Source organism: Longimonas haloalkaliphila (assembly GCF_055379825.1).
This window is the reverse complement of record NZ_AP043948.1, coordinates 1,926,443-1,984,113: the sequence shown is the minus strand read 5'-3', so window position 1 is coordinate 1,984,113 and position 57,671 is coordinate 1,926,443. Positions and strand designations below refer to the sequence as shown.

37 protein-coding genes (2 of these 37 running past the window's edge) are annotated in these 57,671 nt (G+C 58.0%); 13 read left to right on the top strand and 24 right to left on the bottom strand.

Annotated elements, in window-relative coordinates:
- A protein-coding gene (locus ACZ48V_RS07750; RefSeq protein WP_464538179.1) for an enoyl-CoA hydratase/isomerase family protein crosses the window boundary here: on the top strand, window positions 1-648 show its 3' portion. 144 nt of this gene lie to the left of the window's left edge; 648 of the gene's 792 nt are visible here — the last part of the coding sequence; its start codon lies beyond the left edge, outside the window; it ends in the stop codon at window positions 646-648.
- A 225-nt stretch (window positions 649-873) separates the two neighbouring features.
- On the opposite strand, the gene ACZ48V_RS07745 is transcribed toward ACZ48V_RS07750, so the two are convergent.
- Window positions 874-1,407, bottom strand: a complete 534-nt coding sequence (locus ACZ48V_RS07745) for a class IV adenylate cyclase (protein WP_464538178.1) — start codon at window positions 1,405-1,407, stop codon at window positions 874-876.
- A 128-nt stretch (window positions 1,408-1,535) separates the two neighbouring features.
- Entirely contained in the window at window positions 1,536-1,901 is a 366-nt protein-coding gene (locus ACZ48V_RS07740; RefSeq protein ID WP_464538177.1) for a hypothetical protein, read from the bottom strand.
- Window positions 1,902-2,429: 528 nt separating this feature from the next.
- On the opposite strand from ACZ48V_RS07740, the gene ACZ48V_RS07735 reads away from it, so the two are divergent.
- The 3 genes from ACZ48V_RS07735 to ACZ48V_RS07725 all read left to right on the top strand — a co-directional run bounded on the left by ACZ48V_RS07735 (window position 2,430) and on the right by ACZ48V_RS07725 (window position 5,224).
- Window positions 2,430-3,392, top strand: coding sequence for a ParA family protein (locus tag ACZ48V_RS07735; protein WP_464538176.1), 963 nt, complete (start codon window positions 2,430-2,432; stop codon window positions 3,390-3,392).
- A gap of 358 nt (window positions 3,393-3,750) precedes the next feature.
- The gene (locus ACZ48V_RS07730; protein WP_464538175.1) at window positions 3,751-4,584 is read left to right on the top strand and encodes a ParA family protein; all 834 of its coding nucleotides are present in this window, start codon (window positions 3,751-3,753) and stop codon (window positions 4,582-4,584) included.
- 70 nt (window positions 4,585-4,654) lie between these two features.
- Window positions 4,655-5,224: a hypothetical protein gene (locus ACZ48V_RS07725; protein ID WP_464538174.1), complete on the top strand. Its 570-nt coding sequence runs from the start codon at window positions 4,655-4,657 to the stop codon at window positions 5,222-5,224.
- Window positions 5,225-5,444: 220 nt separating this feature from the next.
- Here the strand turns inward: ACZ48V_RS07725 and ACZ48V_RS07720 are convergent, their stop codons facing one another.
- The 5 genes from ACZ48V_RS07720 to ACZ48V_RS07700 form a co-directional block, all read right to left on the bottom strand.
- Entirely contained in the window at window positions 5,445-5,987 is a 543-nt protein-coding gene (locus ACZ48V_RS07720) for an inorganic diphosphatase (RefSeq protein ID WP_464538173.1), read from the bottom strand.
- A 268-nt stretch (window positions 5,988-6,255) separates the two neighbouring features.
- Complete coding sequence (locus ACZ48V_RS07715) at window positions 6,256-6,879, bottom strand: hypothetical protein (RefSeq protein WP_464538172.1); 624 nt, start codon at window positions 6,877-6,879, stop codon at window positions 6,256-6,258.
- A gap of 84 nt (window positions 6,880-6,963) precedes the next feature.
- On the bottom strand, window positions 6,964-7,962 hold the full coding sequence (gene egtD / locus ACZ48V_RS07710; RefSeq protein ID WP_464538171.1) for an L-histidine N(alpha)-methyltransferase: 999 nt from the start codon (window positions 7,960-7,962) through the stop codon (window positions 6,964-6,966).
- Between the two features lie 341 nt (window positions 7,963-8,303).
- Window positions 8,304-9,176 carry a Rossmann-fold NAD(P)-binding domain-containing protein gene (locus ACZ48V_RS07705; protein ID WP_464538170.1) on the bottom strand — a complete coding sequence of 291 codons (873 nt, stop codon included), beginning with the start codon at window positions 9,174-9,176 and terminating at the stop codon, window positions 8,304-8,306.
- 95 nt (window positions 9,177-9,271) lie between these two features.
- The gene (locus ACZ48V_RS07700) at window positions 9,272-10,297 is read right to left on the bottom strand and encodes a sensor histidine kinase (RefSeq protein ID WP_464538169.1); all 1,026 of its coding nucleotides are present in this window, start codon (window positions 10,295-10,297) and stop codon (window positions 9,272-9,274) included.
- Between the two features lie 1,227 nt (window positions 10,298-11,524).
- On the opposite strand from ACZ48V_RS07700, the gene ACZ48V_RS07695 reads away from it, so the two are divergent.
- The 3 genes from ACZ48V_RS07695 (at window position 11,525) to malQ (ending at window position 15,568) form a co-directional block, all read left to right on the top strand.
- On the top strand, window positions 11,525-12,073 hold the full coding sequence (locus ACZ48V_RS07695; protein ID WP_464538168.1) for a PH domain-containing protein: 549 nt from the start codon (window positions 11,525-11,527) through the stop codon (window positions 12,071-12,073).
- 77 nt (window positions 12,074-12,150) lie between these two features.
- On the top strand, window positions 12,151-13,971 hold the full coding sequence (locus ACZ48V_RS07690; RefSeq protein ID WP_464538167.1) for a PH domain-containing protein: 1,821 nt from the start codon (window positions 12,151-12,153) through the stop codon (window positions 13,969-13,971).
- Between the two features lie 16 nt (window positions 13,972-13,987).
- Entirely contained in the window at window positions 13,988-15,568 is a 1,581-nt protein-coding gene (malQ, locus tag ACZ48V_RS07685) for a 4-alpha-glucanotransferase (RefSeq protein ID WP_464538166.1), read from the top strand.
- A 213-nt stretch (window positions 15,569-15,781) separates the two neighbouring features.
- On the opposite strand, the gene ACZ48V_RS07680 is transcribed toward malQ, so the two are convergent.
- The 7 genes from ACZ48V_RS07680 to ACZ48V_RS07650 all read right to left on the bottom strand — a co-directional run bounded on the left by ACZ48V_RS07680 (window position 15,782) and on the right by ACZ48V_RS07650 (window position 25,178).
- Window positions 15,782-16,588, bottom strand: a complete 807-nt coding sequence (locus tag ACZ48V_RS07680) for a TerB family tellurite resistance protein (RefSeq protein ID WP_464538165.1) — start codon at window positions 16,586-16,588, stop codon at window positions 15,782-15,784.
- 12 nt (window positions 16,589-16,600) lie between these two features.
- Window positions 16,601-17,245 (bottom strand): thioredoxin family protein, encoded by a 645-nt coding sequence (locus ACZ48V_RS07675; protein WP_464538164.1) that lies wholly within the window; start codon window positions 17,243-17,245, stop codon window positions 16,601-16,603.
- 164 nt (window positions 17,246-17,409) lie between these two features.
- Entirely contained in the window at window positions 17,410-18,216 is an 807-nt protein-coding gene (locus ACZ48V_RS07670; RefSeq protein WP_464538163.1) for a squalene/phytoene synthase family protein, read from the bottom strand.
- Window positions 18,217-18,488: 272 nt separating this feature from the next.
- On the bottom strand, window positions 18,489-19,679 hold the full coding sequence (locus ACZ48V_RS07665; protein WP_464538162.1) for a thiolase family protein: 1,191 nt from the start codon (window positions 19,677-19,679) through the stop codon (window positions 18,489-18,491).
- 42 nt (window positions 19,680-19,721) lie between these two features.
- A complete protein-coding gene (locus tag ACZ48V_RS07660) occupies window positions 19,722-22,130 on the bottom strand; it encodes a 3-hydroxyacyl-CoA dehydrogenase/enoyl-CoA hydratase family protein (RefSeq protein ID WP_464538161.1) in 2,409 nt (802 codons plus the stop codon).
- 290 nt (window positions 22,131-22,420) lie between these two features.
- The gene (locus ACZ48V_RS07655; RefSeq protein WP_464538160.1) at window positions 22,421-24,328 is read right to left on the bottom strand and encodes an AMP-dependent synthetase/ligase; all 1,908 of its coding nucleotides are present in this window, start codon (window positions 24,326-24,328) and stop codon (window positions 22,421-22,423) included.
- A 238-nt stretch (window positions 24,329-24,566) separates the two neighbouring features.
- Window positions 24,567-25,178 carry a TetR/AcrR family transcriptional regulator gene (locus ACZ48V_RS07650; protein WP_464538159.1) on the bottom strand — a complete coding sequence of 204 codons (612 nt, stop codon included), beginning with the start codon at window positions 25,176-25,178 and terminating at the stop codon, window positions 24,567-24,569.
- Between the two features lie 287 nt (window positions 25,179-25,465).
- On the opposite strand from ACZ48V_RS07650, the gene ACZ48V_RS07645 reads away from it, so the two are divergent.
- The gene (locus ACZ48V_RS07645; protein WP_464538158.1) at window positions 25,466-25,675 is read left to right on the top strand and encodes a hypothetical protein; all 210 of its coding nucleotides are present in this window, start codon (window positions 25,466-25,468) and stop codon (window positions 25,673-25,675) included.
- 147 nt (window positions 25,676-25,822) lie between these two features.
- Window positions 25,823-27,487 carry a bifunctional aminoglycoside phosphotransferase/ATP-binding protein gene (locus ACZ48V_RS07640; protein WP_464538157.1) on the top strand — a complete coding sequence of 555 codons (1,665 nt, stop codon included), beginning with the start codon at window positions 25,823-25,825 and terminating at the stop codon, window positions 27,485-27,487.
- A gap of 288 nt (window positions 27,488-27,775) precedes the next feature.
- Here the strand turns inward: ACZ48V_RS07640 and trhA are convergent, their stop codons facing one another.
- From trhA to ACZ48V_RS07625, 3 genes are all read right to left on the bottom strand, one after another.
- Complete coding sequence (gene trhA / locus ACZ48V_RS07635) at window positions 27,776-28,432, bottom strand: PAQR family membrane homeostasis protein TrhA (RefSeq protein WP_464538156.1); 657 nt, start codon at window positions 28,430-28,432, stop codon at window positions 27,776-27,778.
- 122 nt (window positions 28,433-28,554) lie between these two features.
- On the bottom strand, window positions 28,555-30,246 hold the full coding sequence (locus ACZ48V_RS07630) for an acyl-CoA carboxylase subunit beta (RefSeq protein WP_464538155.1): 1,692 nt from the start codon (window positions 30,244-30,246) through the stop codon (window positions 28,555-28,557).
- Window positions 30,247-30,401: 155 nt separating this feature from the next.
- The gene (locus ACZ48V_RS07625) at window positions 30,402-30,596 is read right to left on the bottom strand and encodes a general stress protein CsbD (RefSeq protein ID WP_353563865.1); all 195 of its coding nucleotides are present in this window, start codon (window positions 30,594-30,596) and stop codon (window positions 30,402-30,404) included.
- A 207-nt stretch (window positions 30,597-30,803) separates the two neighbouring features.
- On the opposite strand from ACZ48V_RS07625, the gene hemG reads away from it, so the two are divergent.
- Window positions 30,804-32,156: a protoporphyrinogen oxidase gene (gene hemG / locus ACZ48V_RS07620; RefSeq protein ID WP_464538154.1), complete on the top strand. Its 1,353-nt coding sequence runs from the start codon at window positions 30,804-30,806 to the stop codon at window positions 32,154-32,156.
- Between the two features lie 127 nt (window positions 32,157-32,283).
- On the opposite strand, the gene ACZ48V_RS07615 is transcribed toward hemG, so the two are convergent.
- Together ACZ48V_RS07615 and ACZ48V_RS07610 are read right to left on the bottom strand one after the other, a co-directional pair.
- A complete protein-coding gene (locus tag ACZ48V_RS07615) occupies window positions 32,284-33,012 on the bottom strand; it encodes a hypothetical protein (RefSeq protein ID WP_464538153.1) in 729 nt (242 codons plus the stop codon).
- A 253-nt stretch (window positions 33,013-33,265) separates the two neighbouring features.
- Window positions 33,266-34,129: an SDR family oxidoreductase gene (locus tag ACZ48V_RS07610; protein ID WP_464538152.1), complete on the bottom strand. Its 864-nt coding sequence runs from the start codon at window positions 34,127-34,129 to the stop codon at window positions 33,266-33,268.
- Window positions 34,130-34,486: 357 nt separating this feature from the next.
- Between ACZ48V_RS07610 and ACZ48V_RS07605 the strand changes: the two genes are divergently transcribed.
- From ACZ48V_RS07605 to ACZ48V_RS07595, 3 genes are all read left to right on the top strand, one after another.
- Window positions 34,487-36,592: a serine hydrolase gene (locus ACZ48V_RS07605; RefSeq protein WP_464538151.1), complete on the top strand. Its 2,106-nt coding sequence runs from the start codon at window positions 34,487-34,489 to the stop codon at window positions 36,590-36,592.
- A gap of 6 nt (window positions 36,593-36,598) precedes the next feature.
- Window positions 36,599-37,711 carry a flavin monoamine oxidase family protein gene (locus ACZ48V_RS07600; RefSeq protein ID WP_464538150.1) on the top strand — a complete coding sequence of 371 codons (1,113 nt, stop codon included), beginning with the start codon at window positions 36,599-36,601 and terminating at the stop codon, window positions 37,709-37,711.
- A 260-nt stretch (window positions 37,712-37,971) separates the two neighbouring features.
- Window positions 37,972-41,445 carry a DNA polymerase domain-containing protein gene (locus ACZ48V_RS07595; RefSeq protein WP_464538149.1) on the top strand — a complete coding sequence of 1,158 codons (3,474 nt, stop codon included), beginning with the start codon at window positions 37,972-37,974 and terminating at the stop codon, window positions 41,443-41,445.
- Between the two features lie 184 nt (window positions 41,446-41,629).
- Here ACZ48V_RS07595 and ACZ48V_RS07590 read toward each other — a convergent pair whose 3' ends face one another.
- From ACZ48V_RS07590 to ACZ48V_RS07570, 5 genes are all read right to left on the bottom strand, one after another.
- Entirely contained in the window at window positions 41,630-44,482 is a 2,853-nt protein-coding gene (locus tag ACZ48V_RS07590; RefSeq protein ID WP_464538148.1) for an Ig-like domain-containing protein, read from the bottom strand.
- Window positions 44,483-44,574: 92 nt separating this feature from the next.
- Window positions 44,575-45,687 carry a hypothetical protein gene (locus tag ACZ48V_RS07585; protein WP_464538147.1) on the bottom strand — a complete coding sequence of 371 codons (1,113 nt, stop codon included), beginning with the start codon at window positions 45,685-45,687 and terminating at the stop codon, window positions 44,575-44,577.
- A 201-nt stretch (window positions 45,688-45,888) separates the two neighbouring features.
- Window positions 45,889-47,634: a hypothetical protein gene (locus ACZ48V_RS07580; protein WP_464538146.1), complete on the bottom strand. Its 1,746-nt coding sequence runs from the start codon at window positions 47,632-47,634 to the stop codon at window positions 45,889-45,891.
- 226 nt (window positions 47,635-47,860) lie between these two features.
- Window positions 47,861-49,975: a fibronectin type III domain-containing protein gene (locus ACZ48V_RS07575; protein ID WP_464538145.1), complete on the bottom strand. Its 2,115-nt coding sequence runs from the start codon at window positions 49,973-49,975 to the stop codon at window positions 47,861-47,863.
- Window positions 49,976-50,081: 106 nt separating this feature from the next.
- Window positions 50,082-57,671, bottom strand: partial view of a hypothetical protein gene (locus ACZ48V_RS07570; RefSeq protein WP_464538144.1) — the 3' portion only. It continues 4,140 nt past the right edge of the window; only the last 7,590 of its 11,730 coding nucleotides appear in the window; its start codon lies off the right edge, out of view; it ends in the stop codon at window positions 50,082-50,084.

The following is a 57,671-nucleotide window of genomic DNA, read 5'->3' as shown; positions in this document are numbered from 1 at the left end:
GATGACGTCCGTGCTATTCTGTTGCATGCTGCAGGATCGACGTTCTGCGCGGGTGCTGACCTCCAATTTTTGCATCCTTCGCCAACTCCCGAAGAGATTCAGACACACGTACTGGATCGCTATGCTCCGCTGGTACGCCAGATCGTAGACAGCCGCGTCCCGGTTGTCGCTGCGCTCAATGGTTCTACTGCCGGGGCGGGCCTCGCGATTGCGCTGGCCTGCGACCTGCGCCTGATGGCCGACGACGCCGTGTTTGTGGCAGGATTTAGCTCTATCGGGTTCGTCCCTGACTCGGGCGTGGCCTACTTTTTAGTCAACCAGTTGGGCTACGCACGTGCCTTTGAAATGCTGGCTTTCTCAGAGCCCATACCTGCCGAGCAATGCGCTTCCTGGGGACTTGTAAACCGCGTGGTGCCCGCGGAGAACTTGTTGGAGACAGCACGCGCTTACACCCGCCGGCTGGCCGAACGTCCCACCAAGGCGCTCCAGTGGACAAAGACATGCCTGCGTCATGCACAGACGGATACGCTCAACACGACCATTGAGCATGAGGCCTTGTATCAGAGCCTGGCGGTGCAGACGCACGACCATCAAGAGGGTGTAGCTGCTTTCATAGAGAAGCGTGCTGCAGACTTCAAGGGGAAGTGATTCTCTGTTTCAGATCCGGTCGCCATGTTGCAGGATTGCTTCTCTGCGAAACACCGGATTTATTTCGTTGGTCGGTCTTCGTTGGTCGGTCTTCCTCCGTCGGGCATGGCATGCACCAAACAAGCGTAGGAGGCTGATATTACACTTACTGGTTCTTACACATCTCGATAGGCACAGCTACCATGTGAGATTTGCGGATAGATGCCTGCTGGATGTAGACGCTGTCTACGCTTCTTGCTGTGTTTCTCGCACGAGGTCAGCATATGAACGGTCGACGAGCACCCCCTCTTCATTGATGTTAAGACGCTCCATCAGCCTGTTGCAGTCGGCCAAGAGGTCTTCTTCAGACGCTGTTCCAGTCGTGTCAACCGCTTCCAGTTCTACAAAATATCCGAGTGCGGGAACGTGGTCAAGGTGGATTTTAACGCGGCCAACCCAGTAGATAGCACGGGTTTTCTCTACAACAACATCCACAGGCAGAGCCGCCTTCAAGACGGCAAGCACACCTTCCAGGGCATTGCCAGGGTCTGTGCGCTCGATGCGCGAGGGCTTCGGGCCCTGCTGGTCTGGACGCTTGTAAAAAATAATCCCTTGTTCGACCGTCCCTTCGCGCACCTTCAGGCGTCCTTCAGGAACTTGAAAGTACGTGTCGCGCTGCTGATCAGTGCCAACATGGTTGGCATCCAACTCGTCAAGGCGGCGCCGGAATGGCGCGAGGCGGTCAACTCGAGCCTTAATTTCAATGTTCAGGTGATGCATAATACATCGTTTTAACAGGTGACCACGTCTCGCGCCGGCTGCGCCGCCATAATTACAACCATGTTAAGGGAGCAGCTTGGCCAGCGGAAGCGCTATTCGAACTGCCTCGCTCTTCTTCCGAACTGGAATTACTCCAGTACAAGGTCTTCATCAATGCCCTGAAGCTGCATGCGGGCCAGCCCCAGATTGGACTGGTCGCGGTTGAGCATCACATATGTGAATACGTTTTCGTTTTCATGAAAGATGCGGATCAGGTGATACTCTTTTTCGAGGGAGATGAGAATCTCTTCGACCCGGTCATCTAATCCCAGCTTTTCAAGCACTGACTTTTTGGTCCGAAGGATCTCTGTATTGGCTGCTCCTGCCAATTCCATGTCGACGTTACCGCCCCCTGCTGTGCCAAGCGTCATGCCTGACTGATAATCTACCAGAGCAGCTCCCTTGGCGCCATCGATTTTCATGATTTCAGAGAGGGACTCGCGAATGTTTGCCATAAGATTCAGCAATCTGTTAATGAGTAAAAGAATGATAGGTGTACCCACGTACGATGCGGTCTTCAGCCATTCGGTGAGAGGGCACTGTTTCAGAATGGCCTTTACAACTCATTTAATAGAATGACACCGCAACATGTTATGTTATGACAAGACGCGGTGCAATGCAAGAGCACAACTCTCTATTCAAGATAACAAGACGTTGTTATCTTGTAATACCACCTTTATACTACTCGCGTCCGGTATGCCACGCAAGATACATCAGTAATAACTCAGGTATCGATAGCCACCCCGTTATCAGCGATAACGAGGATATGCTGGCTGCTGGGCTGTGAAAGCGAACGGCGGCGTTTGCCTTGGAGACTCTGAAAACGCCCCGCAGGCTGCGTGCCATCGGGTAGCACGTTCCGGCATCGTTGGTTTCTATCGCTGTTGCCAAGCTACATCTGCTTCAAGCGACTCGTGCTGTGGCAGCCCGTAGAATGTAACAATCATACGGATTGACTGAAAGGATACACCATATTCTTAAATATGCATGCACACCTGCTCCGTGAAGCAGTATATACTGGACGAAGAAAAGCAATGTACCATGAGGGAGCACTTTCTGCCTCCTGTGTTTCTGCCTCGCTGTATATGACATCTAAAAAAGGAGCCGGCATGCACGTCCTGTCTATTTTGAACCACAAAGGGGGGGTTGGGAAAACCACAACCGCCCTGAACCTGGCTGCTACCCTTGCGACAGATAGCAAACGCGTTCTACTCCTTGATATGGACAGCCAGTGTTCTGCGTCGTTGGCTATGGGTTTGTCTCGAAAGCAGCTTGCCTCAGGGCCTTCAACAGCCGACGTGTTGTTTAACAAGCGCACGATTCAAGACGCATGCTACCACAACGTATGGCCGAATATTGATCTTATTCCTGCTTCGCTTGATCTTGCTCATGCTGGGCTAAGTCTCGATGCCACCTCGGAAGGCGCTGAACATCTCAAGCAGGCTCTTTCCACCGCCGAGATTGCATCAACATATCACGCTGTTCTTATCGACTGCCCGCCGGCTCTTTCGGTTGTCACGCAGAACGCTCTGTTAGCATCAAGCGACCTACTCATACCAACGCGTCCTTCTCCGCTCTCATTTGAGGGATTGAAGAGTCTGGGGCAACTCGTTAAGAAGATGCGCGATGTACATGGCGCGTCCATCACACTGCTGGGCATCGTGATCACCCAGATGATACAGGGTCGCCCCGAATCTGCACGCGCTGTCCGCTCGCTTCGAGATCATTACCATCACAACGTTTTCGAGACTGTTATTCCTGAAGACAACGCTGTAGAGCAGGCGCTCCAATCGCATCAGCCCCTGACTCACTTTGCCCCTCATACAGAGGCGTCTATCAGGTATAATAACTTGGCCGAAGAAATTACCCAGCGATGGGAAGAATATGATAGTGTTCTACACGGAATTCGCGCCATGCGTGCTCAGAGTGCACCATTTCTTGTGTGAGTATTCTTGTGTGAGTACAGTCGTACCATCTTTTGCCTCCTTTCGTCTACGTTGCTTTTAAAGTACATTGCTTTTAGAGACTGTGTCACATTAAATCTGATCGCATCACGTCGTAGGAGCATGTGCACCTCAACAGAGCATGCAGTCATGGCGTTGGGGCATACTTGAAGAAACCACAGGATCTGGTATCCTTACGGATATCCCTATTTCATTCAGTGCATTCTTGCCCCTGCGTTTCAGTTAACGCATCTAAGATGAGGCCGATGCTCTACGCCATCTGGCTCAGTGTTTGCAGTCAGTGATACATGCGGGAAGCGTTTTGCGCAGCGCGAGCTCTCTACACACTATCCACATCGATATGCTTCAGACTATTCCAGTCGTTAACAACAAGGGAGGGGTTGCGAAGACAACCACGAGCATCAACCTTTCCGTTGGATTGGCCAAGCAAGGAAAACGCGTACTCCTGATCGACCTTGACAGCCAAGGCTCAGCATCGCTCGCGCTTGGGGTTCCTCGCTCTGAGCTAAATCCTTCTGTTGCCGACGTGATGTACGGCGATGCATCGCTTTCGAATGCGTTGCACGATCTTTCTATCCTCAATCTTGACCTACTTACAGGCTCGCTTCGGCTTGCCAATGCGGATACTCGCCTCGGAAACACCTCACGGCGCGAACAGCACCTTAACCGGCTTATTGACAAAGTCAGCGACGCCTACGATGTCGTAATTATAGATTGCGCCCCTTCCACCTCACTGCTCACTATCAACGCGTTGGTTGCTGCTGACGGGTTTATCATCCCGGTGTCGCCTTCCTACCTGTCGCTTGAAGGGATTATCAGTCTGGGCGAGGTGGTGCATAACGTACGGCAGAACATGGGGCAAGCCGCTCCTGTGCTCGGCGTTCTCATGACGCGCGTTCCCGAACAGAGCGAGCAGGCCGAAACCATTATCCACCAGGTGCGCGAGCACTACGGGGGCAAAGTCTTCGACACTGTGATTCATGAAGACCCCGCTCTTGAGTCGGCTCCCGGCAGTGGGCAGTCAATTTTCGAGTACGCGCCCTCGTCGCAGGCAGCCGCCGAGTACGATGCGCTTTCTCGTGAGGTCGCTACCCGCCTGAAACGATACGGCGAGGTCTACCAAACCATTCGCCAGAACAGGCAGAAGCGCAGTGCCCCGGCTACGGGTTCGTGATCTCCAAGATGCCCGCAGAGGACTTTCCCTGTGCAATCCGGGCCCTTCTTCATATAGGCACCCGACCATTATGCTTTTATCTCTCTCTTCGATCTTTGAGGACTTTTTCGATACCCCTGAAGACGACCCCCTGCTTCAGGAAGGCTCATCGCCTGAACCCTCGAAAGATCCGTCTTCAGAACAAACCACTTCCAAGCGTAAATCTGCTACATCTCACGAGTCTCGGCATAACCCTGATGGAGGCTGGCCTTCCTCGGACCGGCTTCTCGGAAACACATCTCCGTTTGAAAAGAAACCGGTAGATGCCGGTTCAGCCGCACCCAACGAAGACGGTAGTCGTGCTCCCCACTCGGTTACGCAGCCGCCACGGCATTCCCGTGACCAACCTAAACCTCAGTCACATGCTTCAGATCGTTCGGGGGGAGACGGGAGCGGCGATGCAATGAAGCGCACCCAGAAGTTTGTTGTGCCATACCGTGCCGGGCGCGAAGACTTGATGGAGGTTAATGACGCACTGGGGAGCGGTTGGTCTTTTCAGCATATCGCAGTTTCTGAAGCGCGACCATCAGCCAAGCCAGGTAGCAAAAAACTGATCATCACGCTCGAAATGGACAAGCCACGCTCCCTGTTCGACTTCTAACTGTTTGGCGGGTGCACAAGCCCTGCTATCTCCACTATCTGCATGCCTGGAACGAAGCATGTGGAGCTGGATAGCCCAAAAGGAAAGAGGTGCTGCGTTTATGCAGCACCTCTTTTTGTTTACGAAGCTTGTTCGCTTTGTTTACTTACTTTACGCGCCGTGGAACTCTGCTTCGTAAGCACGAAGCCAGTGTCCTACAGAGATCGCACACACGATGCGCTTATGCGGCGGGGGCCCCGTACTTGTCTTTGTAGTGGACAAGACTATCTGCTACAATCTTCCGGGCTACTTCAGCATTGGCAAAGTCGTTGACCATCACTTCCTTGTCTTCCAGCTTTTTGTAGTCCTGGAAGAAGCGTTTCAATTCGCGGAGGCGGTGCTCAGGGAGGTCAGAGATGTCATGGTACCCATTGAAGGCCGGGTCATCAACATGGATGCAGATCACTTTTGCATCGTTCTCGCCATCGTCAACCATGTTCATAAGTCCGATAGGACGTGCCCGAAGCAGGCAGAGCGGCTGTACCGGCTCTTGTGCCAGCACAAGCGCATCCAGCGGGTCGTCGTCGTCGGCATATGACTGCGGAATAAAGCCGTAGTTAGCCGGATAGACAACCGATGAGTAGAGCATGCGGTCTACTCGGAGCATCCCACTTGCTTTATCTAACTCGTACTTTACTTTCCCCCCTTGCGGTATTTCGATGATGACTTCAATGATGTCGGGGGCATCGGGCCCTACGGAGATGTCGTGCCAAGGGTGTTGCATAAGACGTTCTATCGTGCAGTGCAAAGCAGTCGCGATACATGTATAGGCTTATTACAATACGGAACGGCGGCACTGAAAGCCAGTGCCCCCGTTCCCTGCTACATGGAATGTGGATGATTTCACATAGAATGGGCCTGCTCTCGCATTTCATCATATACTACATGGGTAGCATAAAACCTCTGAGAGCCCTGCTTCACGTTCTGACAGCCTTTTCCACAACCGTCTTCTCTCTCGTCGTCAAGACGGGTGCGATGCAGTGTGGTCGCCGCTATGCATCAATATCAGGAGACTCCGTTCCCGGCAGATCTGCACGCAGTCGCTCGGTAGGATCGGACTTCTGTTCGTTGCTCCACCAGTACGCTATGAGCGCGCTTATGCCCTGTGCATCCAGGTAGTCAGCCCGAATTTCGCTTCCCTCGTTACCATCGTCAACAAGATGGCCAAGCATACGTGCCAGTCGCGTTGCGTCTTCTGTGCTGTGATGGCCCATCCGGAGCGTTCCGCCACGATGTGCATTGCTCAACGCAAAGAGCTCAGCGTGTGCATCCACAACGACTTCGTCGTCAGCTTCGGGCTCTGCGCCTTCATCAGCGGCTCGCACCCGTGCACGAACGGGACGTACGCCACGGCTCCGCAAGGCTTGGGCAAGTGCATCTCCTTTGTCGTTGTCTACGCGTACAATAACGGAGGAACGTGCTGTGTATGGCTCTTCTGCCAACCGCCCCTGTACGTCTGACGCAAGCGCTTCGACATCACCGTCAAAGGAGGATGTAGTTGTTTCATGTATGACAAATGAGGATTCACCTTCTTCCTCGCGCTCTACGATGGTAAGCGCTGCTTCCGAAGACTCACTTTCAGCGATCGCGATGCCAAATGCAAATGTGTTGGCCATAGTGCTTCGTGTTTACGTGCTTGAAACTGACGAGTAGAAGCTTTTTTTCGAAGGCCTGAACAGAGGGCTCGTTTCACGCAACGATTACGAATCCGCAACGACCCCATTTGTAGGTATCGCATAATGGATGCTAAACAGGCTATCCGCGTCGGTCCAGGTTGCCTCAATACCGAGCCCTGCCTGACGGGCTAGCGCCGTGAAGCCTTCTATCGTGTACTTGTGTGAGTATTCGGTACAGATCGATTCCCCCTCTTCAAACGAGACCGCCTCACCAGCAATGCGTACGGTTTGCGCTCTGGTGCTTACCAGGTGCATCTCAATGCGGCTTTCTTCAGAGACCCAACGCGCCTCGTGCTTGAAAGTACCCAGGTTAAAATCCGCTCCCAGTTCTCTGTTGATGCGCCGTAACAGATTCTTGTTGAATGCGGCTGTAACCCCCTCTGGATCGTTGTATGCACGGCGAAGACGGTCTGGATCTTTCTTAAGATCGACCCCGATGAGTATACCTCCGCCACCTCCCACTTGGGCACGCATCTGTGCAAGAAACGAAGTAGCCTGCGCCGGAAGAAAGTTGCCGATCGTAGAGCCCGGATAGTAGGCCAGAGCACGGCGATACGCATCCTTCTGTACAGGCATGGGCACGCGCGCCGTGTAATCGGCACAGACGGGCATAACGGGTAGATTGGGAAAGGAATTAGCAATCCGCTCGGCCGCAGCCATCAAGTGCTCTTTAGAGATATCGATAGGCACGTACGCAGCAGGAGATTCCAGCGCCTGAAGTAACAGATGCGTTTTCTCGCTGCTTCCACTTCCGTACTCGAGAATAGCTGCATGGGGACCGACAGCCGCGGCAATCTCGGCTTCGTAGGTGCGCATGATCTGCTTCTCGGTTCGCGTAGGATAGTACGCGTCCAGCTCGCAGATCTTGTCAAACAGCACGGAGCCATGCTCGTCGTACAGGTACTTTGATGGAATCTGCTTGTCCTCTCGGTTTAATCCCTCCTGTATGTCAGCACGAAACGAATCGGATGTTGGGTTGCAGTCGACAAGCGAGTGGACACCGGAGGCAAGCGTAGAAAGCATAGAGAACCTGAGACAAGGTGTGGGGGGTAGAGACGAGAATGCAGCGTCGTAGCTGCAGCCGGCAGTCTTCGAACGTAAATACGGGAAACGTAAACGCGGAAGAAAGCGGCTGACTTTATTCAGGCATGCCTCTATAGAAAAGGGGTATCTCCCCACAAAAGTAAGGCACGCACACGCTGCGTGGTTACCTTTCCTTAAAACGTTACACCTTTTGCTACGAAGACGCCTCGTTGCCCAACGAGCAGATGCGCGTTCCGGTTAGAGCTTTCGTGCCGTGTACCGTATCGTATACTGAGACCTTTATCTTCATAACAGAAGAGGCAGCAGAAGGGATGCGCACGTCATGCCTGCTGTCGAAATGGAGCTACCGGGTCTGGATGTTGAAATGTGTATCCCAGGGTTTCTACCAGATGTGCTGACGACACGCGCTTGCCCGCTGGTCCTTCAGCGGGCCCAAACGTAGGGGGTGTACCCCCGTGGTCTGTGGCAGCTGCTTCATAGAAAACACGGCGTGTAGGGTGCTGCGGTGCAACAACGTTGAATACCCCTTCGCGCACATCGTTGCGAATGATATGCGCGATGACACCGACCACATCATCGCGGTGCACCATGTTTACGGGCCCATGAGGGCGCGCCACGTCGGTGCGTCCTGCAATGAATCGTCCGGGATGTCGCTCAGGCCCAAACAGCCCCCCCAGGCGAAGCAGCACCGACGCCGCAGGATATGCTGTAGTGATGATCTGTTCCGCTTTTCGCACAGCATGGGCCGTGTGGCGCGCAGGAGCATCGAAGTCTTCAGGATACCGGGGGTCAAAATCCGACTCGTCTACCGTGCCGTTGACCGGAGGATATACCCCCGTTGAACTGGTGTAGATAACGCACGCCACGCCGTGATTTTTTGCCTGATCCATCAGGGCCCTGATCTGGGCAGCGTATGTATTTTCGTTAGCTGCAGCTGCATTGGAGCGTCCCGGAGGCAGGGTACACAGCAAAATATCGCTTTTGAAGAGCGCAGGCACTTCTGGTGTTGGGGCGGGCTGAAGGGTTGTCACAAACGGAGAAATCCCCGCATCTGCAAGAACCTCTTGCCGTGATGCTCGCGTGGTGCTTCCATTCACCCGGTACCCTTGCGAAGAGAGCATCTGCCCGGTAGGCAACCCAACCCATCCGCATCCAATAATGCTAACGGAAGGCAGCGACGTTGAGAGAGCCATAGCTTAAACCAATGTGTGCTGATCATGTCATGACGCGTACGCAGATGCGATATACGCTTTTTATATGGCTTTCTATGCATCTTGCCTATGGGTATTTAATTGCGTAGTTCAGCCACTGCCGAGGCTTCAAATGAGAGCGTAGGCGGTGCAGAACGCTTGGTCGGCCTACCATCTGAGAGCTCGTCTTCCTGAGACGCCTCGATGCGGGGCAGCGAAATTGTAAACGTACTCCCTTCGTCTTCCTCTGAGTCAACTGTGATATGCCCCTGATGACGTTTCACAATCTGCTTTACAATGTACAGCCCAAGCCCTGATGATCCTTCATTGCCTGTTGGCTTCGTGGAGAGCCGCTCGAAGGGCTTGAACAGCTCTTCTTGCTCGTGCTCTCCAATACCCGGCCCTTCATCTTCAACCGAGATATAGGCATGACTGTTACTGCCCACAACTTCGATGCTGATTGTACTGTCATGCGGAGAGTACTTGACGGCGTTGCTAACCAGGTTGTTAACGGCTTCACGCAGGCGATCTTCATCGCCCTCAACCAGAACAGGCTCAGGCGGCACAAAGCATGTAATTGACTGATTTTTGCGCTCGGCCTGTGCCGTAAAGCTATGTGTTACGAGTTCAGCCATGCTATTTAAGTCGAAGGGACGCTTCTCCATGGACCCATGTACACTGCTGGCTGCTGAGGACAGCAGATTCGCGATCAGTTCCATGGCTTCGTCGGCTGAGTTATGAATAAGACCGAGCCGACGGGCCGTAGCTTCAGAGTGCGTCTCGTCCTCAAGCATCACTTCTGAGAGCGCCTGGATGCCAAACACCGCGTTTTTCAGGTCGTGCGCGGCAACGCCCAAGACCTGCGACTTCTCATCCACCGTGCGCTGCAACATCTTGTTGCTTCGGATCAGTTCGGCGTTGTAGCGTGCGAGCTGCCGAGCCTGCAGCTGGATACGAGCTGTACGCTGCTCCACAAGCCTTTCGAGACGCTGGTTACGGGCGCGCATGTGCTGGTATCCCCAGACCAGAAAAGCAACGGCCGCAACGCCGATCATAACATAACCAAGAATAGGCAGAAACGCCTCGTATCGGAAAAGCAACGGCGAGATCAGTAAGAGCAGCATGGAGCTTCGGGGGGACTGTATCGGAATCTGGTACAACGGCGGCGAAGCATGCTCTGAATCGGGCGTGTCTTTGCTGGCGCTGCCAGCCCTCTCGTACTCCTTGATGCGTTGTTTCGCCAATCGGAACCGAGCAAAACGTTTTGGACGACGCTCTCGGGATTTCCTCTCGCTCATGGACTCCGTTAGATACAACTGCCAGCTCCTAAGATGCATGGTTGCAGACCTTTCTTGGATGTGATCGAAAAGCGCGTGATCTGTGCGCCTTTTACTTACAGACACACACGTAATAACGTGACCCTGCAGTGTCAGCGCTTGTCTATACGTCTCAAAATGTTTGGGATCTGTGTCAACTTCTTGGATTTCCGTATCAGAACACCAATTCATGGGCTGTACGCAGCCTTTTGGACATAATGGAATGCTGTAAGATACTGGATGCGCTTCCTCCACAAGAATCACTTAATACGATTCATAAGGCACCCATACCGACGCAAGAGCTAAACGACTTATCAGCTTCTTGACTTGGTATACAACACCAGTATTCTGGCGGAACGCATGTCTGCATTGACATCTCAGACTTCGGCAACGAGATTGACGCAGGAGATTCTTGAGAGCTATCTTGCTTCCTTGAACCTCACGCCGCTACGTTGACACAGTAACTTGTATACTGCTCCAACAGCGGAATGGCTTCCTCTTTAAGGCTTATGCTGTTACCATTAAAGGGGACACGCATCGTTGCATACTGTAACGTTCCTCAGACTGAGATTTGGGGACAGGACCGGAGAAGCCATTATGTTGCTTACCCGATCCGAATCTGGCCTGAGATATTTGGAATGTGCTTTTACGCTACTTTATACTACAACACATTTTTATACTGCAACACATTCCCTTGAGTTAGCTCTTTTGCAGCTACTCTCTTCATTGTGCTTTTTGTTGTAACCTAATTATAGGCTCACACTACAGCCATACACCATCTTCACAGTATTAAGATCCCCAATGTCGGGATTAAGGCAAGGTGCTCTTATGGATGAGTCTCTACAACAAACGTGCACGTACCCCTGCCTCTCCCCGCTATTCGTCCTGTCTTCAAGGGTATCCTGCTACAGGATGGCTAACCGTTCTCCGCCATGCAGCCAAACAAGAAACGCACCGTACACCTGCGGCATCTCCTGAAACCTGTATCTACCCAACTGCTATGAGTAAGGCTTTCTGATTCGTGCCTTCCCTCTTATGGACTTACCGTCTACGCTCTCTTCGCCCGCAGCATCGCCGCGCGCGTTGCTGCCCTCCAGCAATCTTACAGCGCTTGCCCCTGACATCCGCTCGGTGTGGCGTATCAAGCTGTGCTTGCTACACACCGTTATCTTCCTGGGCATCCTGTTCTATGCAGTCACCCGTTTTTTTTCGGGAACCGACTGGACCATGCTGCTCGGGATCGTGACGGGCGTTCTCATCTGCATGGTTCTGTACATTGTCGTGTGGCCACGCTGGCGCTACAACGCATGGGGCTATGAGCTGCACGAAGATGAGCTGGTGCTTGAATATGGCGTCATCACACACGTGCGCACCGTGGTGCCGCTGCGCCGCATCCAGCACCTCGATGTGTCGCAAGACATCTTTGAGCGCGAGTTTGACCTTGGGCGGCTGATCATTCACACGGCGGGCACCCGGTCAAGCGATGTAGTGATCCCTGGCCTCCCTCTTACCACCGCCGAACGCATCCGCGACGAGGTCAAGCAGTATATTCTAAATGATCCACTAACTGAAGATGTGCTGTAGCAGCACGCCACGCCCCATCCAATGCGGTAGCCTGTAATGCGGTAGCCCACGCTTCTGACGCTTCGTCCACCCCCGTTATGTCCCCTACACCTCCTGGCGCTGACCTACCTTCCAATCCTGCATCTTCCGATGCCCCTACCGACCGCCCTGCCTCTTCCCCGGTCTCGGACGGTGCGTCGGATAACGCAACCAACGGAGCCAATGTGAATGCCACGGCCCCTGAAGACGGTGACGTATCTGCCAGTGACGCGTCTGAGAACGCATCTGAAGACGATAACGGGCTTCTGGGAGCCGTGCGCGAGCCGCAGCGTCTGCATCCCCTTACCCTGTTTCTGCGCTTCTTGGCCAGCCTGCCCGCTCTGGCACTGATTCTGCTACCTACGCTCACCAATCCAGACTCAACGATCTGGATGCCCCTTTTTCTGGGGGGCGTGTATGCCGTCTTTGCTATTCCAGCGATTATTCTGCAGTATCTGCGGTTTAGCTACCGCATCACCCCGCGTCAGATTGTGATTCAGAGCGGGGTCATCAACCGGCAGAATCGCAGCATCCCGATCGAGCGCGTCCAGAACGTCGAAATTGAGCAGCGCCTACTGGCGCGGTTCCTGAACCTCGCACAGGTGCGCCTCGAAACCGCAGGTAGCGCGTCTACCGAAGCAAGCATTGAGTACGTGAGCCTCCGCCAGGCTCATAAGATCCGTACGGCCGTGCGCACCTATCAGCGGGCCGCCGACGCCCAGGCCAGCGATCCGGAATCAAGCTCCGACAATCCAGAGGAAGCGGCCCCGCTCTCTGAAACGCTGTTCTCCATGTCGCTACCTCATGTGCTGCTGGCCGGCGCTTTTCGCTTCTCGCTCTTCTACCTCGCGGTAATTTTCTCAGTCCTCCAGTTTGTAGATCCGGAGACCCTGACCAACTGGTTTCTACTCTCACAGGACCGTATCGATGTCGTTGTCGAATCGATGTACGACTCGCCTGTTCTTACCGTGCTCACTACCGTCATCCTGGCGGCGCTCTTGGGCTGGCTCTCCGGCATCCTGCTCACCCTGAACCGCTACTACGGCTTCAAGCTCTGGATGGAGAAAGGCAAACTGCGCAAACGCCACGGCCTGTTCACCGTCACCGAAGGCACCATCCCACTGGCCAAGGTGCAGGTAATGATCGTGCAAACCACACCGCTAATGCGCGCTTTCGGGTGGTATACGCTTGAGGTACAGACCATGGGACTAAACACCGACCAGCAGGGGCAGCGCGTCGTTGCTCCTTTCGCACGCTGGTCTACCGTGCTCGACCTCGCAAACCATGTGCGCCCGCTCGACCTACCCGAAACGTTTGAGCGCGTGTCGCCCCTCACGATCCGCCGCCACTTCCTACGGCGCCTGGGCGTGCTGCTCGCTGTACTGGCTCCCGCTGTCTACTTCTGGCCAGGCGGCTGGTGGCATCCGTACGACATCGCCCTGCCATGGTGGGGACTCCTCGCCGTGCCAGCGCTCGGCGTAGCCGCTTATCTGCACTACCACTATCATCGTTATGCTATCGGGCACGATGGCCTGTACGTGCGCCGTGGCGTGCTGCGCCACTACCTCTGGATGATGCCTATCAATCGCTATCAGGTTTTCTATGCTACCGACAGCGTGCTGCAGCGCCGCCTCCACCTCAAAACGCTCTTCGTAGATACCGCCGGCGCATCCGCCTTTGCCTACCCCGACATTATCGACGTGGAGGCCCAGGCAGCAGACAACGCCGTTGATACGCTCCATGGCCAGTTTCACTCGCTCTACCGGTCTATGGTCGCCACCGCCACAGCCCCTCCTGACAGCACTGACTCCAGACCGTATCTCGTCGATCCAGACACCGTGCCGCGCGCGTTACCGCTTCCTCGTGACTCTTCCTCATAACCGCCCCAATCGCCCTATGTCTGACGCTCGCCAGAGCGGACTCCTCGCCCACATTACCTCACTGCCTAGCCCATACGGTATTGGTGATCTTGGCGATGGGGCTTATGCCTTTGCCGATCGCCTTGCGTCGGCCCATCAGCAGCTGTGGCAGGTGCTTCCCACCGGACCCACCGGCCCCTCGGGGTCACCCTACAGTAGCCGATCAACCTTTGCCGGAAGTCCGCTTCTCATCAGTCCCACCCCCTTGCTCGATGCAGGGCTCGTCACCGAAGATGAGGTCGCTCCGCTACGTAACCTGCCATCTGACCGGGTCGATTATCACGCGGTGTATGAGCACAAAAACCGGATGCTCACCGCAGCCTTTAAGCGCTTCGATAATGCATCTGCTACAGCGAAGACCGAGTTTGCCCGCTTCCGCAACCGGACCGCCCACTGGCTCGACGACTATGTGCTCTACCGCGCGTTGCGCACCGCCCACGGCGGTGTGCCCTGGACAGAGTGGCCCGCTCCGCTTGCACGCTACGACGATGATGCCATCGCTGCCGCCCGCGACGAGCATGAAACGGACTGCCGCAAGCATGCCTTCTGGCAGTTTCTCTTCTTCCGGCAGTGGAATACCCTCAAGGCCTACTGCGCACAGCGCGACATTCAGTTTTTTGGGGACTTGCCTATCTATGTAGCGCACGATAGCGCCGACGTGTGGGCCAATCAAGAGCTGTTTCGGTTGGATGCCAACGGTCAGCCCACAGCAGTAGCAGGGGTGCCACCCGACTACTTTAGTCCCGAAGGCCAGCGCTGGGGTAATCCGCTCTACCGCTGGGACGCAATGGCCGAGCGCGACTTCGCGTGGTGGACACGCCGCATGTCGCACGTGCTTGACCAGGTCGATCTACTGCGTCTCGATCACTTTCGCGGCTTCGACGCCTACTGGGCCATTCCCGCCACCGCAGAAACCGCCGTCGATGGACACTGGGAAGACGGTCCGGGTGCATCGTTCTTTGCGCACCTGCAGCAAGAGCTGGGAACGCTCCCCATTGTCGCCGAGGACCTCGGCGACATCACCGACTCGGTCTACGAGCTGCGCGATGCCTTCGATCTGCCTGGCATGGTCGTGCTGCAGTTTGCGTTCGAGACGGACGCCGACAATATCTTCCTGCCCCACAACTACCCGCGCAATACAGTCGCCTACACCGGCACGCACGACAACAACACGCTTCAGGGCTGGTGGCACGACGACGCCACCGCCCGTGAACAGGAGTACGCACGCACATATCTCGACCTGGAGCATGCCCCCTCGGTCGAATACGCAGCACAGCGCATGCTGTGGGCCTCCGCCGCCGACCGTGTGGTTATTCCCATGCAAGACGTCGTCGGACTTGGCTCGGACGCACGCATGAACGTCCCTGGCACAGACAGGGGTAACTGGAGCTGGCGCATGTCTGAGGCGCTGCTCGATCATGACGGATTCGACCGCCTGCGCTCCTGGACGCAGGCATACGGGCGTGCCCCGTCCACAGATAGCACCAAGACAGATGCGTCATCTGCCCCAGAAGATGCTGACACCGCCCTGTCTTCATCTGAGGCCTCGGAGACCTGAGGCCCCTCCAGCATACTGAACTGTACGCCCCAAAAAGGAGTGCAAACGCTCTCTGACTGTTCGGCTTCTCCACACTCGATAATTAAGACAACGAGACGCGCACGTGCCGAAAAAGCACATGTGCGTCTCTTTTGTCGTACCGGCGTGTACTCTCCGGTGCTCTATCAGAATGCAATACAGGATGAGCGATATGCACGGGGCGGTGCCCGCTTGCTATGCGTCTCCGCACGTAGGCGAAAGGCGCACCTGCACGTCCCACGACCGACCAAGCGCTTCAATGAGCGCCTCCTCTTCATCGGTGATCGGTCCGTCGGCGCGGGCTACACAATACAGATCATCAAGCACGGCCAGGCGCTGCACATCCGGAAGGGCTTGCTTGAGCGTACGCACCACGTCTTGAATGAGCGCCTGGTCGGATGCGGCATAGACCTGCAGCGCCGTACGAATAACGTCTTCAATCGCCGAAGCGTCCAGATCGGGATGCCATGGGCCCAGCCGTTTCTTCACCATCGCTACCTCGTCGCTGTTGAGCTCGTGGTTGCCGGCGTGGGCTACGGCCACGAACAGAAAGGCCAACTCGTGTATCAAGCTCCAGTCCTCGTCGCCCGACTGCACCGCTGCCGTCGTGTTGTCCATGAGCTGCTCACCAAGCGCCTTGTGCCCCCACGTTTTCGCTACGTGTGTAATGAGCCCCTGCTCGTGTTGCAAGAGCACACCGTCTGCCTCCGCGATGCTCACAAGCCCCTTCAGAATGTCGCCGTGATGGTCGGGGCTGAACTCATCAGAGAGCCGTTCCACAGCCTCCGCCACCTCGCGATCGGGGGCGTCGCCCTCTGACAGCAGCGTCGCCGCTTCTATCAGCGTTTCGCGCACATCGAGGCTGTACCCTGCCGCCCAGGGTGCCAGCGCCTCTTGCACCGACACCGCCTCTGCATCCGACAGGCTATCGTCGAATCCATAAGCAGCGGCCATGTACAGAAGCGCAATATCGTGAGCAGGGGTCCAGTGAGCGTCAGGCATAACAATAGAATACTACGATGAAGAAGGGGGCGAAGCAGCCCGCAGTGCATCAGCCAGTTCACGATCTACGTGCTGCCATCCGCCCTCATCATACCAATTAAGCAGTTCGTTCACAATCTCCATCTTATCCTTTCCATCGGCATTTAACGCATCGTAACGGTCTTGCGCAGGTTCCGGCCGCGGCCCCCACGTAAAGCGTACGGTACCGGCTTCACTGAGCACGGCCAGCTTAGGAATGCTTCGCGAACCGCCCGTCAAGAAGCGGTCCATCAGATCCAAGTTCTCATCGCGTAGCACAATGCGCAGGTCGATGTCGGGATGCGCTTCGACAGCCTCCGCAATAACCGGAAGCGAGAAGGCCGAATCGCCACACCACGGCTCGGTGATCACCATCCAGGTCTGCGGCGCATCAACGGCACCGAGCGCTTCCTGGAGCGTCTCAGACGGAGCGTAGCTGTCGTGTACCATCGCCTGCCGCTCGTAATTGTAGTTCAGGTAATGCTTCATGCGACGATCGCCCGCATCGGCATCATCGGGGAGCGGCGCGTTGCGCTCGGCCTCCCAGTACGCCATGTACTCATCGTACGTCATGCCGTCGCGCTGCACGCGCTCCAGGTCAACGGTCTGGGGGGATGCGGTAGATTGGATATCAGACATAATGTGCGGATGCTATATGAGTAAAGGTGTGAACAACGGGGGGAGCCTCTCTTTGCAGGTAGGCCTGTGTATCCGGCCCTGGGCTGCCGTTACACGCCAGAACGTGCTGAAACCGTCCACACAGGCCAATGCACTACTTCTTGGATTTCTTGGATGTAGTCGTCTTACGACATACGACCGGTAGCGCGTCCCAGGTAGGTCTGCAGGTACACCTGTGCGGTGTGCCAGCGATCAAGCGCTATAGGCTCGCCCCACACGTCGAAGTCGCGGCGCTCGACCTCGCTAAGCACCTCCAGAGCGCCGAGCCACCAGAACTTGAGACGCCACTTCGGGCGCCACGAGAGACGGGTAAGGGCCGAGTGGCCCTGTGCCAGTGCATCGCGCGCACGGATGCTCTGCTTCCAGAGCAGCTTACGCACCGGCTCGGTTACAGACGCCCGGCGCAGCTCCCGTACGGAGGTCCCAACCTGCTCGATGTCGCTCAGAGGCACGTACAGTCGGTCGTCAGCCAGATGCTGTGGCAGATGGGTTACCATGGCGGTATAGAAAAACCCACGGCTCAGATGGTCGGTCGCACGCTTGAGCGACCCGGCCCCCGGCACCAGCCCGGCCAGAAGCCGCCCGTGCGGAACGATCCAGCGATCCAGAAAGCGCTTCAGGTCGGCGCTCGTTTCGTAGCGTACCGGCGGCTGGTGACGCTTCAACCCGTTCACCTGCGCAGCCAGATAGCGGCGCTTTAGTCCATGCTCACGGCACGCCTCATACGCCGCCTCTGACACAGCATCGGGCACCAGGCGCAGGCGCTCGCCCGCATCGGCTGCCTTGCAATCTACGTTGAGCGCCCGCTCTGAGGTGGGGGCCGCGTCGCGCAAAGCATCGTGCCAGTCCCAGAACGCCTGTGCGGCGGTGCGTGTGGCACGCGGCCATCCGCTCTCGTACGGACGCGGTAATTCGGTATCGGGCACAGGCACGGCGAGAGAGCGGTTTGGTGAGGCAGTGATAAGGTGTATCGCGGTATCACGCAACATCTCCATACGACCAACCGGGCCTGTCGTTTGCGGGCATGGCTCCCCTGCACAGAGATTCACAAGCTCTGTTTCGCATCCGAATAGGGACTGTAGAAACCCCGTTCGCATCCACAAAAAACACCCCGACTCGTAGTGAGCCGGGGCGTTAGATCGTACATGACCTGAGTGCACAGCAATGCACTATGCATCCAGCTATTTGTTTAGCTGTATTTTAGCTATGCATCCAGATTTTCAATGATGCCCGCTGCGCCCATGCCACCGCCTACGCACATGGTGCAGAGGCCGTAGCGGATGCCGCGGCGCCGCATTTCGTGCAGCAGCGTTGCAGTGAGCTTGGCGCCGGTGCAGCCCAGCGGGTGGCCCAGCGCAATCGCGCCGCCGTTTACGTTGACGATCTCCGGATCGAGCCCCGTTTCGCGAATCACCGCTACCGCCTGCGCAGCAAAGGCTTCGTTCAGCTCAACCAGTCCGATGTCGTCGAGCGAGAGGCCCGCCTGCTTGAGTGCTTTCGGGATGGCCTCGACCGGGCCAATGCCCATCAGCTCCGGCGCTACACCGGCCACGGAGAAGCTCACGAGGCGTCCGATCGGGTCGGCGTCGAGGTCGGCGAGCTTCTTCTCGCTCACTACTATGGTCGCGGCGCCACCGTCGGAGCGCTGCGAGGCGTTGCCCGCCGTTACGCTACCGCCACGACGAAAGGCCGGACGCAGTCCGCCCAGCGCGTCCATGCTGGTGTCGAAGCGCGGCCCCTCGTCGGTGTCGAAGGTGGTCGATTGCTCGTGCACCTCGCCGTCGTCGTAGTGGCGAATGTGCACGTCGAGCGGGACGATCTCGTCATCGAAACGTCCGCTCTGCACCGCATCAGCGGCGCGTTCGTGCGAGCGCAGCGCAAACGCGTCTTGGTCTTCGCGCGAGATGCCATACTTATCGGCCACGTTCTCGGCGGTGATGCCCATCGACACAAAGTAGTCGGGGTCGGTCTCTGTAAGCTCCGGGTCGGGCTGAAAGTAGAAGCCGCTCATGGGCACGTGGCTCATGGATTCGGCACCGCCTGCCACCATCACATCGGCCTGTCCGGTTACGATCGCCTGCGTGGCCATCGCAATGGTCTGCAGGCCCGAGGAGCAGAAGCGGTTCACGGTGGCGCCGGGCACGTGGTCGGGCAGCCCCGCTTTCTGAGCGATGGCGCGGCCCATGTTCATGCCCTGCGGGCCTTCCGGAAAGGCACAGCCCATGATCACGTCCTCAACATCGTTTTTGCTCAGTCCGGGCACGCGGGCCAGTGCGCCTTTGATCGCTTCGGCGCCCAGTTTTTCAGGGCGCGTGGTGCGCAACGTGCCGCGGTCCGCCTTGCCGACGGCGGTGCGCACGCTGCTGACGATAAATGCTTCGTTGGTTGCTTGCATAGTTGAATGCGTTGGATTTGTTAATGGATACGAGCAGGCGTCTTAGTTCCGCAGTGGCTTGTTGTGCTTCAAAATGTGCTCCACGCGCGCCTGGGTTTTCTCTTCGCCCAGGAGACTCAAGAACACCTCCACCTCCAGGTCGAGCAGGTACTGCTCATCGACCTCTTGCGGGGCACTCAGGTCGCCGCCCGTCATCACGTAGGCCAGCTTGTGCGCCAGGAACTGATCGTACTCGCTGATGTAGCCGCCCTCCTTGTACTGATGCAACGCTACGTCGAAGGCGGCCCGTCCGGGCTCGCCCAGCACCTTGATGCGGTCGAGCGTGGGCGGGGGCAGGTAGCCCTGCTCGCTCTTGGCAATGACCTGCTGCTTCGCTACGTGCAGGCGGCGCTTGTCGTGCATCACGAGGGTTGTGTGCTCCGGCAGGATGCCGTTGTCGATCGCCTGGTGGGCGCTCTCGGCGACTTCCGCCATCGCGATCGTCTCAAAGTAGCCACGCAAGATCGCCTGGATGTCGCTCGGGTGGTCGCTCGCTGCGCGCTGATCGGCCCATGCCGCCATGCGCATGGTGCCGGTACCCGCAGGAATGAGCCCCACGCCCAGCTCTACGAGCCCGATGTAGGTTTCGAGCGAGGCCACCGGCTGTGGACACGCCATGGCCATCTCGCAGCCACCGCCCAGCACTTTCTGATGCGTGGCCACCACCACGGGCTTGGTGGCGTAGCGCACCTTCTGGATCGTCTGCTGAAACTGTTTGATGTAGGCGCCGATCGCCTGAAAGTCGCCCTGCAGGGCCGACTCCGCCATCTCGCCGAGGTTAGCGCCCACGCTGAAGTTCTTGCCTTCGTTGCCAATGACCAGTCCGCGCAGGCTTGGATCGTCTTCGACCCGGTTGATGACCTCCTGCAGCCCGTTCATCACCTGCTGGCCCAGCGCATTCGCTTTGGAGCGGAACTCAAAGAGCGCCACCCCATCGCCAATGTCGAGTAGCGCCGCCTCGTCGTTCTCCCACAGCGTACGGTCGGCATTGGTTTTAACGGATGCGAGGGTGAGTTCGTCGCGTGGAGCCGCGTCGTCAATGTACGTGGCATCGCTTGGGCGGTAGACCTGCTGCGCACCATCATCGGTCCGATAAAAAGCAGCATCGTCTCGGTTCGCGAGCGCGTCGACCCAGTCAGGCACCATACGATCCTGGTCGGAAAGCGCATCGAGGACCCGCTGAACCCCCAGCGCATCCCACATTTCAAACGGACCCATCTCCCAGCCGAAGCCCCATCGGATGGCACGGTCGACGTCGGCGGGGTTGTCGCTAATTTCGCCGATACGGTTGGCGCTGTAGGCCAACAGGTCGAGCGTCGTTTCGCGGAAGAAGTGGCCTGCGCGTCCATCGTCGTTCCAGAGCGCCTGCAGGCGGGAAGTCAGATCGCCCGCCTTCTTAATCGTGCGGATGTCGCCGAGGTCTTGCTCATCGGCAGACGTGTACTCCAGCGTATCCGGATCGACCGACTTAATCTCGCCATCGTCTTTTGTGTAGAATCCGGCCCGGGTCTTCTGCCCCAGTTTGCCTGCCTCCACCAGCTTCTGAAGCAGGTCAGGCGTATGGAAGGCCTCGCGCTGTTCGTCGCCTTCGACCTTGTCGTAAAGGTTCTGCGTGACGTCCAGCAGCACGTCGAGGCCCACCAGGTCAGCGGTACGGAAGGTCGCCGACTTCGGGCGCCCGACAAGCGGTCCGGTGAGGGTGTCGATCTCCTCGATCGTGTAGTCGCCGTCGGTGAAGAAGCGCAGCGCCTGCAGTTGCCCGTACACGCCCACGCGGTTGCCGATAAAGTACGGCACGTCGTTGGCAACGACGATGCTCTTGCCCAGGTGCACGCGTCCAAACTGCGCCACGCGCTCTACGAGATCGGGCGCGGTATCAGCTGTCGGAATCAGCTCAAGCAGTTCCAGGTAGCGCGGCGGATTGAAGAAGTGCGTGCCCAGAAAACGCTGCTTGAACGCATCGGAACGCCCTTCCGCAATCTCGTTGATGGGCAAACCGCTGGTGTTGGTAGAGATGACCGCATCATCGGCGGCATGCTCCTCGACCCGCTTGTGGATGCTGCGCTTGATGTCCATGCGTTCCAGCACTGCCTCGATGACCCAGTCGGCCTCAGCGATGCGCTCAAAGTGATCGTCGAAGTTGCCCAGCGTAATGCGATCGGCGGCCTCGTCGTTTACAAACGGGTCGGGACTGGCTTTGCGGGTCTGCTTGAAGCTCTTATTGACGACGCCGTTCGGATCGTCGTCGCCTGCAATGTCGAGCAGGTGTACGTTGAGTCCAGCATTGGCCAGGTGGGCAGCGATCTGTGCGCCCATGGTGCCTGCGCCCAGCACCGCAGCCGTGCGAAACGGGCGATGCGTGGTGGGCGTGGCCACCTGCAGAGAGCGGGTGGATACGGATGTCGTTTCCATAAGAACCTTCAGTCGGTTAAGTGAGCGGGGGAATGTCGTCTGAGTACAGGATCGTCTGAGCACAGGGAGAATGCGCCAAAAGAGCACTCACTGGCGTAGATGCCAGCTTAACGGTGTTAACCTACAAAGTATCTCTTAAAGATGGAAGCGCTTGCAGCTGGTTTTATGCGGTTTTACTTGGTATTCCAGCAAGCCGATGCTACAGACCGAGTGTAAGGGGCCGGGTGCAGGGGGCTGCAATGCCCCCTGCCACGGTATCCTGCGTGATGGCCGGATCTACGGCGCATGATCTAAAGCGTTACGACAACGGTGCCGCGTTCTGTGCGATTCACCGTTCCGTCGTCAGCGTCGTAGAGCGCATCGATGTCATCGGCATAGGTATCGTGCACGACCGGGCGCTTCACCTTGAGAGTCGGGGTGAGCAGCCCGGACTCTGGGGTTAGTTCGTCGGGGATCAGCACGAATCGTTTCACGGTCGACCAGTGATCCATGCCTTTGTTCGCATCTTTGACCAGATTGGCCATCGCCCCGTAGATCACGTTGTTCTCTAACAGGTCCGAGAAGGGCGCGTCTTCGTCGAGCCCCTCACGCCGTGCGACGGAACGCACCTGGTCTTCATTGGGGAAGATCAACGCGCTGCAGTACTTGCGTCCGTTCCCTATCACGACGGCTTTATCGATCAGCGCCTCGCTTCCCAGCGCATTTTCGATGGGCTGCGGGATGACGTATTTGCCCGTCGAGAGCTTAAAGAGCGATTTCTTTCGGTCGGTGATCATAAGGTTACCCTTGGCATCAAACTTCCCGATATCGCCTGTGTGAAACCATCCGTCGTCGGTGAGCACCTTTTTCGTCTTCTCGGGCGCTTTGTAGTAGCCCTGCATCACGTGCGGGCCGCGCGTCAAGATCTCTTTGTCGTCGGCAATGCGCACCTCTACGCCCGGGAGCGGCTCGCCAACGGTGCCTGGCATATTGCGCTCCGGCCGCGTAAAGCTGATGACCGGACTCGTTTCGGTGAGTCCGTAGCCCTGCAAGATCGTAACACCGGCGGCCGCCATCAGATTGGCCAGGTTCGGCTGTAGGGCCGCGCCTCCAACCACGATGTACTTGACCTGTCCGCCAAGCGCGGCGCGCCACTTCTTGAAGACCAGCTTGTCCGCGATGCCAAGCTGCAGGTTCTCCATCAACGACGGCGACTGCGTCATGTCATAGTTTTCCGCGAGGCCAAGCGCCCAGCTTCCGATCTGGTGCTGCGCGCCTGTCATATCCATTATTTTCTTCTGGATGCCCGCGTACACCTTCTCCAGCACGCGCGGCACCGAAGCAAACGCGGTGGGCTGCACGACCGGAAGCGCTTGCACGAGGTTGTCTGGGTGCGTGAAGTACACGCTGGCGCCGATCCACATAAACCCGTAGTGCAGGGCCCGGGCGAAGATGTGCGTCATCGGCAGAAACGAGATCACTGTCTCACCGCCAGCGGCCTTCTCCAGTCCGGTCAGCTCATTCAGCGCCGTCGTGGCGTTCGATGAGATATTCTGGTGCGTGAGCATAACCCCTTTCGGCATGCCGGTGGTGCCACTCGTGTAGATGAGCGTAGCCAGGTCGTCGGGGCTAATTTGCGCACACAGCTTTTGCGCAGCCGCTGCGCGGTCGGTGGTCGTGTCGCGTCCGATGGTCCGCACCTCGTCCATCGTATGCAATGCGACCTCGTCAGGCAGCTCAGGGTCGATATTTCCATCGCCCTCTGCAAGAATCACATGATCGATATTGGGCAACTCGTCGAGTAGATGTGCAGCCTGAGACAGGCGTGCGTTGTCGGCCACGATCAGGGCACGCGCTTCCGCGTGCTCCATCACATAGGCCATCTGTTCGGGGCCGTGCGACAGGTAGATGGGCACGTCGATCAACCCCGCGATCAGGCAGCCCATATCCGCGAGGCAGAAGTTAACGTCGCTCTCCAGCAGGAAAGCCACCTTGTCGCCCCGTTCCAGTCCAAGCTCCCGCAGGCCCAGTGCCAACTCTTCGGACTGCACGCGAAAGTCGGGAAGCCCCATGGGCTGCCACTTCACCGGAGCCGTGGGCTGGTTGAACGAGCGGGGGTTAGGATAGCGCTCGGCCGCTTCATACATAAGGTCGGGCAATGTCTTTCCCAATACGGGATCTCCCGAAGATGGAGGGGCGGTATGGATCGGTCCAGGCATAGATGCAGAGGGATTTAGTTACGTGGTGAACGGTCTGTAGAGCTTCTGACAGGGTCGTGTTACAGGCTGTGCTGCATTCGTACTCATTCATGCTGCATTAATGTTGTATGGTACCCCGTAGCACAATAACGCCTTATGGTGTATTTAATCTATGGTGTTACATGATCTATGATATCAGAATGCGGGCAAGGCCGGCCCAGAGGGTCGATGATACCCCGCAGATGATACCTCGCAGATGTCAAGCTACCGACGGAACCGTGTAGCTACGCAGCGTCTGACGGATCGCCGTTTCGATGAAGTCCGAACGATCGATACGAATGTCGACACGCTCGGCGATGAGTAGCGATACCGTGCCATGCAGCGACGCCCAGATCGCGCTGGCTGCCACGCGCGCATCCTCAACAGCAAAAACACCGGTTTCTGCCCCTTCAGCAAGCGCTTCCGCAATCGTGTCTAAGTTGCGGCGCGCCCGGCGGTATTTCTCGGCCGGGTAGCGCTCCATCTGCTCCGGACGCAGCTGAAACATGATCTCGTAGTACTCCGGATTTTCAAGGCCAAAGGTAATAAACTGCTCGCAGAGAGCACGAAGCCGCGCTACAGGTTCATCGTCAAATGCGCTTACGATGTCGCTAAACGCATCATACAGGCGCTGCATTCCTTCGTCGATCAGTGCGTGCAGCAGGGCGTCTTTGCTGTCAAAATGAAGGTAGATGCTGGTCGCGCTGTAGTTGATCGATTGAGCAATCTTGCGCATCGATAGGTTATGATACCCCTTCTTCACAAGAAGACGGCGGGTTGTATCCAGGATAGCGCGGCGCAGGTCGCCGTTGTGGGAGGAGGCGTCGCTCATGGCAGCTTATTTGGTGAACACGTACTTCAAGTCGCTCAGCAGCGTATGTTTGCACCCCGTACCTTCGCATTGCATCGCGAGAATGGGACGCTAACGTATTTGTAACGTACAACACATCTCATGGCATATTCAACCACCTCGGTCATATTCTCTTCGCATTGTCCTATAATTTCTTTACGGTTGACTGTACTCTACGCCAATACAGCACTTTCTGATGAACTTATGCCCCGCGTCGGGCTTATGAAACGACGCTACCGCATTCGTTTTCCATCCGTGTTTTTCGCTTCATGCCTGATCAGGCTCCGCCTCCCCACGAAGACCCCTCAACCCCGCGTCCACTGGGCCCGCTGGGTACTCGTGCGCTCGTAACCTTTCTCATTGTTCTGGCAATAGCCACAGCTGTGGGGAGTGCTTACTTTCTTGTGTCGGCTGCCGAATCGGCCATGGAAGAGGACAATGCACCGGCCGACACGACGCAGGTTGAGCAAGTCCCATAGTCTGTCCCACCGGTCTCTCCGACTCGTCTCCCCCACCCGTCTCTCTGGTTTCCTCTGGTTTCCTCTGGTTTCCTACCTTGCGCTGCAGTCGCAAGCCTAACGGTTCCTCTCGCTCCTTAACCGCCTTCCTTCTTCATCCCTGCCCCTATGTCTCCGCCTTCTGCTACATCGGAACCGTCTGAGCCGCACTCTTCATCTTTCTCGGATTCATCGCCGCCGGATTCACTGCCCCCTGATCTTTCCCTTTCGGGACGCGCGCTGCGCGAGGCTCTTGAACGTGCCGATGCCTATCCCTACACGCCCGACCAGATCCACGTCGTGCAGACGCACATCTCGTATGTAGCGCTGGCGCCTCCGTATGTTTACAAGATCAAGAAAGCGGTAGACCTGGGCTTTCTCGACTTTACTACGTTGGCGCAGCGGCGCCACTACTGCGAGGAAGAGATCCGGTTGAACAGCCGCCTCTGCGGGGCTATCTACGAGGGCGTGGTGCCCATTTCCCGTACGCCCGATGGCCTTCGCCTCGAAGACGATAGCAACGTCGTGGAGGTCGCTGTCAAAATGAAGATGCTTCCCCACGACGACTTTCTGGACGCGCGCCTCGAACGCGGCACGCTGACGGAGTCTGACCTCGATGCCGTGGTTGACGTCCTGACCGACTTTTACGCAGCACGCCCCTCCTCGCCCGAAGTTGCGGCAAACGGGCGCGTCGACCGGGTGTGGACTAACATCCGGGAGAACTTCGAGCAGGCCGTTCCGCATCGTGGCGGACTCATCACAGAGCCTGCGTACCGCGCTCTGCAGTATGCGGCCGAGCGCTTCATAGACCACCACGCCCTGCTGTTTCACGAGCGGCGCGCCAACGGGCATATTGTGGATGCGCACGGCGATCTCCGGCTCGAACATGTGCATCTCAGCGAAGACGGCGTCTGCATCTATGACTGTATCGAGTTTACGACGCGGTTTCGTCACATCGACATTGCGAGCGACGTCGCGTTTCTCGCAATGGAACTCGACGTAAACGGGCGCCCCGATCTGGCCCGCTACTTCGTCAATGCCATTGCCGACGCGCTCGGCGACCCGAACCTGGCCCGCCTGGCCGACTTCTACAAGAGCTATCGTGCGTTTGTGCGCGGCAAGGTTAACGGCATGAAGCTCGATGACCCCGACATCACCGGAGACGCCCGCGACGCGTGCAAGCGCGACAGCCAGACGTTCTACCAGTGGGCGCTCCGCTACTTTGTGGCCGGCAACACGCCGCGCGTGGTCGTTGTGATGGGGCGCCCGGGCACGGGCAAGAGCACGCAGGCCCAGGCGCTGCACGAAGCGCTCGGCTGGCCGGTCGTGTCGTCCGACCAGGTGCGCAAGCGCCTCGCCGGATTGCCGCTGCATGAGCGCCCCGATACCGAGACGCGCGCGGAGCTCTACAGCAGCGCCATGTCAGAGCGCACCTACGACGCCCTCGCTGAGCAGGCGGTCGGCGCTGTTGCAGATGGATCGTCGGGCCTCATCCTCGACGCGACGTACAGCCACCGGCGCACGCGCGACGCTCTTCGGAAACGCCTGCCGCACTGCCCGCCCCTCTTCACTGAACTCATTGCCCCTGATGAGGACCTGAAGAGCCGCCTTGCAGCACGCGAGTCGCACCCCGATGTTGTGTCGGATGCGCGCGCTGAGGACTTCGAGCTGCTCACCGCCCGCTACGAGGCGCCCGATGCACTTGAAGATGCTCGCCACATACAGGTAGAAGCAACCGGAGAGCCGGAGGATACGACCGTTCAGATCTTGAAGGCGCTCATCCAGCTTAAGTAGCGTGGCAGATAGGACGTGTGCCTGTGCCTGGCTGTAGTTCGTCTGTAGTTCAGCTGTAGGTGTTCTTTTTCCGGTAGCGGTTCAGTGGTAAGTGATTATCACGTAGGCTACTTCATCACAGTCCGCTGAAACCCCCTCTGTCTGCCGAGCTTCGCCGGAGGCGTGATCCCGTGGACATCTCCCCCCTTGGAAAAGGGGGAGAAACCCGTAGGGAGAGGGGGTTCGACCGAGACGAGGCTGCGGTGTCAAATCACTTCATCACTTAGCGTCTATCCACTACCCTTTTTTCTACGGAAGCACGTATCGCAAGACAGCTACGTAGTGGATGGCGCTCCCTCCCATCACAAAGATATGCCACACGGCATGGTTGAAGGGCAGGCGGTTCCAACCGAAAAACACGACCCCACTGGTGTACACCACGCCGCCCGCCAGAATCCATCCAAACACCTCCCACGAGAGGGCCTCAATGAGCGGCTGCGCAAAGAGAATTCCGATCCAGCCCATCACCACGTAAGGCACCACGGCAACCCAGTGAAATCGATGGCGCGATAGGAGCTTGAACAGCATCCCGAGGATCGCACAGCCCCACACGAGCCCCAGCACTCCCCATCCCAGCGGCTCAGGCACCATTACCGCCAGAAACGGCGTGTAGGTGCCTGCAATCAGCAGGTAGATCCCCACATGATCGAGCACGCGGGCTATGTACTTGAGACGCGGACGCGTTACCGCGTGGTAGAAGGTTGAAGCTCCATACAGAAATACAAGGGTGGCGCCGTACAGCGCACAGCTCACGATGTGCACCGCCGTACCATACGTAAGGGCCAGCGCCAGCAGCACGCCCCCGCCAACCAGACTCAGCACGAGCCCAACCCCGTGCGTGATGCTGTTGACCAGCTCTTCCAGATGCGACTGGTGGGGCGCGGTGGCCGGACGTGTTGGGCTCATGGGCAGAGGGCGTGTAGATCGCTACATGCTGGCAAGACGGCGCGCAGATTCCCTGACTTCATGCAACAGAGACGACCTGCTCGCGGCTTGAACGATCGTGGCGCTCTTTAAGTTTGGATCACTCAGGTTTGGATCACACCCGGGTTGAAGTCGGCCATCTCCGGATTCAGGTCGGCCATGTTGATTCCGCGCGACAGCCATGCGCGTGTGTCTACCGGATCGATGATTTCGTCGACCCAGAGACGCGCCGCTGCATAGTAGGGCGTGGTCTGCTTCTCATATCGGTCTTCGATCCGGGCGAGCATCTCCTGTTCTTCCTCTTTGGTAAGCTCTTTGCCCTGCTTTTCAAGCTTGCGCACCTGAATCTGATGCAGTACCTTCGCCGCCTGCGTACCCCCCATTACCGCAATCTTGGCAGTGGGCCAGGCGCAGATAAGCCGCGGGTCGTAGGCGCGTCCGCACATGGCGTAGTTACCTGCGCCGTATGAGTTGCCCGCTACAACAGTAAACTTCGGCACGGTACTGTTCGACATCGCATTCACCATCTTGGCGCCGTCTTTGATAATCCCACCGTGCTCGGCTCGCTTGCCGACCATGAAGCCCGTTACGTCCTGGAAGAACACGAGCGGGATCTGCTTCTGGTTGCAGTTCATGATGAACCGCGCCGCTTTGTCGGCAGCATCGGCATAGATCACCCCTCCTACCTGAATCTCGCCCTTCGTTTCGTGATTTGTCTTGTTGCGAACAACCGCCCGCTGGTTTGCTACGATGCCAACATTCCATCCATCGATACGGGCATATCCGGTAAGCAGTGTGCGTCCGTATCCCTTCTTGTACTCAGTCCATGAGTCAGCATCCACGATACGAGCCAGCACCTCGCGCATATCATATGGCTGCTGTCCGCTATCGGGAACGAGGCCGTAGATCTCCTCGGCGTCGAATGCTGGCGCCACGGGCTCCTCACGCGTGAATCCAAAGCGGTGCTCTGGACCCATATGGCCAACGATGTCGCGAACGGTGTCGAGCGCCTCTTCATCCGACTCGCACTTGTAGTCGGCCACGCCGGAGATCTCGGTGTGGGTAGTAGCCCCACCCAGCACGTCGGCGTCGACCTCTTCACCAATGGCTGCTTTTACGAGAAAGGGCCCGGCAAGAAATACCGATCCGGTTCCGTCTACGATGAGCGCCTCGTCGCTCATAATCGGCAGGTAGGCGCCGCCTGCTACGCAGCTGCCCATGATAGCCGCAATCTGTGGAATGCCCTTGCTGGAGAGAATCGCGTTGTTGCGGAAGATGCGCCCGAAGTGCTCCTTGTCGGGGAAGATCTCGTCTTGCATGGGCAGGTAGACGCCCGCGGAGTCTACCAGGTAGATGATCGGTACGTGGTTTTCGAGGGCGATCTCTTGCGCCCGCAGGTTCTTCTTCGCAGTGATTGGAAACCAGGCGCCTGCTTTGACGGTGGCGTCGTTAGCCACCACCAGGCTAAGGCGCCCGCTTACATGGCCAAGGCCCATCACCGTACCGCCCGAGGGACAGCCGCCTTCGTCCTCGTACATCTCGTATCCGGCAAACTGCCCGACCTCGGTAAAGTCGTCGGGGGCGTCGAGCAGGTGGGCGATGCGTTCGCGCGCCGTGAGCTTGCCCCGCTTGTGCTGCCGCTCGATGCGCCGATCACCGCCGCCTTTGGCGACCTCGGCGCGGCGCGCGTTGTACGTCTCCAGCAAGCCTTTGTAGTGGTCGGCGCGGCGCTGGAAACGTGATGAAGAGGTGGATGCGGGCGTGCCCAGTTGATCGGGAGCAGATACGTCGGCCATGCAACAGGAAAGGATCTTGGTGAAGAAGAATGAAAGCGGTTCCAGCCCTTAAAAACAGAACACCTGTCCCGGAAGATCCAAGACAGGTGATTCAGTTTGTGCGGAGAACACAGCAGTGCAGCCGTGCGGTACAGCCGTAAAGTACAAGAATTGAGCTACAGAATAGCGCTCATTTTGCGACGAATCTCTTCGGGCGAGTCGCCCGTCTTGTCGTGGATGAGCCCAACCAGCTTGTCCATCTCGCCGCGTGCCCGCTTCATCTCTTTGTCGTCGAAGTCGGCGTCTTCCCAGATCAGCTTAACCTGATCGCGAATGCGACGCCAGCTTTCGTTCATTGCTTCTGTAGCCATATGTATCTTTTCGTTTTGTGCGTACGGAGCTCAATCAAGACACGCATGCGCCGTCACCTCTCTACGATTCTGCGATGACGAGCACACACAACCTTTGTGTAATGTGGACTGTAATTTACGGATCGCGTGCAACGAGAGTTTCGGTAACAGGGTACAAGAAGCTACTGAACACTCGTGAATCACTCTCTATGATTTCGGTACCATCGTATGTCACATCCTACACAGGTGGGTGTCATTGGAGCAGGGATTAGCGGACTCGCAGCGGCGTACCGGCTGCATAAGGCGGGATGCGCAGTGCAGGTCTTTGAAGCCAACGACTATGCCGGCGGCGTCATCCGCACGACCCGCCGCAACGGATTTCTCGTTGAGGAGGGCCCAAATTCTATCAACGGGGCCGGCCCCGCACTCGCGGGTGTGATGCGTGATCTCGGACTCGATAACGCACGCGTCGAGTCCAATCCCGAAGCCCGTAATCGCTTTGTGGTACGCAACGCCCGGCCTGTGCCCATCCCGCAGTCGCTCTCCGACTTCGTGCGCACACCGCTCCTCTCTGCGCGTGCCAAAGCCCGCTTATTCACCGAGCCCTTCCGCACGCGCGGCCCTGCCAACGAGTCGTTAGCGCGTTTCGTGGCGCGGCGTCTTGGCCCTGAGGTGCTCAACTACGCCGTGAATCCCTTCGTAGCCGGCGTCTATGGCGGACGCCCCGACAAACTCGCGGTACAGCATGCGTTTCCAACGCTCAAGTCGATGGAGAAGGAGCACGGCTCGCTCTTCATTGGTGGACTCCGCAACGCAATGCGTGGCGGCAATGCCTCCGAAGAGCCAACTGTGAACGGCCTCTTTTCTTTTGAGAACGGCCTCGACACGCTGCCGCGCACCCTGGCCACTCACCTGCAGGAGCAGATGCATCTTGGCTGCGCCGTGCATGCCCTCGTGCCTACAGACGCCGGCTGGCGCATCAATCACGCGGCCGGAAGCACGCCGGTCGATGCCGTGGTGTATGCGGCGCCCCTGCACACGATGGGTACGGCGATCACGTTCGACACGTCGCTGTCGCTGCATCCGCTACGCGACGTGCCGTATGCTCCCATGCGCAGCGTATCGCTCGGGTTCAAGCGCGACGCGGTGTCGCACCCGCTCGACGGATTCGGAATGCTGCTGCCTGCTGCCGAATCGTCGTTCGAGATCCTGGGCACCATCTTCGCCTCTACCCTCTTTCCGAAACGGGCCCCCGACGGACACGTGCTGCTTACCACTTTCGTGGGCGGGGCCCGCGCTCCTGAACACGCCCATGCCAACCCGGACGCCGCCCGTGCGCTTGTCATGCGCGACCTGCAGCGCCTGCTTGGCGTTACCGATGATCCGGTGTTTTCGCACCAGGTGGTTTGGCCCCGCGCCATCCCGCAGTATACGCACCGCCACGGCGCCGTAAAGGGACGTCTTGATGCGCTCGAAGCCGCTCACTCCGGGCTCCAGTTTGCGGGCAACTACCGCACGGGCATCTCGGTGGAAGACGCGTTCGATTCGGGGTGGCATGCAGCCGGTACGCTTCTTACGTAACTCTACGCTCTACGCAACCCTACCTCTCACATAGCCCCTGGCCCCTGAAACCACGAGCGCCCCTGCGGCGATGGTCACCATCGTTGTGCAGGAGCGCTCGTTACGTGTTGAATGTTCGTGCCGTCTGCTATGCCCAGTCCCTTTCTTGGGCCAGGTGCCGCATGAGCGTGCGCTTCGCCACAGGCAGAAGCGTAGGCTCGTACGGAAAGTCGAGGTCCGTGTTGAACATGTATGTCGCCGGGTTCGGCAGATCCTTGCGCTCATCCACCATTTCGAGCTTGACCGAACTCGGATGCGCGTCCACGCCAAACTGATCGATCGACTTGCAGTGCTCGGTCTTGAGCGTGCGGTACTGCTCGTCCTCGTTCGTAAAGATCGACACCGTGTAGCGCAGCACATGCAGGCGATCCGCCTTGCGGTCGGGCACGAGCACGTAGCCTTCTTTCACATACGACGGCATAATGCCCACCGTCTCTACATCGAAGTTCTCCTCGACCATCTCATAGATCGAGCGCCCCTCCTCAATCGCCTCCTGGATGCGTGGCAGCGCCCATTCGATGAGCGCACGGACCGTCGAGAGCTCACCGTCCTCCAGCTCCGGCCAGCGGTACTGCAGCGTACCCTCTTCCCAATCAATGCCGGTCGCCGTACCCGCAGAGGCTGTACGGTACGCATCCGACTGCTTCAGAATCGTTCGCAGCGACGTGTACAGCGCCACCAGGCGCCCAAGATGCGGGTAGATGCGCTTCGCCGCAAAGTCGCGACGTGCATGCTGCAAGCCGCCGAGAATCTGATACTGCGTTCGCTCTACGTCGTCGGCCGCACGGGCGAACAGGTTCATATCGAGGGTAGCCATAGCGTTCTGTACTTCTATGCTTGTTAACACATTGTTAATCCCTAAATAAGGATGGGTGAATTAAAGAGCAAGAAGTACGCCACCGTTTCAGCGAATCGGGCGTAGTGGAATCGCTTTTCTTCATATTGGCAGGGACGGTACTGGCACCTTGGTGAGAGGGATACGGACCGCTTGCGCCTCTCCAGTATGCGTCGCGGCATCAAGAGCGGTCTCCATGGCCCGTTGAGAAAGGGTCGCGCAGGCGCCTCGCTGGCTACTTATCGCGGGCTGCTTTCATCTTCGCAAAAAGCCCCTTGATCTGCTTGCGCGGCATCGCCGTGAACGCGTTGAACTGTCCGCCCGCCACCAGCTTCTCACCGCCATCGAACGTAACCACCTCGCCATTCATGTAAGCGGCCCCGTCGGAGAGCAGAAACGCCACGAGCGTAGCCAGTTCCTCGGGTTCCCCGAAGCGGCGCGTCGGGTTGCGCTGCTTCATGTCGTCCTCGACGTCCATGCCTGGCACGAGGCGGCTCCATGCCCCTTCCGTCGGAAAAGGCCCCGGTGCAATCGCATTCAGCCGGATGCCCTCGGGCCCCCACTCTGCCGCCAGGGAGCGCATCATCGCCACAATGCCGGCCTTGGAGACCGCGCTGGGTACGACAAAGGCGCTCCCGGTATCGGCGTAGGTTGTGGCAATCGACAGCACCACCCCACCCGATCCGCGCTCAATCCACCGCTGTCCGCACGCCTGTGTGCAGTAGAACGAGCCGTACAGGTTGGTCTTAACGATGGCGTCGAATCCGTTGGGCGAGAGGTCTTCTGTCGCTGCCAGGAAGTTCGCCGCGGCGTTGTTCACGAGAGCGGTTACCGGGCCCTGGGCGTCTTCCGCCTCGTCGAAAAAGGCGTCGACGGATTCTGCGTCGCGTACGTTGCATGAGATGCCATTGGCCGTACCGCCGGCCTCTTCGATGGCAGCAACGGTTTCATCGAGCGGCTCGGTGCGGCGCCCATTGATCGTGACAGCCGCGCCCAGCGCTGCACAACGCTCGGCCATCGCCCGGCCCAGCCCGGTACCGCCCCCGGTGATTACGATGTGCTCGCCGTGGAGGAGGTCAGATGCAAAGATAGTTGACATAGGTCAGGAAGGTTTGATTGTCAGGAAAAGCGTGGTGCCGTATTACAGGCGATTGTCTGGCGTCCGAGATGTCGCGGAAGGCTACGCATCGAACGCCGGGATAGCACAGAAGGAAAAGCACGCAGATCCAACCGCGTACAGGCCAATTCTACCGTGCAGGATACAACAGCCCCACCGACAATTGCGAATCAAGAGCAATGCTACAGAGGCATCGCTTCCGCCAGTCAGTTCAGCCCGTTGCGGTAACGCAGGCGAAAAAACCGTAATACAGTTTTATTTACCATTACTTGTCCGGTAGACTATGTGCTTTTCGCCACCTATTTAAACAAATCCTCCACACAAAGCATGGGTGGCAACATGACGATCCTCCGTTTTTCTTCTGCAAAGCGCATCCTGCCCCTTGGCTCTCTTGCCGTCCTCTGGGGACTGACTTACCTGCTTCTCTTGCCAGGCGCCTCCCTCCAGGCTCAGGATCTACCTCAGACGACTCGGTCAATTCCTTTTGGAGCTGAGCTTACGATCATCAATCCTGCAACAGCGAATCAGGCTCCTTCTGAAAAGTTTACGGCCGAGCGGGAGCTTCCCTGGGGCTCGTTCAGAAACCTTACCAGCGAGCGCTACGGCGAGCTGTTCAGCGAATATCGAAGTCGGGGCTGGATGCTAATCGACGTGGAGGCTTATACGCAAGGCCGCCAGACGCGGTATGCAATGGTATGGCGCGATAATTACGATGGACGACAGTGGCGACAGTGGCGCAACATGACCTCGGATCGCTACAATGAGCGCTGGACCGAGATGCGAGAGGCTGGGTTTCGGCCTACCGATGTCGAAGGATACATGATGGGGCGCAACCTGCGCTTTGCCGGCATCTGGGTGGAGAATCGTGAAGGGATCCGCTGGAAGTCGAATCGAAATATGACCACCGATCGGTTCGGAGAACTCCACGCACAACGCCAGCAGGAGAACCTGCGCCCCGTCGATATTGAAGCGTACGAAACGCCTGGTGGATTGCGCTGGGCAGCTATCTGGTATGCCGACACCGACGACGTAGACTGGACGATGCGTACCAACATGACACGCGCCCAGTACCAGAGTCAGGTCAATGCGCTGGGCCGTCGTGGCTACCAGGTGCGCGATTATGAAAGCTACACCGAGAACAATCAGCTGCGCTACGCCGCTATTTGGGAGCGTCGCGCAGATATGCCCATGTACCAGCTACGCACGAGCCGAAACGACCAGCAGTTTCGCAATCTGTGGAACGCGTATCGCGATCGGGGTTACCGGCTTGCCGATTTTGAAGCCGACCCGAAGGGGTCGCGCTATTCAGGCGTCTGGGTGGAAAATAACACACGCCTCCGCTACACGCACCGTGAAGCGATCGATGGGTTAGTGAACGCACATCGAAGCGCAGTACGTGCGCCCGGTATTTCCGTAGCAATCATTCACAACGGAGAAACCGTCTACCGTCGGGGGTTTGGAGATGCGAATCCCAGCGAAGGCCATGGTGCTCATAGCCAGACCGTCTACAGCGCTGCATCCGTCTCCAAGGTGTTTGGCGCTACTCTGGCCGCTCATTTGGAAGACGAAGGCCGGCTGTCTAATGACCGCCGCGTCCGTCTCGATATGACCCGCCCCACGCGACAGTACCTGAACCGAGGGGTCAATGGCCGAGCTACGTTGCCTGCCCATCACACCCATACCGTCGAGCAGCTCACCGCACACCTTGGCTGCGTGGTACACTACCCGAGAAGCAGAAACTCCGGCACAATCCCCGGAATCTCAAACAGCGACATGGTAGCCTTTTACCCCAGTGCCCTGCAAGCGTCTACGGCCCTATGGAATACAGGTCTGGTTCAGACTCCAACCTGCACGGTCGGGAGCAACCGTGTCTACTCCACCCACGCGTTCACGCTCCTTGGCGCCGTACTCGAACAGGTGAGCGGGCGCCCGATTCACCGACTCGTGCGTGAGGAGATCAATGCGTCGTGGGGACTCCCATCGGTGCGCTCTCAGTTTGAAACGGCTTCGTTGCAGTCCAACCGTGAACGTGCCACACCGCATAACAGTAGTGGAAACGCATTTAATTATGTAGACAGCAGTTGGAAAGTGCTGGGCGGGGGCCTGGAGATGCACACGCTCGACATGGCCCGGTTTGGCTGGCGCCTGCTTAATGGAGACATTGTGCGCGACGCGGTCCGCGATAACCGGCTCTGGACTCCTTTAGCTGCTGGGTGCTCGTTTGGCTCAGGGGGACGGTGCAGCAACGGAGTCGGGTGGAGGCTTCTTACCCAAGACGGCCACCGCATCGCCGAACATGGCGGGTTCGGGTCGGGTGCTCGCACGCACCTCCGCATCTATCCCGATGATGGTCTTGTCATTGCTGTGATGATCAACCAGGCATACAGCAGTGATTTGCCAAATCCCAGCGTCCTGGTCCGTCAGATTGGAAACGTAATCCTGTAATTGCTTATGCACACGGCCGCTCCTATTGGTATCGTCGGCGCTGGTCTTAGCGGACTCGTCGCCGCTACACGCCTGCACGAAGCCGGTCATGCGGTCGTAGTATGGGAGACCCGCGACCGCGTTGGCGGGCGGATGTGGAGTCCGCCTCTTGGTCCCGGTGAGTTGCACCTGGATCTGGGCGCGGCCTGGCACTGGACCGAGCACACCCGCGTGCAGACCCTGGCCGAGCAGTTGGGCATTGAGCGCGTTTTGCAGCATGAGCCCGGCATCGCGCTCTACGAGCCCCGCGCCGAGCAGCCCGTGCAGCGCTTCCCCTGGCCCGACACGCCGCCCCCCTCGTGGCGACTCGATGGGGGCACACAAACGCTGGCCCAATATTTGGCTGCGGCGCTGCCCGATGATGCGATACAGCTCAACCATCGCGTCACGGGTGTGCACCGAGCCGATGCAGGTGTGCAGGTGGCCGTGACTGCGTCTTGCGGGACATCGTCTATGACCGTTGCTCATCTCATCGTAGCCGTGCCGCCGCGGCTGGTGGCGCACACCATCGACTTCGACCCAGCGCTGCCCGATTCGCTCACGTCCGCTCAGCGCAACACGCCCACGTGGATGGCGGCCTCGGGCAAGGCCATCGCTACATTTGCGGATGCGTTCTGGCGACGGAAGGACATCGACGGACGCGTGGTGAGCCATGCGGGTCCGGTGGCCCACTGGCACGATGCCGTCGCTTCCGACGGACGCGCTGCGCTCGCGGGCTTTCTGCATCCCACCGGGCTACACACCCTCGCTACCAACGGACGCGAGGCGCTGCACGCGGCCATCCGCAAACAGCTTGCGCATTGCTTCGGAGACGACGCGCCCGCCCCCACGGCCATCGCCACAAGCAACTGGCGCACCGACGCGGCCACCACGCCTCCCAGCGAAGATCCGCTTCACGTTGAGCACCCACCGACGCCGCCATCCGTGCTCACCCAGCCGCAGTGGGATGGACACCTGCTGTGGGCCAGCGCCGAAACCGCCACCGAGCACCCCGGCTACCTCGACGGCGCCATCGAAGCAGGCGAGCGCGCCGCCGAGCAGGTGTTTGAAGCATCCCCCGAATCCGCTTCAACTCGCTGATCGGGAGCGCCTTCATTCGTTGTAGGGACACGGCGCGCCGTGTCCCTGCTGTGCTGGAAACAAAGATTCTCGCTGCATCCGCACGGGACGCATGCCCCCGCAAGCCTGCGACCGAACGTCCGACTGGCGAACCAACTAACGCGACGAGGCCGAATATCGGTTACCAGACAATACCTGAAGGCCCGGCACCTCCTGCCCCGACAGCGGTTTATATTCTGCGCATCCCGCTAAATCCGTCCTAACCCCCGCTTCCGGATCGCATGGCAACGCCCGCGCCCGATACCTCGGATGCTACGCTCTATGGCCACGACGACACGCCGCGTATTGTGGATGTGCAGCCGCTGCTGAATCGCCCCTCGCGCGAGCAGGCCATGGTGCGCCTCTACCGGCGCAGCGAAGATGGCGCGGAGGTGTTCACCGAAGAGGCGTCGCTGTATCCGTTCTTCTTTATCTCGGATATTGGGCTGCTGCGCCATCGCCGCGATACCTTTCGCACCTCGCGCCTGCAGGGCGGCGGGTTTTTCGAGCATGTGGTTGTGTTCTCGTGCTGGCAGGACTACTACGAGGCGATCCGCCACGTAAAGCGCCAGACCGACAGCGACCAGCGGCAGCCCGACGAGCTCTACCTCATTAGCGACCCGGTGCAGCAGTACCTCACGCAGAGCGGACGCACCTGCTTCAAGGACATGACGCTCGACGACCTGCACCGCCTGCAGCTCGACATCGAGGTGATTAGCGACGGCTCGTTTCCCAATGCCGATCGTCCGGGTGACGAAGTCGTGATTGTGGCGCTCACCGACAACCGCGGCTGGTCGGAGGTGCTGCATCAACGCTCAGGCGTACCGGAGGCCATGCTCCTGCGCGAGTTGGTGCACACGATCAACGAGCGCGATCCGGATGTGATAGAGGGATACAACATTTTTGCCTTCGACCTGGCGTATCTGCAGGATCGATGCGATCTGCACAACGTCGATTTTGCCATCGGACGCGATGGGTCGGTGCCCCGCACGTTTGATAGCAGCATGCGGTTTGCCGAGCGCACGGTGGACTTCCCTGCGATGGACATTGCCGGACGCCACGTCATCGACGCCTACTTTCAGGTGATGGCGTTCGACGTCTTCAAGCGCGATCTGCCGGACTATAGCCTCAAGACCGCCGCGCGTTACTTTGGCTTTGCGCCCGAGAACCGCACGTACATCGCGGGCGAAGACCTGACCGAGGCGTGGCACAATGACCGTGAGCGCCTCCTTGACTACGCGCTCGACGACGTGGTCGAGACGGGACGGCTGGCCAAACATCTCTCCGGCTCCACCTTCTACCTCACGCAGATGCTGCCTATGACCTACGGACGCGCGGCGCGGCGCGGACCGGCGGCCAAAATCGAGTCGCTCTTTGTGCGCGAGTACCTGCGTCAGCGCTACGCCCTGCCGCAAAGCCAGTGGGGCAGCCAGTCGATGGGCGGTTACACCGACATCTTCCGCACGGGCGTCATCGGACCCGTGGTCTACGCGGATGTGGAGAGCCTGTACCCCTCCATCATGCTAAACTACGACATCCAGCCCGCCGGCGACGCGCTCGACCTCTTTCCGCGCCTGCTGGACCGCCTCACCACGCTGCGCCTCGACACCAAATCCGCCATGCGCGCCGCCGAAGACGAGGAAGTGCAGAGCGAACTGGATGCACGGCAGTCGTCGTATAAGATCCTGATCAATTGCTTCGACCCCGAAACGGAGATTATGACCGTGGAGGGTCCGAAAAATGTGCGCGACGTGTCGGTTGGCGATCGGGTCTATTCGCTCAACCCCGACACGCTCGAAGCCGAGATCAAGCCCGTGACGCGTGTGCACCACCAGTCGACGTACCGGGGCGAGATGATCCGCCTGAAGAACCAGCATGTCGACTTTCTCGTGACACCCAATCACCGCCTCCTCACCAACCGCGTGAATGGCTACCGGGAAACGGGCTACCAGTGGATCGAGGCGGGTGAGCTTTTTCGAACAAAGTGCCGCCATCACTTACCTCCACGCGCGCCCACTTCTGAACAGAGCGTACCCACACTATTTGATTTGGAGGCGGAGTGCATCGCACTAAACATAGAGCATAAGAATGACAGGAACGGACGGATAAAAGACCCGCGTCGTCAGGCAAGATGGATCCCGAAAACATACGATTTTAAGGACTGGCTCACTTTTCTGGGCTGGTATATCAGCGAAGGCCATCTTTATAAATCAACTCGGAAAGATTACGGCTATACTGTACGTGGAGAATCCTACGTCGTCGGGATCAACAACAAAACACCTTCCTATCGTGAGGAAATTCGCGAGCTCTTGGACCGGATGGGGCTCTCGTATAGTGCGGGGGTTAATGGCTACACCATATCAAATCAACTGTTGTACAAGTATCTTCTCCATCATTGTGGGCGCTACAGCAAAGATAAAAAGGTGCCATCATGGCTTTTTGGTTACGACGCTGAGGACATAAGGCCCCTCTTTGACGCTTTGTATAAAGGAGATGGTGATCAAGGATCTTTCTACCGGTACTCAACGACTAGCCACAATCTTGCTGTCGATGTCGTTCAGCTCGCACACCACATTGGATACAACGCCCAGATCATTGGTTGTGAGAGCGGTTGCTATAGGGTTGGAATCAACCCTCCAAGAGGGCGGGGTACAGCCCCAGTTATCAAACACAAGCACCGAGGCCGTATAGACTACGAAGGCCCCATCCACTGCGTCACCGTGGCCGACAATCACACAGTGCTTGCTGGACGGAATGGCATATTCAACTGGATTGGGCAGAGCTTCTATGGCATGTTGGGATTCAGCCTGGCCGCGTTCAACGACTTTGCCGAGGCGGACCGTGTGGCGCGCATCGGGCAGGACCTCGTGCAGCAGATTATTGATGTGATTCGCGAGCGCGGCGGCACGGTCGTGGAGGTGGATACCGACGGCGTCTTCTTCGTGCCGCCGGAGGATGTGCGTGGGGCGGATACCGAGCGCGACTTCACCGTTGGACTCACCGATGCGATGCCCGAGGGGATTCGCATTGGGTTCGACGGACGCTACAAGAAGATGCTCTCGTACAAGAAGAAAAACTACGCGCTCCTCACCTACGACGGCGACCTCAAGTTCAAAGGCTCCTCGCTCATCTCGCGCTCGAACGAGCCCTTTGGACGCACCTTCGTGCGGCGCGCCATCCGTCGCCTGCTTGATCACGACATCGAGGGGCTGCACCAGCTTTATCTGGATACGCGGCAGCGCATCATCGACCGCACCTGGGAGCAGGGCGTGGACAGCTTTGCCCGCACCGAAACCCTGAAGACCAGCGTCGAAGAATACGAAGCCGCGGTGGAAGCCGGGGATCGTCCGCGGGCCGCCACCTACGAACTGGCCATTCAGCGAGAGCAGGAAACCGGGCAGCCGGTGCGCGTGGGCGATCGCATCTCGTACTACATCACCGGCGAGTCGGCCAACGTGACGGCGTTTAAGCACTGCGCCCGCGCCGAGCAGTGGGACCCGGACGCCCCCGATTCACCCAACGAAAACACGGCCTACTACCTGAAGCGCCTCGACGAATTCGCCCGCAAGTTCACCCCGTTCTTCCGGGAGGAAGACTTTGACCTGGTGTTCTCGCCCGAAGACCTGTTCGGGTTCTCCGCCGAGGGCATTGAACTGGTCACCGAAGTGCATGAGTCCGAAGAAGACAGCGAGGCAACAACGGAGGTGCCGTTTTGAGGGGAAGACAGTGAATCCACGCAGCCAAATTGGATTTGAACCTCAGGGTTACCTCCGCACTAAGAGCGCGTCCTCGGTCGTTGCTTGTAGCATCGTCTCGAACTGAGCAATATCATCTCGCCCGGAAGCGTATAGCTGATTGGGATGTTGCCAATAGAAGACAGGGTATCCTGACCAGGGTCAGCTATCGCACAACCACCATCTTCCGAGTCTCAACATGTCCGTCGGCTCGGATTCGATAGAAGTAGACGCCACTTGACATTTCGGAAGCATCGAACAGGGTTCTATGCTGCCCAGGCGGCAGCGAAGCGTCTAAGAGAGACGCAACGCGGCGTCCCAAGATGTCGTAGACGTCAAGCCGAACGTGCTGATTAGACGGCAGAGTAAAGCGGATCACGGTCTGTCCGCGAAACGGATTCGGGGCATTCGCTTCCAGAACAAACTGGTCCGGTGCTGAAACGTCAACGGATACCGTGTTTTTTGCCGTTGCGCCCTTCCCGTTGGTCACCACATACGTAAACCGGTCGACGCCCGAATACCCGGCCCGCGGATGGTACTGATACGCACCGTTGATATCCTGCCGAATCGTTCCTTCTTCAGGTGTAAAGACCCGTGCAAGCAGAAGGGAGTCTCCGTTGGCATCTCTTCTCTCTTGTGCGAACTGCAGGTCAACCGGCTCTCCAAACGTGGTTTGAATCCGATCTTGTCTCGCTTCCGGTGCAGTATTGCTCTGGGCGTTCAGGCGTTCGGGGTTAAGAAGAAACGCCTGCTGTCTCTCATTGAGGAGCCCAAAACCTACGATCTGTCCCAGATCGTTGATGGCTCGCGCTTCTTCCAAGACCCATCCTGCTTCCGGCGAGATGCATTCGTTCAGGTCGGACGCGATCCCAAACTGGAATCGGTACGCGGCCCCCAGCGGCGTGCGCTTTGGCGAGGCAGATGCACCCGAACTCGACAACGTTCGCTGGTGGGATACGAGCCGTGCGAGTTGAGCAAGATCGCGGGTTGTTCGCCATGAAGATGGACGGACAGCCTCTTCGTCGCGGAGTGTTGCTGTTTGGGACGTGTCGGTCACCAGAATACTACTCCCAACAACGGTCCCGTTGAAATTGTTATCGTATGCTTCTGCAAAGCGCTCATCATCCCCAAGAATCGTTGGCGTTCCATCGAATTCCCACTGGACTGCCCGCTCGCTACTTCGACCGACGACTTGGCCCCTATCATTGATTCCGTAGGCTCGTCCCGGCCCGAGATCAGTGACTTCCCCGAGTTCCCACCGGAGGGCTCGCTCCGAAAGGCTATACCCTGCCACGACACCATCTGAGTTTACATCTATTGCGCGGCCGCCATGCCCCTCGGGCACAGGGAGCGCCGCGAATCCATTATCGTTGATGAACGGACGAAAAGTCTCGTCTTCGACGTAGGTGCCGACTGAACGTGACCCACTCGTTCCAAACGCGATGCTGAAGGCATCGGCTGGGCCCTGTGGGGTGGTTTCGATTCCGCTAAATCGCACAGCCTGAAAGATGCCATTGATGTCCGCCGTGCCCGCTATGTCTTCGTCAATGGCAAACGTCTGGTTGATCTGGTCGGGCGCGACCGGCGTTATGTCGCCGCCGCTCCAGATAAATCCACGGACGCTTCCATCGGCGGTCTCAGAAAAACCCACGATCTCTCCTGCGTTGTTGATGTCTACGGCCCGACTCACTGTGCCGCCGAGCGTACCGAGACCGACGACGGTGTACTGACACTGTGCCTGAACCTCTATCGTGACTTCTGCGGTGCTGGAAGCAACGTTGGTATCAGACACCCGGTAGATGAAGCTATCGGTTCCCACAAAGTCCGTATTCGGTGTGTAAACGAACCCTCCGTCTGGCACAATCTCAAGATTATCGATCCCCTGTGGTGTCAGCGTGCCATTGTCAGGCCCCTCAACTAACGTGGCGAAAAGCTCATCGCCCTCTGGATCAGAGTCGTTTTCAAGCACGCCCGGTGCCGCAACCTCAAGCGCAGTGTTTACGTCGACGGTGTACGCATCGGGCTCGGCAGTCGGACGCCCGTTCACGGTGATCACAACGGTTGCCAGATCGGAGGTTGTGGTGCCGTCATCAGCGCGGTACGTGAACTGATCGCTCCCCCGAAAACCAGGATTTGGCACGTATGTAAATGCGCCGTTTAGCGTCAAACCGAGCCCATCAGATCCTTGCGGGAGTAGCTCGCCGTTTGCGGGCTCCTCTTCCAGGATAGCAATCAGGTCGTCGTTGTCGGCGTCGGTGTCATTGATGAGGACGCCTGGTGAAAAGACCTGCAGCGTGTCGCCTTCATTCACCAGGTAGGCGTCGTCCTCCGCGACCGGCGCATCGTTGGTTGCTATTACCGTGAGCGTCACGGTGGTCGTATCACGTCCGCCGGACAGATCGCTGGCGAAATAGGTAAACTCATCGACCCCACTAAATCCTGGAGCAGGCGAGTAGTTGAAGGATCCGTTTGCGTCGATCAAGTTGTCGCCGGCGGAAGACGACAGGGTACCGCTCGTGGGGAGGCTAACCACTGTTGCGGTGAGCTCATCGCCCTCCGGATCGGAGTCGTTTTCAAGCACGCCCGGTGCCGCAACCTCAAGCGTACTGTTTTCGTTGACGGTGTACGCATCGGGTTCGGCTATCGGGCGTCCGTTCACGGTGATCACAACGGTTGCCAAATCGGAGGATGTGGTGCCGTCATCTGCTGCGTATGTGAACTGATCGACACCCCAAAAATCAGGATTGGGCACGTACGTGAACGCGCCGTCCAGCGTCAGACCGAGCCCATCAGATCCTTGCGGGAGTAACTCGCCGTTTGTGGGCCCCTCTTCTAAGATAGCAATCAGGTCGTCGTTGTCGGCGTCGGTGTCATTAATGAGGACGCCTGGTGAGAAGACCCGCAGCGTGTCGCCTTCATTCACCAGGTAGGCGTCGTCCTCCGCGACCGGCGCGCTGTTGGATTGTGCTGCAGTGATAGTTGGTACCCATGCGGCCAGTATGAGCACAACAAAAGCCATGAAACTGGCGGTGGAAAGGCCCCTAATCGAACTATGCATATCAACAGGAAATATAGAAGCGGCGTGAAGCATCTCAAAGCGCATTTGATTCGTCAGTTGCCCGGGGTAATCGTCATTCCATTGGAGAGCCTAACGGCGCCGCGGGTAAGTTCGAGTGTCGCGTCGGGAGGGGTACCGGTCACCTGAAATTCAGCCGCGTTGCTCTCACTCCCGAAATTCGCCCATACGCTTTCTCCGTTCACCGTGCCGGCGAATTCACCACTTACGGTCAGGCGATCCATGTCGTCTTTTGCGTATTCAGGAATCGGAATCCGGATCAGAGGATTATTCTCCGATGGGTACGTCCACACATACCGATCGATACCGATGTCTCCGTAGGTAAACGTATAGATTTCGGTAGTGCCGTCATCGGCAAAGTTAATCTGCCCGGTTGGCTCCGTTGCGCGAATCTGCCAGGCGTATCGTTTCCCGTTTTGAAGCGGGAGCTGATTAGGAAGATACGTAAACGTCGAACGTCCTGAGATTACATCATCGACCTGCGGGATATTCCCCTCAATCGCGGTTAGCTTGTTTTGGCCCGGTTTTATCTCGACGATCCGCAGAATGTAATCAGGAAGGACCCCAGCCGGAAGTCCGGTCGCCGGTGTCCATGCGAACTGAGGGGTTGGTGCCGTTACGAGCGCTCCGTTCTGCGGTGAGATCAATACGGGGGGTTCCGCAATCCGCACACTCACTACATGCTGCGCCGGAAGCGTTGCGATCAACCGGTCGGCTGCCATAGACTCCACCTCAAGCGTAATTACATATTCTCCTTCAGGAAGGCGGCCTGTCGCATTGATACGCCGGAGGAGACCAGCGTCAAGCCTCCGGAGCAGATCGGGGTATCCGCCAGAAAATCGGACGCGAGGGGGGTCTTGAAAAGTTTGGTACAGGTACACACCCGGCTGATATGTAACTGGGTCAGAGATCACATTGAGCACCGGTTGCCCGTTATACTCGACCTCGAACCGAAAGCGAAAGTTTGCGGATTCGCCCGTCGGATCGTTGTAGATGAACTGGACGGGATACCGACCGGTGCGGTAGTCTTGCTCAATCGTGTTTAGACCCACGCTGGAAAGCTGACTCGGGAGCCCGACGAATTGCACCTGAGCGGTTCCTTGTGCCCAGCCAACGGATGTAACGCCGAGCATCAAAAACACAATCATTCCTGCAGAGAGCAAGACACGTTTCCATAATGATGCAGACGCAAATGATGCGGGCGCAGACGTCGACCGCTTCCGCAGAAGCAGACGGCGGCGAAACAGCCTGGAGGTCGTAAACATGGGCATAAACAAGGTCATTATATATCATAGACAACTGGGCAGAGGCGACGCGAGGCAGCGACTCTTCCTGCGTTGCGTTATCGACTAAAATCTGTACTCGTAGCGGAATGTGGATTGGACCTCGGTGAAGGCCTCCCCCGCAGTACGGCTGCTTCGAAGTCCACGAACGCGCACCGAAAGCTGCCCCAGGGCATCGAGGCGATAGACAAGGCTCGATGTAACGTTGACTTGCTCGCTCACGCTCTCCATCCGCATCCCAAGCGGCTGATCAGGTATCGAAATCGGATTGGTCGTCGCCTGATTCCGCGACCATCCGCTGCTTACATTCAGGCGCAGCGCACGATCAAGAAAACTGTGGCTCGCGTTTGCCGTCAGTGAGGTTGTCAGCAGGTCGCTCGTCGATTGTTCGCTCAGCAATGCATTTCCCGATAACCCGAAGCTCATTCCGCTCGCGAGCCCCAGCGTGTAGCTGAGAGACCCGGAGTAGTTCTTGTATCCGGCCGGAGCAGCTCCGGCAAGCTCCCGCTGATCGTTAAGACGCTGAAGCATGGCGTTCATCGTCGTGCTGTGGGTCGTGGCCCCCGTTCGAAATATGAACACGGGCGAGAGCGACACCATGTCTGAGATTTGTCGAAACTCGGAAGTTGTGGGCGCTCCTACCGCTGCAACGTTTTCGTTTACAAGACGCATCAGCGCGGCGGTCACGTTAAGGCGCTGGGTCAGCCGCATCTGGGCATTCAAACGCCCCTGCCGCCGCCGAAGCGTCGACTGCAGATCGTCGTTCAAGTTATTCCGGCGCTGCGAGAGTTGAGCACTGAGCCGCACCTTCCCATCGATCAGCTCGGTGCGCGGCTCTACACGAATAACCTCCTGATCGGTCCGAAGATTGGGCGTGCCAACCGACTTAAATTCTGGTTGGATGCGCTCGTAGTAGGCCCTCAACTGTCCGTATTTTACGTTGAGAAGCGAACTTATACGGCCTGCGTATCCCATGCGACTGCCAAGACGGGCATCCAGCGCCCCAACATCATAGAAGAGGCCAGGTGAATCATTGCTGCGGGATGCCTCACGATCGGGCGTGAATCCAGACGCGGTAATCTGCCCCTGCAGCCGAAGGCGGCCACGCAGCACGTTGAATCCTCCCTTCGTGGTCAGGTTGGTGTTGGAGGTCGGCGTGAGCGCTCCGGGATCCTGTAGCGAGGAGCCCTGATCGAATCCGTATACGCCAACCAGTTCGAGAAATGTGCCTCCGTCCTGCCCATAGCCAACGCGTCCGGTATGAATCCACTGCTTGTAGGTACCCGCACGGGGGCTAAGCACCGTGGCGGGATCAGCGACGTCGGACGGAGATTCTGCGGGTGTGGATGCAAGCGGGGCCGGCTCTACGGCTCGCTGCGAAACACCACCGGCGTATGTGAACCGCCAATTTCCAGGCGTGAGCTCCAGAAATCCGCCGTTTACGGTTGCGCCATTGAAGCTGTACTGCGAGATCTGCGGAGACACGCGCCCTATGTCTGCTTTAATCCACTTGTATGTGATACCAAAGTCGATCTGGTTGATGGACTGGCGACGTGCGTTCTGATCGAACTGAAACTGCTCGGTGGTGAGCAACAGATTCAACCCGTAGCTCAAGCCATACCCCGATCCCTGGGCCTGCGCGTACATGCGGCCACTCGCGCCAGGTCGCCGACTCGAAATGCCGCTGGCCCCGTAGAATTCGCTGACGAATCCGACCGACCCGCCAACGCTGATCTCGTCGCTGATGCCAATCCGGCTCAGGACGTCATCCACATACTGGGCCTGGGCTGTGCGCGCATCCAGGACCAACATGCCCAACATGAGTGTCCCCAGAACCACCATCACCAGTCGCGCCGGAAGGGTCCTGCGGTTTCGTGTGCAAGGGCTGTGGTTCGCCCCGCTTGGTGGTAAGCCCTCTAAAACATTGATCGTCAATTCTGTCATCGCTACCGGGTAAGCATCTGCGATAGGGGAACGGGGTCATCAATCGAGCTCCCTGTCTCACCTATGCAGGAATACAGGACCCGACACGGATGGGTTAGGGGACGTTGATGGCTTCTTCAGGCCTACTGGTCAGGCTATGGTTTCCATAGATATCGTAGGCTGTGACCTCGTAATAGACCCCGGCGCGTCCGCTTTCGTCGACAAAGTGCGTCGTTCCAGCCGGTATAATCTCTTCGTGAATCGATTGAGGTATCCCCGTTGCAATCGGCATCTTCCGTACACGGTAGCCTGCAAGATCTTCGTCTGGAACGCCCTCCCACTGGATCGTGACGCCGTCATCACCCGCGACAGCCCGTACGCCGCGTACGGTTCGCGGCGCCTGACTATCGCCGATTGATAGTCGCGCTTCGGGGGCACGCGGCCCTACATTTCCTGCGTCGTCCACCGCCTCCACGGTGTACCGGTACCGCTGGCCTTTTGTGGGGAACCGGTCTTCAAACCGAAGCCCACTGGCGGGCAAGCGTGCGATTTCGCGAAATGTGCTGTCTCCAACTGCGCGATAGAGCACATAGCTGGACACATCAAGCGACGGCGACGAGTCCCACGAGACCAAAATGCGCTGTCCACCGGTCGTGTACGCCTGAAGCTGGCCCGGCGCGGCAGGGGGTACATTATCTGGAATCTCAATCGTCAGAGCACGGCGCGCGCTGCTGTTGCGCGTGCTATCGACCGCGGCGATGCTGTACCGGTATGTCGCCCCTTCAGGAAACCGTCCGTCGGGGCCTTCGTCCTCGTATGTTGTTACGGTGACGTCTTCGTTGTTGAGCTGGACTCCCAGTTTCAAGCGCCCACGCTCCACGCGGCGACGCAAAATAGAGTAGGTTTGGAGATCAGGAGCGGGCTCCTCGTCATTCCAGGAAAGACGTACGATGTCTTCCTCGGCGTCGTAGGCCGCCTCAAGACCTGTGATGGGTGCAGGTGGGGAATGGTCTTCGACTTGCCCCATGCCTGCTGCACTTGGTGGGCCTTCGTTTCCGTTATCATCCACGCTGACGACGTGATAAAATAATGTTTTTGCTCCGTACGCCCCAATAGTGGTGTCCCGGTAGGCATCCTGATAGACAGGCAGAATGTCGTCGTGAAGCGGCTGCCAAGCGGCGAGCGAGTCGACCCGGTTGGACCGGTACACGCGATAGCCGACCACATCCAACTCTTCAAGCGGGTCCCAACTGATCTCGACCTCACGCTCTTCGGCTTCGGCCTGAACATTCTGAACCTGTCCAGGCGGAATGTTATCGACCGGCGAGAACGTCATACGCGCCGTCGTCCGCTGATTGGCAATGTCGATGGCTTCGACGACAATGTGCAGCGTGGTATCGAATGGGACTTCCATGTTATACCGGTACTCCGAGATGTCGCCACGGCGAAACACCGGATACGTGCTCACCCGCCGTGCTCGCGACGGCTCCCCTCCTGGGTACTCGTAGATCTCGAAGTAGCCGACGCCGTCGTAATTCTGGCGGTCTGGGCGCGGGTACTCCCACTGGATGGTGCCGACGTGGGCGTCGTTGGAGGCCGTCAAATTGACGGGAGCCGCAGGCTGACGGGCCTGAAGCGACACGGCGCCCTGGATCGATTCGCCGGCGGGCTCGCCGAACGCGTCCACGAACTCGAAGCGGTACACTGCCTCATCAGAGTCCTGCGGCGGTTGCTCGTCCACGTAGAGACGGCCGAGGGCCCGAGCCATGCCCGGGTACAGGAAGGTGGCGATGCCCGCGCGGATGCGGTCGCCTCGGACGTTAAACAGCACCTCGTGAGCATCCATTGTTGTGCGGGCATCGTTCGCTTCCAGCGAGCTACCCTCGCCGCTGGTCTGTGCCTCTTGCAGCGACTGCGCAAGACGGGCATACGGGCGGGGGTCCATGAACTGGAGCAGCTCCTGCCCTGACGTTGCGCCGTACACCGGCTCGTCGGTCAGCTGGATAAACCCACTCCCCGCATTGCGGTAGATATGATAGCCGTAGCCGAGCGGAAGATCTTCGGTATGGTACACCCACACCGCACCGTCCACACGCGCTTGTCCCATCACAATCGATTCCGCATCCTGCACCTGCTGCGCCAAGGCGACATATGGAGTCGCGAGAAGAAGCAAGAGGAATCCCCATCCTACAAGAGCGAGACGCATCGAGCAGGGCAGAGAGGTAGACATGTACATCATGAAGCGTAAGGGGATTGAAGCGGTGCGGCGGTGGATTCGGGGCTGTGGGGCATGGACACGCTTCTCGGGCGTATCGGCCTGTATCGTCTACGTGCTGCTATGGCGCGTTCTGCTGCGTGCGATTACCGGGCACGTCGAAGATCAGGCATGACGGCCGCCGGTCCAGCGTCGGGTTCGCGCGTGTCCGTCGCTCCTCTCGGGCCAGACAGGCTTCCTCATAGGTGGCGTTGATGACGCGAGTCCGCGTCAATCCCTGACCGTTGGTGACCTCGACTTCGAGCGACCACGGCGTCGGCGCACCGAGCTCTTCGCGGGAGATGGTGAATGTCAGTGGAGAAAGTGGCGACAGCAGACCTCCGATTCCACCTGTACCCCTTTCATCGGTCGCATCTCCGTTCTGATGGTCGTGCAACACCACCCACGAAGCATCACCGTTCGCGTTGAGGAGGCGGTAGCGCACGCGACGGATGCCCGACTGCCCGTCGTAGACGTTCGAGATTTCGCCGTCCACGGCGCTGGGCGCCCGTGCGCTGCGCTGCTTTTCGAGTTGCACCACCGGTTGTTGCGGCGGCGTGTCGTCGCGATTCGGCTGCACCCAACTGGCTCCTACATAGTGCGACACCTGCCCCTGGTTATTCACCGCACGAAGGGTGACGTAGATGCGCCCTGTGTGCTGAATATTGGCGAGCAGTGGTGCCAGCTTAAAGTGGCGGGCCTTCCCCGGGCCACTCGGAAAGAGATCGGTATCCAGAAGCGTCGGCGCCCCATCATCGGGCCACGCTTGTAAGTCCGTTCCCCCCGGTTCGGTACCAAGCGCAATCTGATAGCCGGCAACCCCGGATTCCGGATCGACCGACGGCTTCGTCAGATACAGGTACTGGTTGCCAGGCGACGTAACCGCGTCGGGAAGCTGCGGGCGTGTGGGGTCTGCAGCCTGAAATGGCCCTTCGGTGCGAACCTGAGTCTGACCGAACTGGTCTTCCACATGGAAATGCAGGTAGAACGGCTCCCACGTGCCTGCGTCCGTGTAGGTCCGGTAATACTCGATGCCGTTCGGCCCATTGACCGCGACATCGCGCTGCGATCCGTCGTACCGCCAGGGACTGAAGGATTCGCTGTAGTCCCAGTTGATGCCCTCGTCCACGATCTTCTCGGGGAGCGGCAGCGTCTTGACCACATTTCGTGCGTAGATCGCATTCGGGTTGATGTCCTCGTATGTCGTGACCAGCACCCGATACGGCGAGCTTCCGCTCTGAAAGTCAATGTCTTCGCTAAATGTGCGTGGAACGGGGCGACGAAACGCCATCAACGGTCGAGCCTCCTGAGCTGCAATTGGGGCTTCATGCCTCGGAGCATCTGACACGGGTTCGTTTGTGACACGTAGCGCCCCCCTTGTAGCATCTGGGGCCGGACGTGGGAACCAGTTGAATCCTCCTCGGAGTGTTGGCCCGCCCAACGGCGCGGCAAAGGTTTTCGAGTAGCGAGAGCGCCAGGGATTTCTTGTTCTATTTTGGAACGCACCCCGAGCACGAATCTCAACCGAGAAGAAGGTATGATCATCCCACAAGCGAATGTACAGCGGGTGATCCTCCGTGTATCGTACCCTGTGCAGGATCTCTCCCGTTTCTGTTTCTTCCCGGACGTAGGTATCGGGCGCACGCTTAATCGGCGTCCAATCGCCATAAACATCTCCCTCATCGCCTACACGGTGAAGGCGGTACTCAAACACGAGAGAGTCGGCGGTTGTCCCGGTCGCTGTCTTCGCGCTCAGCGTCGCCGATGCAGACATCCGCGAAGCATCCACCGTGTCTCTACGTACCACGTGATAAGGCGCTATGTATTCTCCAGCATGGATCTCGGTTTCTTCTTGGATGTCGACCGTTAGCGGCACCACGCTATGGACGTAGCTACTGCGGAGCGCGCGTGGGATCTCAGCGAAACTCCCAGGGAAGCTAAAGTCAGCCTCGTAGAAGTTGATGTTCCTAAACGGGGTGAAGGCCATGTTCCCGAAGTTGTCCTGCACCTGAATCCCAAAGGCTTCCTGGAGATATCTTCCCTGGCGCTCTCCTGGGCTATCATCAGCTTCATTGGCAGACAGGATGATGTCGCGATCGATACGTGTTTCCAGGATCCATGCATCATGCCCGTGCTCGTCTCCCGGATGATGGTACGTGCCTGTGAGAATCTCCCAGTCGAAGACGGAATCGGCCTCGTCCAGCTCGCCGCGTTCAATACGAATGTTCTCTTCACCGGGCGTCGTCCTTCGGCCGTTAAGGTAACCTCTCTCGTGCGGCGTCAGCTCGCGAGGTTGATCCAGGTTGTCCGTGAGCTTAAATACAAACGGACGTGTTTCACCGGGTTGCGCCCCTCGCGCAATGATCCGAACCGGGATTTTGTCCGCAGCGGGGTCGAGGAAGTAGCGGCTACCATACCGATTTTGGATCTCACGAGCCATGATCTCAACATCGAACGAGACCTCGATATCTGGATCCGGATCGGCCATGTCGACCTCTTCCGGGTCTTCTTCGGTCGGTGTGACCGTACCGATCGAAGTGCTCCCATTATCATACGTGTACACCCTGTACAAGGGCGTCGGCTCTTGGTCGAACCGAATCGTAAAGGGTTCAGGCGTAATCCGGTACTGCACGCCGCTTGCGCTTCGTACACGCAACTCAAGTCCTACTTCTGTCGCTGTCTGAGTTGTGCGAGTCTGTGGGAGCGCGATCTGAAAACGTGTGCGATTCCCGATCGACCCACCAATCGGCTGAGAATCCCGATCTACGCGCACGTACGAATCAACAAGCGTTGATCCACTCGTTTCCCACGCTACATTCAGCGTCGCGACGGGCCGATTTGGCAGTTCTTCGTCTAATCCAGGGATGTCTTGAAAACTGGGTAACCGCGTCGGGAATTTCCTGGAGATCGTGGTAACATCCTCGACAGTAAGCTGCTCGTAACTGATGTCGACCGCCCGATTGAACGATTCCAATCTCGGCGGTCGCAACGAGCGCAGGTAAGCCTGTTGTGCGTCCAGTGCAGCTTCGGAGCTTACATCTAAATCAACTGCCGTCGTTTCACGATCCGAGGCCTGCTGTTCCGTAGTCTGCTGCCCGTCCGCTGTCTCTTCGGCCCCTGCATCATCCTGAGCGGTTGCCGTCTCCTGGGTCTCTGCCCATTCGCTGTATGCTTTGTACATCGTCGCAAGCTTCTCGGTGAGCGCACTCTTTCTTGCATACGCCCTGTCCAGCCGGTTGGTGTAACTCGACCACTGCTCGCCGACATCATCCAGCGTGGTTTCATACGGCGCGATGACGCGGTCGTGGTACTCGTCGTCACTGACGATGTAGCTCATTTCGCCCTCAGTGAGCGTTGTGAGCGCCTCGTCGGGCATGGTAATCCACAGATTCCTGCCGTTTTCCTCGGCAAGATTCAGAAGATTGTAGTAGTCCTGGACCTCACGCCCCATGTCCTCGGTCCGAATGCCGCCGTATGCGGCCGTGTGGAAACTAATGCCGTCGTACTCAGCTGAGGGCCAGGGGGACTCAAAGTCAGCAAACTGATTCCAATAGTAGTCAAATCTGCGGGTGGGATTTTTAGCCCGTTCGTGATCGAGACGCCAGAAGTACGTACCAATCCGGTCATCTGCAGGTTGGAGATTGTCTCCTGTATCCGGGTCATATCGTCTGAAATAAGAGTCATTAGCGATTTGCATGTCCCGCAGATAGGAAGCGTAGTCTGAGTAGCCCAATTCTTGATAGTATTGGGACTGCGACGGGCACTGCGCCGTCTGTGCTTCCAGCAGATTACGCCACTCTGCATCTGGATACGCCGTGTAGCGCGTTTGTCCGCTGAGAACGCATGTGTTTGAGAGAGTCGTCTGATTCCCGTCGTATGTGCCGTCGTTCAGGTCGTCAATCACAGCACGTCTGTTTGCAGCAAGAAGAGCGATGTGTCGCTTCACATCGAGGATTTTCGTCGCATCCCACTGCATCTCCGGGTCGACCAAAGGCTTCAGCAACGGCTCCCCATCTTCAGGGCCTGCGGCACCTTCTTTAACCACTTGAAATTTATTGCGAATAACCTTCGCCCAGACCCATGCCATTGCGTATGTGCGACGCCGAGCTTCGACCAGGGCTCCGCTTTGCTCTGTCGCGACGGCGAAGTCCGCACCGAATGTGGACAGGTTATCCTCTCCCCCGTACATCAGGCTGTCGAGCCTGGCGAGGCTCCCATCAATTTGCTGGATGCTTTGAATAAACTCGGTCGAATTGGTTGAGGCTGCGGCCCGAAGCCCATTGAACGCTTCCCGCTGCCTGTTGACCTCGCTCGCATCAATCGCAAACCCGCCCCCATCGGTGCGCGTAACCGGCGAGGTGCCTCTGTAGGCCGATGCCGCGACGAACTCTGCATCGTCAAGCGTGGCATCGATGGTTTCGTACAGCGCGTCCAGCCTCAACGCACGTTCATTCAATCGATCAATCGCATCGTTGAGCGCCTGTGCTTCTTCTTCGAATCCGTCAAGTGCAAAATCTTCAACCTTGAGGATGCGGGCGACCTGATTGAAATAGTCTCTTTGAATGGATGAGATGCCCACTTCGCCCATGTAATCGAACCATGCGTTCTCTATGGCAAGCATGTCATCGACCGCCTGGCGACGGACCCCAATCGCTTGTGCGATTAACTGCCGGCCCGCGTCCTGTGCTTCTTCGTCCGTAACCGCAAAACTTCCCCAGTCGCGTGCGGCTTGCTGGACTTCGTCCATTGCTGCTTGCGTTTCTTCGGCGGCGCCTCGCAGGTCGCTCTGCGATTCCGCCACGAGGGTCCGAAATCGGTCATTTGTTCCCGTTCCGCCATCAAGGTCAAGTCCGCTCGGCTTTGCTGTCGCGGAAAACCAGAACGATCCTTTCACTTCAAACACACTGAAGAGATAAAACTCTCCGCTCCCGCTTCCAAAGAGCATGTAATGATCGTTTTCATTCGGAACGACGCCGAGTTGCGCGCTAAGTTGGGCATGCCCCAGCACCACGATACTCACTTTCGCTTCGGCTTCCGCAAACGCGCCCACCTCTTGCTGCACGGCGTTGTACCAGAATTCGATACCGGCGTGAGCGTACAGGTTGACGATCGCAAAGTCTTTATCCAGCGTGTAGTCCAGCCCAAACAGAAACCCCGCATCGTTGATAATGAGACCGGCCTCTGATGTGATAAACGCTGCCGAGGTCGGGCTCGGGTCGTCGGGGAAAATCTTGAGCCCCAGGTATCCTGCGATCCCCCACTGAAAGTCTTCCTCAGAAGAAGCCGGACGTGTGTCTACCCCGTCCCACCGTTCGCCCGTGGATGCATCGACCACGACGTTGGTGAAGAAGACATCGAGTTGCCCCCTGCCCGACGCGATTACCTTATCGGTGGCGGGAACGCGCTCGGCGTAATGCAGGCGCACCCCTCCCTGCAGTCCCTGAATCTCAGGCTGCCACAGCACCGCCAGGTACCCCCCGAATTTGACCCCTGATTCGGGGGGGCAATCCAGATTAGTGACCGACGAGGAAAGTCCCCCCATCGCATTGGGCGTGTTGAGCTTTCCGGACAAATCCAGCGTAAAGAACTGGTCAGTTACCGTTATAAGGGAATAGGTGTTCGCTGCATAATTCCCGGCACTCCCGCCGATACCCGCTTCGGCGTACAGCATAATGGCGAGTTTCAGATCGTTGCTGCGCGGCAATCCGTTTGGATTTTGGCTCGCGAAGTCGCCCCCGGTCAGGCCTCGAAGGCCCTCATACACGTCCGTGATATCATCTGCCTCCGGGTTCCAGAAAAAGCCGCCCCCCGCTCCATTTAGATCAACGACACCTGGGACAATCGGTATGGTGAATCCGGATCCTGCCAGGAAGAACCCGATGGAGAGTTCATTATTGATCGTAGAAAACTTACCCTGAGCGAGAAGCCCGTAGCGTTCCTTGAATTCCCCGGTCGCTGGGTTTTTCCCGATCCCGAGAACGGCCAACCCGTCGACTTCGACGCCGACGTTTGTGCCCGATGACTCCGTTACCTGCGTCTGGACTTCTACACTTCCTTGAATAAAGGCTTCGACTTGCCCACTCCCACCCAACTCGATTCGGGCCTTACTTAGCTTAAAGTATGTGTCGCCCTCCGTTTTTTCGTAGTAGACAATCTGCTCGACACTCCCGCGAAACAGGCTGCCCTCGAACGCATCAGCGTCGCCTGCTGTCTGGGTCGCTGGGGTTGTCGCTGGGCTATCGGGCCGGTTCCCCGGTGGTAAAAACGAATCTGGAGATCTGTCTGAGAACACAGCCAGGCGAAGTGCCTTTGGAGAGCCCGTCTGCGAGTCTGTGCCACACGCTGAGAAAAGAAAGTATTTATCCACATCCGAGACTGTCTCTGTCGTCCATGACACCTCGCTGTCCGTCGTATCTGCTACCGGCACCGGGCGGTCAAAGGACAGCGCATCGGCGCTTTCATTTTGCCGGGCGCCCCAGTCTATGCATCCAACTTCCATGGCCATGTAGCTATCTACGGCGAGCATGAACGGCCCCTGCGGCTCGCCCAGGCTCAGCGTATCTTGCCCGACCGTAAACCCTTTGATTCCAAACTGGCCCTGTACCTTCGGGAGATCCAGCGTGGCGTTTCCTCCCATGGTCACGTAGGCCCGGTCTGGATTGACAGCGAACTGTGTGATCGTCGCTGAAAAAAGTCCGCCATCTACACTCAGCAATCCGCTCTCGGACTCTGCATTCAGGTTCCAGCCCATGCTGAACTCGAATCCATGTTGGTTGGAGGCCGTGAAGAAGGAGCCATCTCCAGGGTCTCTTTCTTCGCCTTCGGACGAATTACTATCGGTGGGCTCGTCCGGTGCAGATGTTTCACCATCTCCCTGATCGCCTGCGCTTGCATTCCGGAAGCGGAACCAGATCCCGCCGCCTGCTGCAATCATCCGCGGATCCCCAAACATCATCGTTTTGTATGCGCGCCCCTCGCTATCGGTACGTTCAGCCACATTCACCACCCGGTCGTTCCCTGACCGAATATTGCTGCCGCCCAGGTTCTGCCCTGTACGTTGCCTATCTTGCCCCATGTAAACATGAAGGGCAAGCGCGGTGCTCAAGCGGAAGTCCGTGTTTTCGAAGTCCAGGTCAAGGCCCAGTCCCGTTACCTCGAATACAGCCTTGTCGCCAAATGGAATTTCAAGCGGCGAGCCGTTAATCTGTGGATCGTAGGTCGCTGAGTAAAACGCGTCCTGCGTTTCCTCGTCTGCCTTACGGACGAACGACTGAATCTGCTCACCGGAGCTGGCCGACTCTCCATCGTCGAATATACCGTAGAGGTTGACCTCGAAGCTGTTGTCAGTAAATCCGGTCTGCAGAATCCCGGTCAATTGAATATTCGAGTCGTCGGAGTCGCTCTCAGTGTTCTGCGTTGCCGTCGGCGTAGCGCTCTGCCACTGGCGTCCAGACCGAAGCGACTCTTTCTTCTTCATTGTCGGAATGTCGGCCACGACCCCGATCCGCATAAACGCATCATTGTCGCCCCCAGGCCCGCTGTCTTTCATGCCGAGAGCCAGGTAGTCTACGCACACGCGGTCGCCCACGATGGAAATGGGCTTGTAGCCGGCCAGCAGGTTGATTTCGCCTTCTCCAAACCCGAGGTCGCCGTTGGTTGTGAGTCGCATGCC

Excerpts from the sequence above, each read along its gene's own strand:
- ACZ48V_RS07745 (WP_464538178.1), bottom strand. The coding sequence starts at position 1,407 with ATGCATCACCTGAACATTGAAATTAAGGCTCGAGTTGACCGCCTCGCG.
- ACZ48V_RS07740 (WP_464538177.1), bottom strand. The coding sequence starts at position 1,901 with ATGGCAAACATTCGCGAGTCCCTCTCTGAAATCATGAAAATCGATGGC.
- ACZ48V_RS07735 (WP_464538176.1), top strand. The coding sequence starts at position 2,430 with ATGCATGCACACCTGCTCCGTGAAGCAGTATATACTGGACGAAGAAAA.
- ACZ48V_RS07730 (WP_464538175.1), top strand. The coding sequence starts at position 3,751 with ATGCTTCAGACTATTCCAGTCGTTAACAACAAGGGAGGGGTTGCGAAG.
- ACZ48V_RS07725 (WP_464538174.1), top strand. The coding sequence starts at position 4,655 with ATGCTTTTATCTCTCTCTTCGATCTTTGAGGACTTTTTCGATACCCCT.
- ACZ48V_RS07720 (WP_464538173.1), bottom strand. The coding sequence starts at position 5,987 with ATGCAACACCCTTGGCACGACATCTCCGTAGGGCCCGATGCCCCCGAC.
- ACZ48V_RS07715 (WP_464538172.1), bottom strand. The coding sequence starts at position 6,879 with ATGGCCAACACATTTGCATTTGGCATCGCGATCGCTGAAAGTGAGTCT.
- egtD (WP_464538171.1), bottom strand. The coding sequence starts at position 7,962 with ATGCTTTCTACGCTTGCCTCCGGTGTCCACTCGCTTGTCGACTGCAAC.
- ACZ48V_RS07705 (WP_464538170.1), bottom strand. The coding sequence starts at position 9,176 with ATGGCTCTCTCAACGTCGCTGCCTTCCGTTAGCATTATTGGATGCGGA.
- ACZ48V_RS07700 (WP_464538169.1), bottom strand. The coding sequence starts at position 10,297 with ATGCTGCTCTTACTGATCTCGCCGTTGCTTTTCCGATACGAGGCGTTT.
- ACZ48V_RS07695 (WP_464538168.1), top strand. The coding sequence starts at position 11,525 with ATGGACTTACCGTCTACGCTCTCTTCGCCCGCAGCATCGCCGCGCGCG.
- ACZ48V_RS07690 (WP_464538167.1), top strand. The coding sequence starts at position 12,151 with ATGTCCCCTACACCTCCTGGCGCTGACCTACCTTCCAATCCTGCATCT.
- malQ (WP_464538166.1), top strand. The coding sequence starts at position 13,988 with ATGTCTGACGCTCGCCAGAGCGGACTCCTCGCCCACATTACCTCACTG.
- ACZ48V_RS07680 (WP_464538165.1), bottom strand. The coding sequence starts at position 16,588 with ATGCCTGACGCTCACTGGACCCCTGCTCACGATATTGCGCTTCTGTAC.
- ACZ48V_RS07675 (WP_464538164.1), bottom strand. The coding sequence starts at position 17,245 with ATGTCTGATATCCAATCTACCGCATCCCCCCAGACCGTTGACCTGGAG.
- ACZ48V_RS07665 (WP_464538162.1), bottom strand. The coding sequence starts at position 19,679 with ATGCAAGCAACCAACGAAGCATTTATCGTCAGCAGCGTGCGCACCGCC.
- ACZ48V_RS07660 (WP_464538161.1), bottom strand. The coding sequence starts at position 22,130 with ATGGAAACGACATCCGTATCCACCCGCTCTCTGCAGGTGGCCACGCCC.
- ACZ48V_RS07655 (WP_464538160.1), bottom strand. The coding sequence starts at position 24,328 with ATGCCTGGACCGATCCATACCGCCCCTCCATCTTCGGGAGATCCCGTA.
- ACZ48V_RS07650 (WP_464538159.1), bottom strand. The coding sequence starts at position 25,178 with ATGAGCGACGCCTCCTCCCACAACGGCGACCTGCGCCGCGCTATCCTG.
- ACZ48V_RS07645 (WP_464538158.1), top strand. The coding sequence starts at position 25,466 with ATGCCTGATCAGGCTCCGCCTCCCCACGAAGACCCCTCAACCCCGCGT.
- ACZ48V_RS07640 (WP_464538157.1), top strand. The coding sequence starts at position 25,823 with ATGTCTCCGCCTTCTGCTACATCGGAACCGTCTGAGCCGCACTCTTCA.
- trhA (WP_464538156.1), bottom strand. The coding sequence starts at position 28,432 with ATGAGCCCAACACGTCCGGCCACCGCGCCCCACCAGTCGCATCTGGAA.
- ACZ48V_RS07630 (WP_464538155.1), bottom strand. The coding sequence starts at position 30,246 with ATGGCCGACGTATCTGCTCCCGATCAACTGGGCACGCCCGCATCCACC.
- ACZ48V_RS07625 (WP_353563865.1), bottom strand. The coding sequence starts at position 30,596 with ATGGCTACAGAAGCAATGAACGAAAGCTGGCGTCGCATTCGCGATCAG.
- hemG (WP_464538154.1), top strand. The coding sequence starts at position 30,804 with ATGTCACATCCTACACAGGTGGGTGTCATTGGAGCAGGGATTAGCGGA.
- ACZ48V_RS07615 (WP_464538153.1), bottom strand. The coding sequence starts at position 33,012 with ATGGCTACCCTCGATATGAACCTGTTCGCCCGTGCGGCCGACGACGTA.
- ACZ48V_RS07610 (WP_464538152.1), bottom strand. The coding sequence starts at position 34,129 with ATGTCAACTATCTTTGCATCTGACCTCCTCCACGGCGAGCACATCGTA.
- ACZ48V_RS07605 (WP_464538151.1), top strand. The coding sequence starts at position 34,487 with ATGACGATCCTCCGTTTTTCTTCTGCAAAGCGCATCCTGCCCCTTGGC.
- ACZ48V_RS07600 (WP_464538150.1), top strand. The coding sequence starts at position 36,599 with ATGCACACGGCCGCTCCTATTGGTATCGTCGGCGCTGGTCTTAGCGGA.
- ACZ48V_RS07595 (WP_464538149.1), top strand. The coding sequence starts at position 37,972 with ATGGCAACGCCCGCGCCCGATACCTCGGATGCTACGCTCTATGGCCAC.
- ACZ48V_RS07590 (WP_464538148.1), bottom strand. The coding sequence starts at position 44,482 with ATGGCTTTTGTTGTGCTCATACTGGCCGCATGGGTACCAACTATCACT.
- ACZ48V_RS07585 (WP_464538147.1), bottom strand. The coding sequence starts at position 45,687 with ATGATTGTGTTTTTGATGCTCGGCGTTACATCCGTTGGCTGGGCACAA.
- ACZ48V_RS07580 (WP_464538146.1), bottom strand. The coding sequence starts at position 47,634 with ATGTTGGTCCTGGATGCGCGCACAGCCCAGGCCCAGTATGTGGATGAC.
- ACZ48V_RS07575 (WP_464538145.1), bottom strand. The coding sequence starts at position 49,975 with ATGTCTACCTCTCTGCCCTGCTCGATGCGTCTCGCTCTTGTAGGATGG.